Origin of the sequence: Citrobacter sp. KTE30 (assembly GCF_000398825.1) — a bacterium.
GTDB lineage: Bacteria > Pseudomonadota > Gammaproteobacteria > Enterobacterales > Enterobacteriaceae > Citrobacter > Citrobacter freundii.
Genome location: NZ_KB976055.1, coordinates 3,163,364 through 3,220,241, shown reverse-complemented (window position 1 = coordinate 3,220,241; position 56,878 = coordinate 3,163,364). Strand labels below are relative to the sequence as shown.

Here is a 56,878-nt window from a genome sequence, read left to right as displayed (position 1 = left end):
CCTGCAGCTCCATATCGAAACCGGCAGAGCTTCCGAGGCCACTGATAGCCGGAGGGCTACTGGCGAAGACGCGGGCTTCTTTAATCTTATTAAAAGCTTTGGTCGCACGTTCAATGATGGCGAAAGAGGTTCCGGTGGTGGTGTCGCGCTCATCCCAGTCTTTTAAACGGACAAACATACGCGCCACGTTTTGACCGTTCCCGCCAGGGCCTGAACCGACCGTAGAAAAGACCGACATAATGTTGTCTTTCTCATGGGTGAAGTAATACTTCTCTACTTCCTCAACCACTTTCAATGTTTGCTGCTGTGTGGAGCCGCTGGGCAGCTGTACCGAGGTGGTAAACATGCCGCGGTCTTCCAGCGGCAGGAAGGAGGTTGGCAGGCGCAGGAACAGGAAAACCATTCCGCCGAGCAGCAGGCCGTAGATCAGTATCCAGCGCAGGCTGCGGTGCAAAATTTTGGCGACGCCTTTTTCGTAGCGCTCGGCGTTGCGATTAAACATTCGGTTAAACCAGCCGAAGAAACCGGTTTGTCCGTGATGCTCGCCCTTATGCAGCGGTTTGAGCAGGGTGGCGCACAGAGCAGGAGTGAGGATCATCGCCACCAGAACAGACAGCACCATTGCGGAGACGATAGTAATCGAGAACTGGCGGTAAATAGCTCCGGTAGTGCCGCCGAAGAAGGCCATCGGGATAAACACCGCCGACAGCACCATGGCAATACCAACCAGCGCGCCCTGGATTTGCCCCATCGATTTCCGCGTCGCTTCCCGCGGTGTGAGCCCTTCCTCACTCATAATACGCTCGACGTTTTCCACTACCACAATGGCGTCATCGACCAGCAGGCCGATCGCCAGCACCATCGCAAACATCGTCAAGGTGTTAACGCTATAGCCAAAGGCGTAAAGCACGGAGAAGGTACCCATCAGGACGACGGGAACGGCGATGGTGGGAATCAGCGTGGCGCGGAAGTTTTGCAGGAACAGGTACATCACGAGGAATACCAGCGCGATCGCTTCCAGCAGGGTTTTTACCACGTCGATGATTGAGGCTTTGACAAAGGAGGTGGTTTCATATGCCACCTTATATTCCAGCCCATGTGGAAAATACTGTGACAGTTCGTCAAGGCGGTTGAGCACCAGCTCTGCCGTTGCCATTTCATTGGCGCCGGAGGCCAGTTTCACGCCCAGACCGGAAGCCGGGTTGCCGTTAAACCGGCTGAGGTAGTCGTACTTCTCGGCCCCCATTTCGACCGTTGCCACATCGCCCAGTTTAACTTCTGAGCCATCCTGGTTGACACGTAGAGTAATGGCGCGGAATTCATCCGGAGTCTGCAGTAGCGACTGGGCGTTGATCGTCGCGTTCAGCGCCTGCTTGTCCACCGAAGGCGTACCGCCAAGTTGTCCGACCGCAATCTGCGCATTCTGTGACTCGATAGCGTCGGTCACATCTTTAGCGGTCATCTGGAAACTGTTCAGTTTGGCCGGGTCAAGCCAGATACGCATGGAGTACTGTGAGCCGTAAGCGTCAATATCCCCCACGCCGTTAATACGGCTGAGCGGATCCTGAATGTTACTGGCGACATAGTCGGCGATGTCCTGCTTATCCATTGAGCCATCGGTGGAGACAAAGGCGATTGTCAGAATATTGGTGTCCCCGGTCTTACGCACCGTGACCCCCTGATCCTGTACCGCCTGCGGCAGTTTACGCATTGCCGATTGCAGCTGGTTTTGCACCTGCTGGACGGCCTCATCAGGATCGGTTCCGGCGACAAAGCTCAGCGTAACTGACGCCTGGCCTGTCCCGCTGCTCTGCGACGACATGTACATCAGGTTATCGAGACCAGTCATGTTCTGCTCGATCACCTGGGTGACGGTGTTTTCCAGAGTCTGAGCCGAGGCGCCAGGATAGTTGGCGGTGACCCGTACGTTTGGCGGCGCCAGATCGGGATATTGCTCAACGGGCAGTGAAAAAATAGCCAGGGCTCCTGTCAGGCACAACAGGATAGCTAACACCCAGGCAAAAATGGGGCGATCGATGAAAAAATTCGCCATTAAAAGAGGACCTCGTGTTTCTGCGTATCGTTATGGGTATGGCTTGCTTCACTTTAGCGGCAAGGTACGGGTCAAACGTGGAGAAAAAAAGAAGATAATGTAAATTATCATGCCCGTTTACAGCATACCTTTCGTGCCAACGCCCTCAGGCCTGGATCCAGATCCGACGGCGCTTTGCGGTTCTTTACGTTAGATCACTGTCTGATTCAGCCGAACGGAAACTGATGCTTACCAATGTTCCTCCTCCGGAAGGTTGAGAGAAGGTCAACGTGCCGCTTAGTCTTTCCGCCCGCTCACGCATAATATTTAGTCCATAGTGCCCTGTAGGCTCATGCGGCTCGCCAATGCCGATGCCGTTATCGCGGATATAAACCGTGTGGTTGCCGTCCGGAGCCGTTACGCAACTGACGGCAATTTCGCTCGCACTGGCATGCTTAATGGCGTTCAGCACCGCTTCGCGGATGATCTGCAACAGGTGCACTTGCATTTGCGCATCCAACGCCAGCGTGGGTAACCGACAGTCGAGTGTGAGTTTAGCTGAGGTTTGATTTTGCAGAGTTTCCAGCATTTCATGCAGGGCGGAGGGTAAGTCTGCCTGTTGTAAGGTCAGACGGAAGGTGGTGAGCAGTTCGCGTAGCTGGCGGTAGGCATCGTTCAGCGCCTGGGAGAAATCCGCCATGATGCTTTGCGCTGGGGCGTTATCTTCCGGAATTGACCGCTTCAGCAGCGTCAACTGAATGCGTAAATAAGAGAGCACCTGTGCCAGTGAGTCGTGCAGTTCGCGTGCAATCGTCGCTCGCTCCTCCATTAACAACAGTTGCTGAAAATGTTTTTGTGCCTGGTTGAAGTACAACCCGCGTCCCAGCATTGAGGAAACGCTGTTAAGCAGTGGAATAGAAGCATTGACGTTTGGACTTTGCCAGTGCAGTTCGCCGTAGACGGTTTCCTGCATAGTGACCGGCAGGATCTGCATCGGCAGCTCCAGGCTTTTAGTCCCTTCGCTAATCCGCCAGTTATCACCGACGGTGAGCTCAAGGAAATACGCGGCGTCATGTTCGCGGACGATCTGTAAAATATGGCGGAAGCAGTGCACGTCAATCTGGCTGGTATTTAACGCCTGGGAGCACTGATACAACACCTCCAGACGGCGATTGGCTTCATGGAGATCGTGAGTTTTCTCGGCAACAGACGCTTCCAGCGAGCGATACAGCTTGTGTAATTCACTCGACATCTGGCTAAACGTTTTGCCCAGCAACCCCAGCTCATTGGGCAAACCGGTATCCAGCGGTGGGATATTAAACTGACCGTGTTCAATTTGCTGACTGGCCATCACCAGTTTATTCAGCGGACGCACCACCTGCTGGCGAATGCGCCGCAGGGTAAAGAAGACGAGGGTGAATATGCCGATCCCGCCCGCCAGCGAGATACCAAATACCAGCATGACTTTACGCTCGGCATAATGTTGCAACGCCAGCACGAAGAGATCGATTTGATCGACGTAGTTGTTGATATTGGCCTGGTACCATTTTAAATCGCCGTCGATCAGGCGGGCATTCATTTCCAGCCAGTTAGCATGCAGACGTCCATAGCGGCTTTTTACCGCTTGTGGCACATACCACGCATTCAGATTCTGTAATGCCGGTGCGTTTAGCGCCTGCTGGAAAAGCTGGCGGTGGGCGTTAAGCTGCGAGCTCTGGCTTTGCAGATCGTAACCCAGACGGTAGCTTTGCATGCGCAATGAGCCAGCAACGTTGATGGCTTCGGCATCTCGCAAGCTGCTGGTCAGCGTGAGCAGCGCAATACCTGTTGAGAGAATTGACAGCAGCACTATGTAGAAAAAAGCTTTAGCCAGACTGGCCGAGACCGGACGCTTTACCGTCACTTGTGCATCCTCACACAATACACGTCGCGCCTGAAAACAGCGTGAACGATGCGGTGTATTTGATAAAGGTTAATAAAACGCCATGAAACTGGATGGTAACTGAAACACAATTTCATATGCGATGAAATAAATTGATCTGCCACAGGTTCTGCATAAATAGTTGTGCTTCCTGGGCAAATGAACATTGCCGCTTCCTTCCGTGTCGGTTAATAACACTCTTATAAAGAATAAGGTTTTTGCAACCAAAAAAGAAGGAAGCCATGAATCGTTTTATTATGGTCAATAGCCAGCAGTGCCTGGGATGCCATGCCTGTGAGGTCGCCTGCGTCATGGCTCACAATGGCGAACAGCATGTCCTGAGCCAACGGCATTTTCAGCCCCGAATTACCGTCATTAAACATCAGCAGCAGCGCAGCGCGGTGACCTGTCACCACTGCGAAGATGCACCCTGCGCCAGAAGTTGCCCAAATGGGGCAATTAACCATGATAACGACAGCGTTCAGGTGAACCCGCAAAAGTGCATTGGCTGTAAATCGTGCGTCGTTGCCTGTCCTTTCGGCACGATGCAGATCGTACTCACTCCTGTCGCCAAAGGGAAGGTGAAAGCCACCGCGCACAAATGCGATCTGTGCCAGGGGCGTGAACAGGGGCCCGCCTGCGTAGAGAACTGCCCGGCGCAGGCGTTACAGTTGGTGACGGAAAACTCGCTTACCGGTCTGTCAAAAGCGCGCAGGCTGCGTACCGCAAGTCTGGAAAGCCAGCCATGGCACGCCAGCACTACCGATTTTGTTCCACATGTCATCACCAAACGTGAGCAAATGCAGGCGACGCCTGCGCGTGGTGAACCGGATAAACTGGCGATTGAGGCCCGGAAAACCAGCTTTGAAGAGATCTATCTGCCGTTTCGTACGGCGCAGGCGGAGCGGGAAGCCTCTCGCTGCCTGAAATGCGGCGACCACAGTATTTGTGAATGGACCTGTCCGTTGCATAACCACATTCCGCAGTGGATTGAGCTGGTCAAAGCCGGAAATATCGATGCCGCGGTTGAGCTTTCACATCAAACCAACTGCTTACCGGAGGTGACCGGGCGTGTATGCCCGCAGGATCGACTCTGCGAAGGGGCATGCACGGTGCGTAATGAGCATGGCGCAGTCACCATCGGTAATATTGAGCGTTACATCTCCGATCGGGCGCTGAGTAAAGGGTGGCGACCGGACTTAAGCCATGTGCAGAAAGTGGACAAGCGTGTTGCCATTATCGGCGCGGGTCCGGCGGGTCTGGCCTGCGCGGATGTGCTGGCGCGTAGCGGTATCAGTGCCACCGTTTACGATCGCCATCCTGAAATTGGCGGTTTGCTGACGTTCGGTATTCCGGCCTTCAAACTGGACAAATCGCTGCTGACGCGTCGCCGTGAAATCTTCAGCGCTATGGGGATTCATTTCGAACTTAACTGTGAAGTGGGTAAAGACGTCGCACTTGAAAAGTTGCTGGAGGATTACGATGCCGTGTTCGTGGGGGTGGGAACCTATCGTTCCATGAAGGCGGACCTGCCAAATGAAGACGCGCCAGGCGTATATGATGCGCTGCCGTTCCTGATTGCCAACACCAAGCAGGTGATGGGGCTGGATGAGTTGCCTGAAGAACCGTTTATCGATACCGCCGGACTGAACGTGGTGGTTCTGGGCGGAGGCGATACGGCCATGGACTGTGTACGTACCGCGCTGCGCCACGGTGCAAGCCAGGTGACCTGCGCCTATCGTCGTGATGAAGCCAACATGCCGGGTTCGAAAAAAGAGGTGAAGAACGCCCGGGAAGAGGGGGCAAACTTCGAGTTTAACGTCCAGCCGGTTGAGCTGGTGTTGCATGCCGATGGGCGAGTCAGCGGCGTGCGTTTCTTACGTACCCAACTTGGCGAACCTGATGCGCAAGGGCGTCGTCGCCCGGTTCCCATCGCCGGGAGTGAGTTTGTGATGCCCGCAGATGCGGTGATCATGGCGTTTGGTTTTCACCCACACGGCATGCCGTGGCTGGAGTCGCATGGCGTTAAGGTCGATAACTGGGGGCGCATTGCCGCCGATGTTGAAAGCGCATACCGTTACCAAACCAGTAACCCGAAAATCTTTGCCGGTGGCGACGCGGTACGCGGTGCGGACCTGGTGGTGACGGCCATGGCGGAGGGGCGGCACGCCGCCCAGGGGATCGTCGACTGGCTGGGCGTAAAATCAGTCAAATCTCACTAATCGGCGTCCAGGCCGGATAAGACGCGTTAGCGTTGTTATCCGGCAATGTGCCGCATGAATGCCTGATGGCGCTTTGCTTATCAGGCCTACATTGTTCCAAGACAAACCCGGTTTCACGGCGTAGTATTATTTCTCACTTCTTGCTGTGGAGCCGGTATGTCGCAAAAAATTACCCTCATCAAAGATAAAGTCCTCTCCGATAACTACTTCATCCTGCGCAATATCACCTATGACCTGATCCGTAGCACTGGGGAGGTGATTCGTCATAAACGCGAGGTTTACGATCGCGGTAACGGTGCCACAATCCTGCTGTATAACCCGGAGAAGAAAACGGTGGTCTTAATTCGCCAGTTCCGCGTTGCCACCTGGGTCAACGGTAATGAAGATGGTCAACTGATTGAAACCTGCGCCGGGCTGTTGGATAACGACGAACCGGAAGCGTGCATTCGCAAAGAGGCCATTGAAGAGACCGGCTTTGAAGTGGGCGAAGTGCGCAAACTGTTTGAGTTATACATGTCGCCGGGCGGCGTGACGGAAATAATCCACTTCTTCATTGCACAATACAGTGACAGCCAGCGAGCAAACGCTGGTGGCGGTGTGGAAGATGAAGACATTGAAGTTCTGGAACTGCCGTTCACACAGGCGCTGGAAATGATCAAAACGGGTGAGATCCGTGACGGTAAAACGGTGCTATTGTTGAACTATTTGCAGTCGTCGCATCTCATGGACTAATGCGTGGGATTTATATTTCTTTACAAATTTACGGCCAATCCGACAATTCTTATTGAGCCACATCAGTCGCGCAAGGAAGATACCGCTTAGGCTGTGTGTTTTGACTTCGGGGTTGTACCGTCCATGCGCTATCGCGTTATTCTCCTTTTCCTGCTTGGGTTGCTACCAGCCCGATTGCTCTGGGCTGCGCCCGCGCAACAGGCGTTTTCTGACTGGCAGGTGACGTGTAATAACCAAAATTTTTGTGTGGCGCGCAATACCGGAGAGCACCACGGCCTGGTCATGACCTTGAGCCGCAGCGCCGGGGCACATACTGACGCCGTGTTGCGTATTGAGCTGGGCGGGCTGGAATCGTCCAACGTCAAAGAGAGCGATATTGCGCCGCGTCTGTTGTTGGATGGTGTGCCGCTCTCGCTGAGCGGCGAGCACTGGCGTGTTACCCCATGGCAACTGATGACCGATGATCCCGCCACCATTAGCGCATTTTTACAAACCGTACAGGACGCGAAGGCGATTACCCTGCAAAAAGGTGCGCAAAATCTTTCGCTGGTCGGGCTAAAAGCCGCATTGTTGTTTATCGATGCCCAGCAAAAACGGGTTGGCAGCGAAACCGCATGGATCGAAAAAGGTGACGAGCCTCCGCTCAGTGTACCTCCTGCCCCCGCGCTGAAAGGCGTAGCGGTCATTAACCCAACACCAACGCCTCTCACACAGCAAGAGCGCAGTGAACTGCTGGACTATGGTAACTGGCGAATCAACGGTATTCGTTGCTCTATCGATCCGCTGCGTCGCGAGATGCGCGTCACGGCCCTAACGGATGATAAAGCGCTGCTGATGATTGGCTGTGAGGCCGGAGCGTATAACACTATCGATCTGGCGTGGGTGGTTTCACGTACAACCCCGCTGATTTCACGCGCGGTACGGTTAAGCCTGCCTTTTAAAACGGATGCGGAAAGTCGCGATATGGAGCTGACCAACGCTACGTTTGACGAAAAGTCGCGGGAGCTGGTTACCCTCGCTAAAGGACGAGGGTTGGCAGATTGCGGTATCCAGACCCGCTGGCGCTACGATGGTCAGCGTTTTCGCCTGGTGCGCTATGCCCAGGAGCCAAGTTGTGATAACTGGCATGGGCCAGACGCCTGGCCCACACTGTGGATCACACGTTAAGCACCTTGTGTGCTTTGTCGACGATGTTATCTACCGTAAAGCCGAAGAACGGGAACAGCTTGTCTGCCGGCGCCGACTCCCCATAGCCCGTCATCCCAACAATCGCCCCTTTCAGCCCAACATATTTGTACCAGTAGTCGGCAATACCGGCTTCTACCGCCACGCGCGCGCTGACGTTTGCCGGCAGGACCGACTCCCGGTACGTCTCATCCTGGGCGTCGAAGATATCGGTTGAAGGCAGAGAAACTACCCGTACGTTACGGCCTTCGCCGGTCAGTTTTTCCGCTGCCAGCAGTGTGATTTCCATTTCTGAACCGGTAGCAATCAGGATAACATCCGGCTTACCGCCGCCGTCCTTCAGCACATAGCCGCCGCGGGCAATTTGCTGCACCTGCTCAGGTGTGCGCTCAACCTGCGCCAGATTCTGCCGCGAGAGGATCAGCGCCGTTGGCCCGTCATGGCGTTCGACCGCCAGCTTCCAGCCTACTGCCGCCTCAACCTGATCGCATGGTCGCCAGGTACTGAAATTAGGCGTCAGGCGCAGGCTGGCGAGTTGTTCGACGGCCTGGTGCGTGGGACCATCTTCCCCCAGGCCAATCGAGTCGTGGGTATAAACCATGATTTGTCGGGCTTTCATCAGCGCCGCCATGCGCGCGGCATTACGAGCATATTCAACAAACATCAGGAACGTGGCAGTGTAAGGTACGAAGCCCCCGTGGTGCGCGATACCATTGGCAATGGCGGTCATGCCAAATTCCCGCACGCCGTAGTGGATGTAGTTTCCTGCATGATCCTCTTTAAGAGAGGAGGAGCCTTTCCAGATGGTCAGGTTGCTGGGTGCCAGATCCGCCGAGCCGCCGAGCAGTTCTGGCAGTATCGGCCCATAGGCGTTCAGGGTATTTTGCGAAGCTTTACGGGTGGCTATTTTGGCTGGGTTGGCTTGCAGGTCGGTAATATATTTCTGGGTTGTTGCTTCCCACTCCTTAGGCAGTCCGCCGCTCATCCGGCGAGTAAACTCTGCCGCCAGTTCCGGGTAGGCTTGTTCGTAAGCTGCGAATTTTTCCTTCCAGCCCTGTTGCGCTTTTTCGCCTTTCTCGCGTGCGTCCCAGGCCCGGTAAATCTCTTTGGGGATTTCAAAAGCAGGATGATGCCACCCCAGTTTCTGCCGGGTCAGCGCCACCTCTTCTTCGCCCAGCGCAGCGCCGTGCGCTTCCTCTTTCCCGGCTTTATTCGGTGAGCCAAAACCAATCACCGTGCGACAGATAATCAGCGACGGTTTATCGGTAACAGCCTGCGCTTCCTGAATGGCTTTTTTCACCGCCTCAGGGTCATGACCGTCAATGTCGTGCACTACATGCCAGTGGTAAGCCTCAAAGCGTTTTGCAGTATCGTCGGTAAACCAGCCTTCGGTTTCGCCATCAATTGAGATGCCGTTGTGATCGTAGAAGCCGATGAGTTTGCCAAGCCCCAGCGTGCCCGCCAGCGAACAAGCCTCGTGTGAAATACCCTCCATCAGACAGCCGTCGCCCATAAAGACCCAGGTAAAGTGGTTAACAATCTCATGGTCCGGCTGGTTAAACTGCGCTGCCAGCGTGCGCTCGGCAATGGCCATGCCGACGGCGTTGGCTAAACCCTGGCCCAGCGGTCCGGTGGTGGTTTCCACGCCCGGCGTGTAGCCAATTTCCGGGTGACCTGGCGTCTTTGAATGGAGCTGACGGAAGTTCTTTAATTCTTCGATCGGCAGGTCGTAACCGGAAAGATGCAATAGGCTGTAAAGCAGCATTGAGGCGTGGCCGTTGGACAGAATAAACCGGTCACGATCGTACCAGGTGGGATCGGTCGGGTTATGGCGTAGAAAATCGTTCCACAGCACTTCGGCGATATCGGCCATCCCCATTGGTGCTCCTGGGTGGCCGGAGTTAGCTTTTTGGACGGCATCCATACTCAGCGCACGAATGGCATTGGCAAGCTCTTTACGGGTCATAGGAAATACTCCTTGAAAAGTAAAGTGTTAGATGCGTGTTGTGATTCACACTTTTGGGAAAATTGCGGGCGTTGTCAGCAAAAAGCATAGCAGACAAGCATGGTATTGCTGGATTAAGCAGGTAACATGGCTGTTATAAATTGATAACAAATTCTTTCTTTGAATGGTGAGAGTTTGGGGACCTTCAAAGTTTGTGCCGTTGACTGAGGTGATAATGTGCGGCTCAGTAGAATGGTTACCCGCGCCACTTTTTTGATAGATACGTGAAAGGAACAACAAGATGGATGACCAGTTAAAACAAAGCGCCCTCGATTTCCACGAATTTCCGGTACCCGGTAAAATCCAGGTTTCTCCGACCAAGCCTCTGGCAACGCAGCGCGACCTGGCGCTGGCCTACTCGCCGGGCGTGGCTGCACCGTGTCTTGAAATTGAAAAGGACCCGCTGGCAGCCTACAAATACACCGCGCGCGGCAACCTGGTTGCGGTTATCTCTAACGGTACGGCGGTGCTGGGTCTTGGCAACATTGGCGCACTGGCCGGCAAACCGGTGATGGAAGGTAAAGGCGTTCTGTTTAAGAAATTCGCCGGGATCGACGTGTTCGACATTGAAGTCGATGAACTCGATCCGGATAAATTTATCAATGTGGTTGCGGCCCTGGAACCCACGTTTGGCGGTATCAACCTCGAAGATATCAAAGCGCCGGAGTGCTTCTACATTGAGCAAAAGCTGCGCGAACGCATGAATATTCCGGTCTTCCACGATGACCAGCACGGTACAGCAATCATCAGTACTGCCGCAATTCTGAACGGTCTGCGGGTGGTTGAGAAAAATATCTCCGACGTGCGCATGGTGGTGTCTGGCGCAGGCGCGGCGGCGATTGCCTGTATGAACCTGCTGGTAGCGCTGGGTATGCAGAAACACAATATTGTGGTCTGTGACTCCAAAGGCGTGATTTACAAAGACCGCGAACCGAACATGGCGGAAACCAAAGCGGCTTATGCGGTGGTGGATGACGGTAAGCGTACGCTGGATGATGTCATTGACGGCGCAGATATTTTCCTCGGTTGCTCCGGTCCGAAAGTGCTGACGCAGGAAATGGTTAAGAAGATGGCGCGTGCGCCAATGATTCTGGCACTCGCTAACCCGGAACCGGAAATCCTGCCGCCGTTGGCAAAAGAGGTGCGTTCCGACGCAATCATTTGTACTGGTCGTTCAGACTACCCGAACCAGGTTAACAACGTCCTGTGCTTCCCGTTCATCTTCCGCGGTGCGCTGGATGTCGGTGCAACGGCCATCAACGAAGAGATGAAACTGGCGGCGGTGCACGCCATTGCTGAGCTGGCGCATGCCGAGCAGAGTGAAGTGGTGGCCTCTGCTTATGGCGATCAGGACCTGAGCTTCGGCCCGGAATACATCATTCCGAAACCGTTCGACCCGCGTCTGATCGTCAAAATCGCCCCTGCTGTGGCGAAAGCAGCGATGGACTCTGGTGTGGCAACGCGTCCGATTGCCGACTTTGACGCTTACATCGATAAGCTGACTGAATTCGTCTACAAAACCAACCTGTTCATGAAGCCAATTTTCTCCCTGGCACGCAAAGCGCCGAAGCGTGTGGTGCTGACGGAAGGGGAAGAAGCGCGCGTACTGCATGCTACTCAGGAGCTGATTACTTTAGGGCTGGCAAAACCAATCCTGATCGGTCGTCCGAGCGTTATTGAAATGCGTATCCAGAAACTGGGGCTGCAGATCAAAGCGGGCGTCGATTTTGAGATCGTCAACAACGAATCCGATCCACGCTTTAAAGAGTACTGGAGCGAGTACTACCAGATTATGAAGCGCCGTGGGATCACCCAGGAGCAGGCGCAGCGTGCGGTGATTGCCAACACTACGGTGATCGGTGCAATCATGGTGCAGCGTGGCGAAGCGGATGCGATGATCTGCGGTACGATTGGCGACTACCATGAGCACTTCAGCGTGGTGAAAGAGGTGTTTGGTCATCGTGACGGCGTGCATACTGCCGGGGCGATGAACGCCTTGCTGCTGCCAAGTGGTAACACTTTTATCGCCGATACTTACGTCAACGACGATCCTACGCCTGAGCAACTGGCGGAAATCGCTGTGATGGCGGCAGAGACTGTGCGTCGCTTTGGTATTGAACCGAAGGTGGCGTTGCTGTCGCACTCCAACTTTGGTTCCTCTGACTGCCCGTCGGCCAGCAAAATGCGCGAAGCGCTGGAGCTGATTAAGGCGCGCGCGCCAGAGTTGATGATTGACGGCGAAATGCACGGCGACGCCGCGCTGGTGGAAAGTATCCGTAATGACCGCATGCCGGACAGTCCGTTGAAAGGCTCAGCGAATATTCTGGTGATGCCGAATATGGAAGCGGCCCGTATTAGTTACAACTTACTACGCGTTTCCAGTTCTGAAGGCGTAACGGTTGGCCCGGTGCTGATGGGGGTTGCGAAACCTGTTCATGTATTAACGCCGATCGCCTCTGTTCGTCGTATCGTTAATATGGTGGCGCTGGCGGTTGTAGAAGCCCAAACGCAGCCGCTGTAATTTCACTTTAATTAATTTTCGGCGCGGGTTTCTCTCGCGCCTTTTTATTTTCCCTTTCTTAGTGATCTACTTCACCTTTTAAACCTGGTTGCCGAATTTTGTTATTTACTCTGACAAAAAATTGCCACGATAAGGGCAGTTTTAGCGGAGGCGGTGAGCAATGGAAAAAGAACGCATTATTCAGGAATTTGTGCCGGGGAAACAGGTCACGCTGGCGCATCTCATTGCGCACCCCGGCGAGGAATTAGCGAAAAAGATCGGTGTTCCCGAAGCGGGCGCTATCGGCATCATGACGCTGACGCCAGGCGAAACCGCGATGATTGCCGGTGACTTAGCCATGAAGGCGGCGGATGTACATATCGGTTTTCTCGATAGATTCAGCGGCGCACTGGTGATCTACGGCTCGGTAGGCGCAGTAGAAGAAGCGTTATTACAGACGGTAAGCGGTCTGGGTCGATTATTAAATTTCACTTTGTGCAACCTAACAAAAAGTTAATCAGAGGCGGCGATGAAACGTATTGCGTTTGTCGGTACGGTGGGGGCGGGGAAAACAACGCTCTTTAATGCGCTACAGGGGAATTATTCCCTCGCCAGAAAAACACAGGCCGTGGAGTTTAATGAAAATGGCGATATCGATACGCCAGGGGAATATTTTAGCCATCCGCGCTGGTACCACGCCTTAATTACCACGCTGCAGGATGTCGATACGTTGATTTATATACACGCGGCAAATGATAAAGAAAGTCGCTTACCTGCCGGGCTGTTGGATATCGGTGCCAGTAAACGACAAATCGCCGTTATCAGTAAAACGGACATGCCGGATGCCGACGTCGCCGCAACGCGACAACTACTTCGCGGGATGGGGTTTCAGGAGCCGATTTTTGAGCTCAATAGCCATGACCCGCGCAGTGTGCAGCACCTGGTGGATTATCTGACTGAGCTCAGCCAAAAGGAGGAAAGGGCAGGTGAAAAAACTCATCACAGCTAACGATATTCGTGCGGCCCACGCACGCGGCGAACAGGAAATGTCGGTTGTTCTGCGCGCCAGCATCATCACCCCGGAGGCGCGCGAAGTGGCGGAGCTGCTGGGCGTTACCATCAGTGAATGCGATGAATCCGCGCCAGGCGCCGTCGCTGCTGCTCCGGCTGCGGTGATTGATGGCAAAACGGAAAGCCAGCGCATTCGTGAAACCATCATTGCGCAGTTACCGGAAGGGCAGTTTACCGAAAGCCTGGTCGCGCAGCTGATGGACAAAGTCATGAAGGAAAAGCAGTCGCTGGAGCAGGGCGGAATGCAGCCGAGCTTTAACTCGGTGACCGGCAAAGGCGGTGTGAAAGTCATTGACGGCAGCAGCGTGAAGTTTGGTCGTTTTGACGGCGCGCAGCCGCACTGCGTGGGCTTAACCGATCTGGTGACCGACCAGGACGGTAGCAGCATGGCCGCCGGGTTTATGCAGTGGGATAACGCCTTTTTCCCATGGACGCTGAACTACGACGAAATCGACATGATTCTGGAAGGAGAGCTGCATGTTCGCCACGAAGGCGAAACCATGATTGCAAAAGCCGGGGACGTGATGTTTATCCCGAAAGGCTCCAGCATCGAATTTGGTACGCCATCGACGGTGAAGTTTCTGTATGTGGCCTGGCCTGCGAACTGGCAGTCCTGCTAAGGCGGATGTATGAAGGATTTCATTACCGAAGCATGGCTCAGAGCGAATCATACGCTCAGCGAAGGGGCTGAAATTCATCTCCCCGCTGACGCTCGCCTGACGCCGTCTGCCCGGGAATTACTGGAAAGCCGACATCTGCGCATTAAGTTTATTGACGAGCAGGGCAGCCTGTTTATTGATGACGAAGAACAGCAGCCGCAGCCGGTGCATGGGTTAACCAGCAGTGATACGCATCCACAGGCCAGCTGCGAACTGTGCCATCAACCGGTGGCGAAGAAACCGGACACCCTGACGCATCTGACGGCGGACAAGATGGTCGCCAAAAGTGACCCTCGGCTGGGATTTCGCGCCGCGCTGGACAGCACCATCGCCCTGGCCGTGTGGTTGCAGATTGAGATGGCAGAACCGTGGCAGCCGTGGCTGGCGGATATCCGCTCGCGCCTGGGCAATATTATGCGCGCAGACGCCATGGATGAGCCGCTGGCAGCACAAGCTGTCGTGGGTTTAAGTGACGAAGATTTACACCGTCTTTCGCATCAACCGCTGCGCTATCTGGACCACGACCATCTGGTGCCTGAAGCCAGCCATGGACGTGATTGCGCGCTGCTTAATCTGCTGCGTACCAAAGTCCGTGAAACGGAGACGGTGGCGGCACAGGTATTCATCACTCGCAGTTTTGAGGTTATACGACCGGACATTATGCAGGCGCTCAACCGCCTTTCCAGTACGGTCTACGTGATGATGATTCTGAGTGTTGCAAAGCATCCGCTGACGGTTAGTCAAATTCAACAGAGACTGGGGGAGAAGCAATGATCATTGAACGTGCTCGTCAACTCGCCCAACGCTCACCTGCACGAGTAGTGTTCCCGGATGCGCTGGATGTCCGGGTGCTGAAGGCGGCGAATTACCTGCATCAGCACGGTCTGGCACGCCCCATTCTCGTCGCCAGCCCGTTTGCGCTACGCCAGTTTGCGCTCAGCCATCGCGTAGCCATGGATGGTATTCAGGTTATTGATCCACAAAGCAATGTACAGATGCGTGAAGAGTTTGCCCTGCGCTGGCTGGCGCGTGCGGGTGAAAAAACGCCGCCGGATGCGCGGGAGAAGCTCAACGATCCGCTGATGTTTGCCGCCGCGATGGTCAGTGCCGGTAAAGCCGATGTGTGTATTGCGGGCAACCTGTCATCAACGGCAAACGTGCTGCGTGCAGGATTGCGCATTATTGGATTACAGCCTGGTTGCAAAACGCTGTCGTCAATTTTCCTGATGCTGCCGCAGTATCTCGGGCCGTCATTAGGATTTGCAGACTGTAGCGTTGTGCCGCAGCCCACCGCTGCACAGCTGGCGGATATCGCCATCGCCAGCGCTGAAACCTGGAAGGCGATCACAGGTGAAGAGCCGCGCGTGGCCATGCTGTCGTTTTCAAGTAATGGCAGTGCTCGCCATCCTAACGTCGCTAACGTGCAGCAGGCGACCGAGATCGTTCGTGAGCGTGCCCCGCAGCTTACCGTGGACGGTGAACTGCAATTTGATGCCGCCTTTGTTCCGGATGTTGCTGCGCAAAAAGCGCCCGCCAGTCCGTTAAAGGGCAATGCCAATGTGATGGTCTTCCCATCGCTGGAGGCAGGCAATATTGGCTACAAAATCGCTCAGCGTCTGGGAGGGTATCGCGCAGTAGGGCCATTGATTCAGGGGCTTGCCGCACCGCTTCATGATCTCTCTCGTGGCTGTAGCGTACAGGAAATTATCGAACTGGCGTTGGTGGCAGCAGTGCCGCGCCAGACTGACATGAGTCGTGAAAACGCCTCGCACACACTGGTTGTATAAGGTCCCGTTCAGGACCCCTTAATGAGAGGAAAACACAATGGAAGCATTAGGAATGATTGAAACCCGGGGCCTGGTTGCACTGATTGAGGCTTCTGACGCAATGGTTAAAGCGGCACGCGTGAAACTGGTTGGCGTGAAGCAGATCGGTGGCGGTCTGGTCACTGCCATGGTCCGTGGCGACGTAGCGGCATGTAAAGCTGCAACGGACGCAGGTGCTGCGGCAGCACAGCGTATTGGCGAGCTGGTTTCAGTGCACGTGATCCCGCGTCCGCACGGCGATCTGGAAGAAGTGTTCCCGATCAGCTTTAAAGGCGACAGCAACGACATGTAAGTCGTCCATGTGACGCCACAGACTTCATTGCTGGCGTCACCCTCTCTCCTTTTCACATTACCTTCTGCGGAGGGTAGGGGGAGGTTTTACCTGAAATATGCCACGGAGGCGCGTATGAAACTGGCAATCGTTACAGGACAAATTGTTTGTACCGTACGCCATCAGGGGCTCGCGCACGACAAGTTGCTGATGGTGGAAATGATTGACGCCCAGGGAAATCCCGACGGGCAATGTGCTGTTGCTATCGACAGCATCGGGGCGGGAACCGGAGAGTGGGTGCTGCTGGTCAGCGGAAGCTCCGCCCGTCAGGCGCACCGGAATGAATCATCGCCTGTCGATCTGTGCGTGATTGGCATTGTCGATGAAGTGGTGGCAGGTGGTCAGGTGATCTTCCATAAATAAGGCAGAAAATCATGAATCAACAGGATATTGAACAGGTCGTGAAAGCGGTACTGCTGAAAATGAAAGACAGCAGCCAACCCGTCAGTGCCGTTCAAGAAATGGGCGTTTTTGCCTCCCTGGATGACGCAGTGGCGGCAGCAAAACTGGCCCAGCAGGGGCTGAAAAGCGTCGCCATGCGCCAACTGGCTATCACGGCGCTACGTGAGGCGGGCGAAAAGCACGCCAGAGAATTAGCGGAACTTGCCGTCACTGAAACCGGCATGGGACGCGTCGAAGATAAATTTGCCAAAAACGTGGCGCAGGCGCGCGGCACGCCGGGTGTGGAATGCCTGTCTCCACAGGTTCTGACCGGCGATAACGGTCTGACGCTGATTGAAAACGCGCCGTGGGGCGTGGTGGCCTCGGTAACTCCATCCACCAACCCGGCCGCGACCGTTATTAACAACGCCATCAGCCTGATTGCCGCTGGTAACAGCGTGGTTTTCGCACCGCATCCGGCGGCGAAAAAAGTCTCTCAGCGCGCTATCACTCTGCTTAACCAGGCGGTAGTTGCCGCAGGCGGTCCGGCAAACCTGTTGGTGACGGTTGCCAACCCAGATATCGAGACTGCCCAACGTCTGTTCAAGTACCCTGGTATCGGCCTGCTGGTGGTGACCGGTGGTGAAGCCGTAGTAGATGCCGCGCGTAAGCACACCAACAAACGTTTGATTGCCGCTGGCGCAGGTAATCCGCCGGTGGTGGTTGATGAAACGGCTGACCTGGCACGCGCGGCGCAGTCGGTAGTCAAAGGCGCATCGTTTGACAACAACATCATCTGCGCTGACGAAAAAGTGCTGATCGTGGTCGATAGCGTCGCTGATGAACTGATGCGTCTGATGGAAAGCCAGCATGCGGTGAAACTCACCACGGCCCAGGCCGAACAGCTGCAGCCGGTGCTGCTGAAAAATATCGATGAGCGCGGTAAAGGCACGGTCAGTCGTGACTGGGTAGGTCGTGACGCAGGCAAAATCGCTGCGGCGATTGGTCTGAACGTACCGGAGCAAACCCGTCTGTTATTCGTCGAAACCTCCGCGACGCATCCGTTTGCCGTCACCGAACTGATGATGCCGGTTCTACCAGTCGTGCGGGTCGCTAACGTCGATGAAGCCATTGAACTGGCGGTCAAGCTTGAAGGCGGTTGCCACCATACGGCGGCGATGCACTCGCGCAATATCGACAACATGAACCGTATGGCAAACGCCATTGATACCAGCATCTTCGTTAAGAACGGACCGTGCATTGCCGGTCTTGGACTGGGCGGTGAAGGCTGGACCACGATGACCATTACCACACCAACCGGGGAAGGGGTGACCAGTGCGCGTACGTTTGTGCGTCTGCGTCGCTGTGTGTTGGTAGACGCCTTCAGAATTGTATAAGGAGTAAATGAGATGGCGCACGACGAACAACGTTGGTTGACACCCAGACTGCTAAAAGCGGCAACGCTATGTAACCAGACGCCCACTAAGAGCGATTCACCGCTGTGGTTGGGCATTGATTTGGGAACGTGTGATGTGGTGTCGATGGTTGTGGACAGTGACGGACAGCCGGTCGCGGTTTGCCTGGACTGGGCCGATGTCGTGCGCGATGGAATCGTCTGGGATTTCTTTGGTGCGGTGACCATCGTTCGTCGCCATCTCGATACGCTCGAACAACAGTTGGGTTGCCGCTTTACCCATGCGGCAACCTCATTTCCACCGGGAACTGACCCTCGCATCTCTATTAACGTGCTGGAGTCTGCCGGGCTTGAAGTGAGCCATGTGCTCGACGAACCGACAGCGGTGGCGGATCTGTTGCAGCTCGATAACGCCGGCGTGGTGGATATTGGTGGTGGCACTACCGGGATTGCGATCGTTAAACAAGGCAAGGTGACCTACTCCGCTGATGAAGCAACCGGTGGGCATCATATCTCTCTGACGCTGGCCGGGAACCGTCGTATCCAGTTAGAAGAAGCCGAGCAGTACAAGCGTAGCAACGGCAAAGAAATCTGGCCGGTGGTGAAGCCTGTCTACGAAAAAATGGCGGAAATCGTGGCTCATCATATTGCGGGTCAGGGCGTTACCGATTTATGGCTGGCCGGTGGTTCCTGCATGCAGCCGGGCGTTGATGAGCTGTTCCGTAAGCGTTTCCCGGAACTGCAGGTGCATTTACCCCAGCACAGCCTGTTTATGACCCCGCTGGCGATTGCCAACAGCGGAAAAGAAAAAGCGGAAGGAATCTATGCAAGCTGAATTGCAGACCGCGCTCTTTCAGGCATTCGATACCCTGAATCTGCAACGCGTAAAAACGTTTAGCGTTCCACCGGTCACCCTTTGTGGGCTGGGAGCGCTCAGTACCTGCGGACAGGAAGCACAAACGCGCGGATTGACGCATATGTTCGTCATGGTGGACAGCTTCCTGCATCAGGCGGGGATGACCGCCGCACTGGAGCGCAGTCTGGCGATGAAAGGCGTGGCGATGACGCTGTGGCCATGTCCGGTGGGCGAACCGTGCATTACAGACGTCTGCGCGGCGGTCGCGCAATTGCGTGAATCGAAGTGCGATGGCGTTGTGGCCTTTGGTGGTGGCTCCGTACTGGATGCCGCCAAGGCAGTGGCGTTGCTGGTGACCAACCCCACTCAGACGCTGGCAGGCATGGACGAGCGCAGCGCGTTACGCCCACGTCTGCCGCTGATTGCCGTACCGACTACCGCCGGAACGGGCTCAGAAACCACCAACGTCACGGTGATAATCGACGCCGCGACTGGACTCAAAAAAGTGCTGGCCCACGCAACCCTGATGCCGGATGTGGCGATCCTGGACGCTGCATTGACGGAAGGCGTGCCTGCACATGTAACGGCAATGACCGGGATTGATGCACTGACGCACGCCGTTGAAGCGTATAGCGCGCTGAACGCGACGCCGTTTACCGACAGTCTGGCGATTGGCGCGATTGCGATGATAGGTAAATCGCTGCCGAAGGCCGTCGGCTACGGTCAGGATCTGGCGGCGCGCGAAAGCATGCTGCTGGCTTCCTGTATGGCCGGGATGGCGTTTTCCAGCGCAGGGCTGGGCCTGTGCCATGCGATGGCGCACCAGCCGGGAGCGACGTTGCATATCCCACACGGACAGGCTAACGCCATGCTGCTTCCTACGGTAATGGGGTTCAACCGCATGGTGTGTCGTGAGCGCTTCAGCCATATCGGACGCGCGTTAACCAACAAGAAATCGGACGATCGTGATGCTATCAACGCGGTCAGCGAGTTGATTAGCGAAGTGGGCCAGACCAAACGACTCTCAGACGTTGGAGCAAAACCCGAGCATTACAGCGCATGGGCACACGCCGCGCTGGAGGATATTTGTATTCGCAGTAACCCACGCATCGCCACGCAGGAACAGATTATCGACCTGTACGCGGCTGCCGGGTAATGCCTGTAGGCCGGATAAGGTGCTTGCACCGCCATCCGGCAATAACACGGCGTTAATGCCGGAGGCGACGTAAACGTCTTATCCGGCCTACAAATCACAAATGACAGGGAGTAGGGGCTATGGGAATTAACGAAATCATCATGTACATCATGATGTTCTTTATGCTGATTGCCGCCGTGGACAGGATCCTGTCGCAGTTCGGCGGTTCGGCGCGCTTCCTCGGTAAGTTCGGTAAGAGCATTGAGGGATCGGGCGGTCAGTTTGAAGAAGGCTTTATGGCAATGGGCGCGCTGGGCCTGGCGATGGTCGGTATGACCGCGCTGGCACCGGTACTGGCGCATGTGCTCGGGCCGGTAATTATTCCGCTGTACGAAATGCTGGGCGCGAACCCGTCGATGTTTGCCGGAACGCTGCTGGCGTGCGATATGGGCGGCTTCTTCCTGGCGAAAGAACTGGCGGGCGGCGACGTGGCGGCGTGGTTGTACTCTGGGCTGATTCTCGGCGCGATGATGGGACCGACGCTGGTGTTCTCCATTCCGGTTGCGCTGGGAATTATTGAACCGTCTGACCGTCGTTATCTGGCGCTGGGCGTGCTGGCCGGTATTGTCACCATTCCGATTGGCTGTATTGCGGGTGGTCTGGTCGCGATGTACTCCGGCGTGGAAATCAACGGTCAGCCGGTGGAGTTCACCTTTGCGTTGATCCTGATGAACATGATCCCGGTGCTGATCGTAGCCGTGCTGGTGGCGCTGGGACTGAAATTCATCCCGGAAAAAATGATCAACGGCTTCCAGATCTTCGCCAAGTTCCTGGTAGCGCTGATCACCCTCGGTCTGGCTGCGGCAGTCATCAAGTTCCTGCTCGGCTGGGAGCTGATCCCAGGTCTTGATCCTATTTTCATGGCGCCAGGCGACAAGCCGGGTGAAGTGATGCGCGCCATCGAAGTTATCGGTTCTATCTCCTGTGTGCTGCTGGGTGCCTACCCGATGGTGCTGCTGCTGACCCGCTGGTTTGAAAAACCGCTGATGAGCGTCGGCAACCTGTTAAAAGTCAATAACATTGCGGCTGCGGGTATGGTGGCAACGCTTGCCAACAACATCCCAATGTTCGGCATGATGAAAAACATGGATACCCGCGGCAAAGTGATCAACTGCGCCTTTGCGGTTTCCGCGGCCTTCGCTCTGGGTGACCACTTAGGTTTCGCCGCTGCCAACATGAACGCCATGATCTTCCCGATGATTGTCGGCAAGCTGATCGGCGGCGTGACGGCGATTGGCGTGGCTATGCTGTTAGTACCGAAAGACGAAGATGTTCCGGCACCAGCAGAAACCAATCCGGAGGCGCAATCGTGAATACTCGCCAGCTACTCAGCGTCGGTATCGATATCGGCACCACCACCACTCAGGTGATCTTCTCGCGCCTTGAGCTGGTTAACCGTGCGGCAGTGTCGCAGGTGCCGCGCTACGAATTCATCAAACGCGAAATTAGCTGGCAAAGCCCGGTGTTCTTTACCCCCGTTGATAAGCAGGGCGGGTTGAAAGAGGCCGAACTGAAAGCACTGATCCTCGCCCAGTATCAGGCGGCGGGGATTGCGCCAGAGACCGTCGATTCCGGCGCGATCATCATTACCGGGGAAAGTGCCAAAACGCGCAACGCGCGCCCGGCGGTGATGGCGCTCTCCCAGTCGCTGGGGGATTTCGTGGTTGCCAGCGCCGGTCCGCATCTGGAATCAGTGATTGCCGGTCACGGTGCGGGGGCGCAAACCCTGTCCGAGCAGAAGTTGTGCCGCGTACTGAATATCGACATCGGCGGCGGTACGTCGAACTACGTTCTGTTCGATGCCGGAAAAGTCAGCGGATCGGCCTGTCTGAATGTCGGCGGACGGTTACTGGAAACGGACGGTCAGGGGCGCGTGGTGCATGCGCATCAGCCGGGACAAATGATTGTGGATGACGTATTTGGTCCAGGCACTGATGCCCGAACCCTCAATGCGGCGCAGCTTGTTCAGGTGGCCCGACGGATGGCGGCGCTGATTGTGGAGGTGATTGACGGCACGCTTTCACCGCTGGCACAGGCGCTGATGCAAACCACTCTGTTACCGGCGGGCGTGAAGCCGGAAGTGATTACGTTGTCCGGCGGGGTGGGCGAGTGCTACCGCAACCAACCTGCCGATCCGTTCTGTTTTTCCGACATTGGGCCGCTGTTAGCGACGGCGCTGCATGAACATCCGCGCCTGCGTGAGATGAACGTGCAGTTCCCGGCGCAAACCGTGCGCGCCACGGTGATTGGCGCCGGTGCGCATACGCTGTCGCTTTCGGGCAGCACTATCTGGCTGGAAGGTGTGGCGCTTCCGCTGCGCAATCTGCCGGTGGCGATTCCGGTTGATGAGGCTGATCTGGTGGCCGCCTGGCAACAGGCGCTAATGCAGCTCGATCTGGACCCACAAACGGACGCCTACGTGCTGGCGCTGCCCGGTTCTCTGCCGGTGCGCTACGCCGCGCTGTTAACGGTGATTGATGCGCTGCTGGCCTTTGTCGCGCGCTATCCGAATCCGCATCCCCTGCTGGTGGTAGCCGAGCAGGATTTTGGTAAGGCCCTGGGCATGCTGTTACGCCCACAGTTACAGCAACACCCGCTGGCGGTCATCGATGAGGTGGTTGTCCGGGCGGGGGACTATATCGACATTGGTACGCCTCTTTTTGGCGGATCGGTTGTGCCGGTGACGGTGAAATCACTCGCATTTCCTTCCTGAGGGAACGACTTATGAAACTAAAGACCACATTGTTCGGCAATGTTTATCAGTTTAAGGATGTTAAAGAGGTGCTGGCAAAAGCCAACGAACTGCGTTCGGGGGATGTGCTGGCAGGTGTCGCTGCAACCAGTTCGCAGGAACGCGTGGCGGCCAAGCAGGTGCTGTCGGAAATGACGGTAGCGGATATCCGTAATAACCCGGTGATTTCCTATGAAGAGGACTGCGTGACGCGTCTGATTCAGGATGACGTCAACGAAACGGCCTATAACCGCATCAAAAACTGGAGTATCAGCGAGCTGCGCGAGTACGTGCTGAGCGATGAAACCTCTGTTGATGATATTGCGTTTACGCGTAAAGGGTTAACGTCGGAAGTGGTCGCTGCGGTAGCAAAAATCTGCTCTAACGCGGACCTGATCTACGGCGGTAAGAAAATGCCGGTGATCAAAAAGGCGAACACCACCATCGGTTTACCGGGCACCTTTAGCTGCCGTTTGCAGCCGAACGATACCCGTGACGATGTACAGAGTATTGCGGCGCAAATCTATGAAGGACTGTCCTTCGGAGCGGGCGATGCGGTGATCGGTGTCAACCCGGTCACAGATGACGTGGAAAACTTAAGCCGCGTGCTCGATACCGTGTATGGCGTTATCGACAAGTTCAATATTCCGACCCAGGGCTGCGTACTGGCGCACGTCACCACCCAGATTGAAGCAATTCGTCGCGGTGCGCCGGGCGGGCTGATTTTCCAAAGTATCTGCGGTAGCGAAAAAGGCTTAAAAGAGTTTGGCGTTGAGCTGGCCATGCTGGATGAAGCGCGTGCAGTGGGTGCTGAGTTCAACCGTATCGCCGGGGAAAACTGCCTGTACTTTGAAACCGGGCAAGGGTCAGCGCTCTCCGCTGGCGCTAACTTTGGTGCCGATCAGGTGACGATGGAAGCGCGTAACTACGGGCTGGCGCGTCACTACGATCCGTTCCTGGTGAACACCGTGGTGGGCTTTATCGGGCCGGAATATCTCTACAACGACCGTCAGATTATTCGCGCGGGCTTAGAAGATCACTTCATGGGCAAACTGAGCGGCATCTCAATGGGCTGCGACTGCTGTTACACCAACCATGCTGATGCTGACCAGAACCTCAACGAAAACCTGATGATTCTGCTCGCCACCGCTGGCTGCAACTACATCATGGGCATGCCGCTCGGTGACGACATCATGCTCAACTACCAGACCACCGCCTTCCACGACACCGCGACCGTGCGCCAGTTGCTGAACCTGCGCCCGTCGCCGGAGTTTGAACGCTGGCTGGAAACCATGGGCATTATGGCAAACGGTCGCCTGACCAAACGGGCGGGCGATCCGTCACTGTTCTTCTGATGACGCGGGGATGACACACGATGGATCAAAAACAGATTGAAGAAATTGTACGCAGCGTAATGGCGTCAATGGGAGAGCCGCAGGTTCAAGCGCCATCAGCTGAAGTGAAATGTAGCACTACGCAGTGCGCCGCGCCGACCGGTGAAAGCTGTGCGATGGACTTAGGTTCAGCTGAAGCGAAAGCGTGGATTGGCGTTGAGAATCCGCATCGTGCAGAGGTATTGACCGAACTGCGCCGTAGCACCGCTGCGCGTGTATGTACCGGTCGTGCCGGTCCACGTCCGCGTACCCAGGCGCTGCTGCGCTTCCTTGCTGACCACTCGCGTTCGAAAGATACGGTATTGAAAGAAGTGCCGGAAGAGTGGGTAAAAGCCCAGGGACTACTGGAAGTGCGCTCGGAAATCAGCGACAAAAACCTGTATCTGACGCGCCCGGACATGGGACGTCGTCTGAGTGCGGAAGCCATTGAAGCACTGAAATCACAGTGTGTAATGAATCCGGATGTGCAGGTGATTATTTCTGATGGCCTGTCTACTGACGCCATCACCGCCAACTACGAAGAGATCCTGCCGCCGCTGTTGTCGGGTTTAAAACAGGCCGGATTGAAGGTCGGGACGCCGTTCTTTGTTCGCTATGGGCGCGTGAAAATTGAAGATCAGATCGGCGAACTGCTGGGTGCAAAAGCGGTGATCCTGCTGGTTGGTGAACGTCCGGGCCTTGGCCAGTCGGAAAGTCTTTCTTGCTACGCCGTCTATTCGCCGCGTGTGGCAACCACCGTTGAGGCTGACCGTACCTGCATCTCGAACATTCACCAGGGCGGTACGCCACCGGTTGAAGCGGCGGCGGTGATTGTGGATTTGGCCAAGCGCATGCTGGAGCAAAAAGCATCCGGCATCAATATGACCCGTTAAGGAGGCATCATGCCAGCATTAGATTTGATTAGACCTTCAGTCACCGCGATGCGTGTGATTGCCTCGGTAAATGACGGTTTTGCCCGCGAACTTAAATTACCGCCACATATACGTAGCCTCGGACTCATCACAGCAGACTCTGATGACGTGGCGTATATTGCCGCAGATGAAGCGACAAAACAGGCGATGGTGGAAGTGGTTTATGGCCGCTCGCTGTATGCCGGTGCGGCGCACAGTCCCTCTCCAACCTCGGGCGAAGTGCTGATTATGCTCGGTGGACCAAACCCGGCCGAAGTTCGCGCGGGTCTGGACGCGATGGTGGCCAATATTGAAAGCGGTGCGGCATTCCAGTGGGCGAATGACGCAGAAGATACCGCCTTCCTGGCGCATGTGGTTTCGCGTACCGGTTCGTATCTTTCCGCGACCGCGGGATGCCGACTGGGCGATCCGATGGCGTATCTGGTAGCACCGCCGCTGGAAGCGACATTTGGTATTGATGCCGCGCTGAAATCTGCCGATGTACAACTGGTAACCTATGTACCACCGCCGTCAGAAACCAACTATTCAGCAGCGTTTTTGACCGGTAGCCAGGCCGCTTGTAAAGCCGCATGTAACGCCTTTGCCGATGCCGTTCTGGATATTGCCCGTAATCCAATCCAGCGCGCGTAAGAGAGGTAGTGATGATCAATGCACTGGGATTACTGGAAGTGGATGGCATGGTGGCTGCCGTGGACGCGGCCGATGCCATGCTGAAAGCCGCGAATGTGCGCCTGCTTAGCCACGAAGTGCTCGATCCTGGTCGGCTGACGCTGGTGGTGGAAGGCGATCTGGCGGCATGCCGAGCAGCGCTGGATGCTGGCAGTGCAGCTGCAGCGCGTACAGGCCGTGTTATCAGCCGTAAGGAAATAGGCCGGCCGGACGATGACACCCAGTGGCTGATCGGCGGTTTTAAACGCCAGCCGAAGAAACCAGAACCGAAGAAACCAGAGCAGAAGCCTGAAGTGAAGTCAGATGTGGCCCCAGAGAAGACGCAGGAAGCACCTGTGTCATCTGAATCCTCTGATGAATTGCTGGCGCTGTTAACATCGGTCCGTCAAGGAATGACGGCAGGGGAAGTGGCTGCCCACTTTGGCTGGTCACTTGATGAAGCCAGAAATGCGCTGGAACAGCTCTTTTCTGACGGAGCGTTGCGTAAACGCAGTAGTCGCTATCGCTTAAAAAATTAACCTGTCGGAGGGCCGGGGGCTTCGTTGAAGCTTCCGGCTTAAAAGATCATGAAAAAGAACCGTACTGCAAACTTGCACCATCTTTATCATGAAGTATTACCCGAAGACGTTAAATTGACGCCGAAAGTGGAAGTGGACAACGTTCATCAACGGCGAACAACGGATGTGTATGAGCACGCGCTGACGATTACAGCCTGGCAGCAGATCTACGACCAGCTGCATCCGGGAAAATTTCATGGCGAGTTCACGGAAATCCTGCTCGATGATATTCAGGTGTTCCGTGAATACACCGGACTGGCGCTGCGTCAGTCATGCCTTGTCTGGCCAAACTCATTTTGGTTTGGCATTCCGGCCACGCGCGGCGAGCAGGGATTTATTGGTACCCAGTGTTTGGGTAACGCTGAAATTGCCACCCGCCCAGGCGGGACGGAGTTTGAACTAAGTACGCCGGATGACTACACCATTTTGGGGGTCGTCATTTCTGAAGAGGCCATTGCCCGTCAGGCCAACTTCCTGCATAACCCGGAAAGGGTGTTGCATATGCTGCGCAACCAGTCGGCGCTGGAAGTGAAAGAACAACACAAAGCCGCGCTATGGGGCTTTGTGCAGCAGGCGCTGGCGACGTTTAGCGAAAACCCGGAAAACCTTCGCCAACCTGCGGTACGCAAAGTGTTGGGCGATAACCTGCTGCTGGCGATGGGGACTATGCTGGAAGAAGCGCAGCCGATTATGACTGCGGAGAGCATCAGCCATCAGAGCTATCGTCGCTTGCTGTCGCGTGCGCGAGAATATGTGCTGGAAAATATGTCAGAGCCGCTGACCGTGCTCGATTTATGCAATCAACTGCACGTTAGCCGCCGGACGTTGCAAAATGCCTTTCACGCCATCCTCGGTATTGGCCCGAATGCCTGGTTGAAACGTATTCGCCTGAACGCCGTGCGCCGTGAGTTGATAAGCCCGTGGTCGCAGAGTGCGACGGTGAAAGACGCCGCCATGCAGTGGGGATTCTGGCATTTAGGGCAGTTTGCTACCGACTACCAGCAACTGTTTGCGGAGAAACCGTCGTTGACGCTGCATCAGCGTATGCGCCAGTGGGCGTGATGGTATAGCTTGAGTAGGCCTGATAAGGCGTTAGCCGCCATCAGGCAATTGTGCTTGCTGCGCTGCCGGATGGCGACGCCTTGCGTCTTATCCGGCCTACGAATTGTGTCGCTATCAGGCCATTACACCCAGTCGCGGACCTGAATAAACTCGCTAAGGGCGGCTTCCGGGCTGTTCGCTTCTGGCTGCCAGTCATACTCCCAGCGTACCAGCGGCGGCATCGACATCAGAATCGATTCCGTGCGCCCGCCGGTTTGCAAACCGAATAATGTGCCGCGATCCCACACCAGGTTAAATTCCACATAGCGTCCGCGACGATAAAGCTGAAAATTGCGTTCACGCTCGCCCCAGCTCATTGCTTTGCGGCGCTCAACGATGGGCAAATATGCCTCGGTATAACCCTTTCCAACAGCCTGCATAAAGGCGAAGCAGTGCTCGAAATCTGGCGTATTCAAATCATCGAAGAACAGCCCGCCAATGCCGCGCTGCTCGTTGCGGTGCTTGAGGAAGAAGTAGTCATCGCACCACTTTTTGTAACGGGGATAAACATCTTCGCCGAACGGCTGGCATAGATCCCGCGCCGTGCGGTGCCAGTGAACTGCATCCTCATCAAAGCCGTAGTAGGGTGTTAAGTCAAAGCCGCCGCCAAACCACCACACCGGGTCGGCGCCCGGTTTCTCCGCGATAAAAAAACGTACGTTGGCATGGCTGGTCGGAATGTAAGGATTCTGCGGATGCACCACCAACGAGACGCCCATCGCTTCAAAGCTACGCCCGGCAAGCTCCGGGCGATGTGCAGTAGCCGAGGCCGGCATTGCATCGCCATGGACATGAGAGAAGTTGACGCCTGCTTGCTCGAAAATACCGCCGTTACGCAACACTCGACTGCGCCCGCCGCCGCCCGCTTCGCGTTGCCAGTTATCCTCAACAAATTCGGTGCCGTCTATGGTGGATAACTGCTGACAAATCTCATCCTGCAAGTTGAGCAGGAACTGTTTTACGCGTTGTACATCGGGCTTCATGGTTAACGTTTCTTCGAGTGTGCTTTCTGGTTATCAAACCAGTGGAAATAGCTGATGATGCCATTGGCGATAGCGGTGGCGATTTTCTGACGAAACGCAGCCGTCCCCAGTAATCGTTCTTCTTCCGGGTTGGTGATGAACGAGGTTTCGACCAGGACCGACGGAATCGAAGGTGATTTTAGCACCACGAAGGCGGCTTGTTCCGTGCTGCGACTGTGCAGACGGTGTACCGGCTTGATCTTCTTAAGAATATGCGAGCCTAACGTCAGGCTGTTTTTAATGGTGTCAGTTTGCACCAGATCGAACAGCACCTGCTGCAACAAATGATCTTTGTCGGTGGCCTTCTTCCCGGCGACTTCATCGGCCCGGTTTTCACGATCGGACAGATATTTCGCCATGGCGCTACTGGCACCGCGATTGGATAAGGCAAAGACCGAAGCACCCGCAGCGCTCGGATTGGTAAAACCGTCGGCGTGGATCGACATGAAAAGATCTGCGCCATGTTTGTGGGCGATCTCGACGCGATCGTAGAGCGGAATAAACGTATCGCCGGAGCGGGTCAGGCGTGCATCAATCCCCTGGTTGCGTAGGATTGAGCGCACGTTTTTGGCAATCGCCAGCACCACGTGCTTTTCTTTCGATCCGTTGCGACCAATTGCGCCGGTATCAATCCCGCCGTGCCCCGGATCAAGAACAACAACACGCTTAGCGCCTGATTTTTTCGCTTTCGGTTTGCTGTGTCCATTACTGGTCTTTAGCGCTTCTTCTTTAGCGATGGCTTGCGACATGCCTGACAGCGTCAGGGCGGCCAGCCCGGCTTTCAGCACCTGGCGGCGCGATGTGAGTGTTTTTAGTGGTTTAAAAGTGCTCATACGGCCTGAGTTGTAAAAAAAAGGTTCTAAACGTTATATCGTATCGCGTAGTCCGTTGCGACGGATCGAGATAAGAATTGTTTTACTTTTCATTTCAATACGTGACAATTCCGTATTATGCCATTTTTTCCGCCGCTTCGCGTCAGATATTGGCTAAATCAGCCGTTCGCGCCATAATCGCTTTTTAACGTCCTGAAAAGGTAACCAATACCATGGAAATACGCGTTTTTCGCCAGGAAGATTTCGAAGAGGTGATTACCCTCTGGGAGCGTTGTGATTTGCTGCGTCCATGGAACGACCCTGAAATGGACATCGAACGTAAAGTCAATCATGACGTCAGCTTGTTCCTCGTCGCTGAAGTGAACGGTGAGGTGGTCGGTACGGTGATGGGCGGATACGACGGGCATCGCGGTTCCGCCTATTACCTGGGCGTGCATCCTGAGTTTCGCGGTCGCGGTATCGCCAATGCGCTACTCAACCGGTTGGAGAAAAAGCTCATTGCCCGCGGTTGCCCGAAGATTCAAATCATGGTGCGTGACGATAACGATGTTGTTCAGGGCATGTATGAACGTCTGGGCTATGAACATGCGGATGTACTCAATCTGGGCAAGCGTTTGATTGAAGATGAAGAGTACTGAGTTTCATCCGGCCGACTATGACGGTCATGGGCGTCTGCGCCTGCCTTTTCTCTTCTGGTGCGTACTGTTGTTACAGGCACGCACCTGGGTTTTGTTTGTGATAGCCGGTTCTTCTCGTGAGCAGGGCAACACGTTGCTGAATCTGTTTTATCCCGATCATGACGCATTCTGGCTGGGTTTGCTCCCCGGCGTTCCCGCCGTGTTGGCGTTTTTACTCAGCGGGCGACGCTTTGCGTTTCCGGTAATCTGGCGCTGGCTGCGCGGATTATTGATTCTCGCTCAACTGGTGCTGCTGTGCTGGCAGCCGGTGATGTGGCTGACAGGCGATCCGCTCAACGGTGTCGGGCTGGCGCTGCTGGTGGCGGATATCGTCGCACTGATCTGGCTGTTAACCAATCAACGTCTGCGCGCCTGTTTTTCCCTTGAGAAAGAATAACGGCACTTTTTGGGGAAACCGGACTCCAAGCAACGTTGATAAATAAGGAAGGAAGTGAAATGAAATCACTGCGTTTGACTTTATGCGCGATGCCGCTGCTACTGGCCGGATGTTCAACGTTGTCCTCGGTGAACTGGTCTGCCGCTAATCCGTGGAACTGGTTTGGTTCTTCAACGCAGGTCACAGAGCAGGGCGTCGGAGCGTTAACGGGCGCGACACCACTGGATGAAAAAGCCATTGCTGATGCGCTGGACGGTGATTACCGCCTGCGTAGCGGGATGAAGACTGATAACGGAAATGTGGTGCGCTTCTATGAAGCGATGAAAGACGACAAGCTGGCGATAGTCATCAATGGCAGCCAGGGAACCATTAGTCGTATTGATGTGTTAGACCACGATATTTCGTCAGTCGCGGGTGTCGAAATCGGTACACCGTTTAGCGACCTTTACACTAAAGCTTTCGGTAATTGCCAAAAGGCAACCGGCGATGACAGCGCGGGCGTTGAGTGTAAAGCTGAAGGAAGTCAACATATTAGCTATATTTTTTCCGGTGAATGGAGCGGGCCTGAGGATATAATGCCGTCTGACGACACGCTGAAAGCGTGGAAAGTAAGCAAAATTATCTGGCGGCGTTAATTTGCGTCTGAACAAATCGGCTTGTTAAAAAAACAGGTAGAATAGCGCCAATCAATGCCACGATGTCGTGGCATCTTTTTTTCAGGAGGAACAATGTCTCAGGTTCAGAGTGGCATTTTGCCAGAACATTGCCGTGCGGCGATTTGGATTGAAGCCAATGTTAAAGGCGACGTTGAGGCCCTGCGTGCGGCCAGCAAAACCTTCGCCGATAAGCTGGCGACCTTTGAAGCTAAGTTCCCGGATGCGCATCTGGGCGCGGTTGTCGCTTTTGGCAACAACACCTGGCGTGCATTGAGCGGCGGCGTCGGTGCGGAAGAGTTAAAAGACTTTATCCCTTACGGTAAAGGTCTGGCACCTGCAACCCAATATGACGTGTTGATCCATATTCTCTCTTTGCGTCATGACGTGAATTTCTCCGTTGCGCAGGCGGCAATGGAAGCATTTGGCGACTGTATTGAAGTCAAAGAAGAAATCCACGGTTTCCGTTGGGTCGAAGAGCGCGATCTCAGCGGCTTTGTTGACGGTACGGAAAACCCGGCAGGCGAAGAAACGCGCCGTGAAGTCGCCGTTATCAAAGATGGTGTGGATGCCGGTGGCAGCTATGTGTTTGTGCAGCGTTGGGAACATAACCTGAAGCAGCTTAATCGCATGAGCATCCATGACCAGGAAATGATGATTGGCCGAACCAAGGAAGCCAACGAAGAGATCGACGGTGATGACCGTCCGGTCACCTCTCACCTGAGCCGTGTTGACCTCAAAGAAGACGGTAAAGGGCTGAAAATTGTACGCCAGAGCCTGCCATACGGCACTGCCAGCGGCACGCATGGTCTCTATTTCTGCGCCTACTGCGCCCGTCTGCACAACATTGAACAACAGTTGCTGAGCATGTTTGGTGACACCGACGGTAAGCGTGATGCAATGCTGCGCTTCACCAAACCGGTAACCGGCGGCTATTACTTTGCACCGTCGCTGGACCGTTTAATGGCGCTGTAATGGCGATCTGATCCTGTTATCGGCCACGAAATAGACATCCCCGCATCGTCGGGGATTTTTTTTACCTGAGATTAACCTGATTTAGTGAGCTATTCCTCAGCACTAATTTGTTATTGCTGTATCTTCTGCGTGAATGAAGCGAAGGCTTCATATTCAAAAGGAGAATATTGAAATGGGAAAACTCACGGGCAAAACAGCATTGATTACGGGCGCATCTCAGGGTATTGGCGAGGGTATCGCCAGAACGTTTGCCCGCCATGGTGCGAACTTAATTCTGCTGGATATCTCCGATGAGATTGAAAAACTGGCGGATGAGTTGGCTGGGCGAGGGCACCGTTGCACAGCCGTTCACGCTGACGTCAGAGATTTTGCGTCGGTCAAGGAAGCGGTGATGCGTGCGAAGCAGATTGAAGGCAAAATCGATATTCTGGTGAACAATGCCGGCGTATGCCGCCTCGGCAACTTCCTTGATATGAGCGATGAAGATCGCGATTTCCACATTGATATCAACATTAAAGGCGTCTGGAATGTGACGAAAGCCGTTCTGCCGGAGATGATTGCGCGCAAAGACGGGCGCATCGTGATGATGTCATCGGTGACCGGCGATATGGTTGCCGACCCGGGCGAAACGGCCTACGCACTGTCGAAAGCCGCAATCATCGGTTTGACCAAATCCCTGGCGGTAGAATATGCGCAGTCAGGCATTCGCGTTAATGCCATTTGCCCAGGCTACGTTCGTACGCCGATGGCGGAAAGCATTGCGCGTCAATCTAACCCGGAAGATCCTGAATCCGTTTTAGTCGAAATGGCGAAAGCGATCCCGATGCGTCGTCTGGCCTGTCCGCTTGAGGTCGGTGAACTGGCGGCGTTCCTGGCCTCGGATGAGTCCAGTTACTTAACTGGCACGCAAAACGTGATTGATGGCGGTAGCACCCTGCCTGAAAGCGTTAGCGTCGGCGTCTGATTGATGCCGGTCTCCTCCTCACTCGGTGTGGGGAGGGATTCTCTTATTCTCTTTTCAACTTTCAAATCATCAAACGGTATATAAAACCGTTACTCCTTTAGCACTGGTTATAAATATGATGACCATAAGAAAGTCATTAAATTTATAAGGGTGCGCAATGGCCGTTAACTTACTGAAAAAAAGAACACTGACGCTGGCAGCCATGCTGTTGCTGGTGGGGCAGGCGCAGGCAACGGAACTGCTGAACAGTTCATACGATGTTTCCCGTGAGCTTTTTGCCGCCCTTAATCCACCGTTTGAACAGCAATGGGCGAAGGATAACGGCGGTGACAAACTGACGATTAAACAATCTCATGCCGGGTCATCAAAACAGGCTCTGGCGATTCTGCAGGGGCTGAAAGCCGATGTGGTGACCTATAACCAGGTCACCGACGTGCAGATCCTGCATGACAAAGGCAAACTGATCCCCGCCGACTGGCAAAGCCGCCTGCCGAATAACAGCTCGCCGTTCTATTCCACCATGGGTTTCCTGGTGCGTAAGGGGAACCCGAAAAACATTCATGACTGGAATGACCTTGTGCGTTCTGATGTGAAACTGATTTTCCCGAACCCAAAAACCTCCGGTAACGCGCGCTATACCTATCTGGCGGCGTGGGGTGCTGCGGATAAAGCCGACGGTGGTGATAAAACCAAAACCGAACAGTTCATGACCCAGTTTCTGAAAAACGTCGAAGTGTTTGATACCGGCGGTCGCGGTGCTACCACCACCTTTGCAGAGCGCGGTCTGGGCGATGTGCTGATCAGCTTCGAATCAGAAGTGAACAACATTCGTAAACAGTATGAAGCGCAGGGTTTTGAAGTGGTTATCCCGAAAACCAATATCCTCGCCGAATTCCCGGTGGCCTGGGTAGATAAAAATGTGCAAGCCAACGGTACTGAAAAAGCAGCTAAAGCGTACCTGACCTGGCTGTACAGCCCGCAGGCGCAAACCATTATTACCGATTTCTACTACCGCGTGAATAACCCGCAGGTGATGGACAAACAGCAAGATAAATTCCCGCAGACCGAATTGTTCCGTGTGGAAGATAAGTTTGGTTCGTGGCCTGAAGTGATGAAAACACACTTTGTCAGCGGTGGAGAGCTGGACAAACTGCTGGCGGCGGGGCGTAAGTAAATGTTTGCTGTTTCTTCCCGACGCGTGCTGCCCGGCTTCACTTTGAGCCTGGGTACAAGCTTACTGTTTGTCTGCCTGATATTGCTGCTGCCGCTGAGCGCGCTGGTGATGCAACTGGCGCAAATGAGCTGGGCGCAATACTGGGATGTGATTACCAATCCGCAGGTGGTGGCGGCTTATAAAGTGACGCTGCTGTCGGCGTTTGTGGCGTCGATTTTTAACGGCGTGTTCGGTTTGCTGATGGCGTGGATCTTAACCCGCTATCGCTTTCCGGGCCGTACGCTGTTGGATGCACTGATGGATCTGCCGTTTGCGCTGCCTACAGCGGTGGCGGGTCTGACGCTGGCGTCGCTGTTTTCGGTTAATGGCTTCTACGGCGAGTGGCTGGCGAAGCTGGATATCAAGGTGACCTACACCTGGCTTGGTATCGCGGTGGCGATGGCGTTTACCAGCATTCCGTTTGTGGTGCGTACCGTCCAGCCGGTGCTGGAAGAATTAGGTCCTGAATATGAAGAAGCGGCGGAAACGCTCGGTGCTACGCGCTGGCAGAGTTTCCGTAAAGTGGTGCTGCCGGAGCTGTCCCCCGCGCTGGTGGCGGGCGTTGCGCTTTCGTTTACCCGCAGCCTCGGTGAGTTTGGCGCGGTTATCTTTATCGCTGGGAACATCGCATGGAAAACGGAAGTGACCTCGCTGATGATTTTTGTTCGCTTGCAGGAGTTTGACTACCCGGCCGCCAGCGCGATTGCTTCTGTGATCCTCGGGGCTTCGTTGTTGCTGCTGTTTTCAATTAACACCCTGCAAAGTCGCTTTGGTCGACGTGTGGTAGGTCACTAATGGCAGACATTACCCAATTGAAACGCTATGGCGCGCCCCGCATCAACTGGGGGAAATGGTTTCTGATCGGCACGGGCATGCTGGTCTCCGCGTTTATTTTGCTGGTGCCGATGATTTACATCTTCGTGCAGGCGTTCAGCAAGGGATTAATGCCGGTATTACAGAACCTGGCGGATCCGGACATGCTGCATGCCATCTGGCTGACGGTGCTGATTGCGCTGATTGCGGTGCCGGTGAACCTGGTGTTTGGTGTGTTGCTGGCCTGGCTGGTGACCCGTTTTAACTTCCCAGGACGCCAGTTGTTGCTGACCTTACTGGATATTCCGTTTGCCGTCTCGCCGGTGGTTGCCGGCCTGGTATATCTGCTGTTTTACGGCTCTAACGGTCCGCTGGGTGGATGGCTGGATGAGCATAATCTGCAAATTATGTTTGCCTGGCCGGGGATGGTGCTGGTGACGGTATTCGTGACCTGTCCGTTTGTGGTGCGCGAGTTGGTGCCGGTGATGTTAAGCCAGGGTAGTAATGAAGATGAAGCGGCTGTGTTGCTGGGCGCGTCCGGCTGGCAGATGTTCCGCCGCGTTACGCTGCCGAATATTCGTTGGGCGCTGCTGTACGGCGTGGTGTTGACCAACGCCCGTGCGATTGGCGAGTTTGGCGCGGTGTCGGTGGTATCCGGCTCGATTCGCGGCGAAACCCTATCGCTACCGCTACAAATTGAATTACTGGAGCAGGACTACAACACGGTCGGCTCCTTTACTGCCGCGGCGCTATTAACGCTGATGGCGATTATTACCCTGTTTTTGAAGAGCATGTTGCAATGGCGTCTGGAGAACCAGGAGAAACGCGCGCAGCAGGAGGAAAATCATGAGCATTGAGATTGCCAATATTAAGAAGTCTTTTGGTCGCACCCAGGTGCTGAACGATATCTCGCTGGATATTCCTTCAGGTCAGATGGTCGCGCTGCTGGGGCCATCCGGCTCGGGCAAAACCACGCTGCTGCGCATTATTGCCGGGCTGGAGCATCAGTCCAGCGGGCATATCCGTTTTCACGGCACCGACGTCAGTCGTTTGCATGCTCGCGACCGTAAAGTGGGATTCGTATTCCAGCACTATGCGCTGTTTCGTCATATGACCGTTTTCGACAATATCGCGTTTGGTCTGACGGTCCTGCCACGGCGTGAGCGCCCGAATGCGGCGGCCATCAAAGCAAAAGTCACCAAACTGCTGGAGATGGTTCAATTGGCTCATCTGGCGGACCGCTTCCCAGCGCAGCTTTCTGGTGGGCAAAAGCAGCGTGTGGCGTTGGCGCGTGCGCTGGCGGTAGAGCCGCAGATCCTGCTGCTCGACGAGCCGTTTGGCGCGCTCGATGCGCAGGTACGTAAAGAACTGCGTCGTTGGCTGCGTCAGCTGCATGAAGAGCTGAAGTTCACCAGCGTGTTTGTTACCCACGACCAGGAAGAAGCGACGGAAGTTGCCGATCGCGTGGTAGTGATGAGTCAGGGTCATATCGAGCAGGCCGATGCGCCCGATCAGGTATGGCGCGAACCAGCTACCCGTTTTGTCCTGGAATTTATGGGCGAGGTTAACCGCCTACAAGGAACGATTCGCGGTGGACAATTCCACGTGGGCGCACACCGCTGGCCGCTGGGTTATACGCCTGGTTATCAGGGACCGGTGGATCTGTTTCTGCGTCCGTGGGAAGTGGACGTCAGCCGTCGTACCAGCCTGGATTCGCCGTTGCCGGTACAGGTACTGGAAGCCAGCCCGAAAGGACACTACACCCAATTAGTTGTCCAACCGCTGGGGTGGTATAACGAACCGCTGACGGTCATCATGCAGGGCGATGATTCCCCAAGCCGCGGCGAGCGGCTGTTTGTCGGGCTGCAAAATGCGCGTCTGTATAACGGCGACCAGCGCATTGAAACGCGTGAAGAGGAACTTGCTCTGGCGCAAAGTGCCTGATAGGTTAAAAAGTATGTTTATCGCCCGGTAAGCGCTGCGCCCCCGGGCTTTTTTACGAGCTCAAAACGTGAACACATTAGAACAAACAATTGGCAATACGCCTCTGGTGAAACTACAACGTCTGGCGCCGGATAACGGCAGTGAAATTTGGGTCAAGCTGGAAGGCAATAATCCCGCGGGTTCGGTGAAAGACCGGGCTGCGCTGTCGATGATTGTCGAAGCGGAAAAACGTGGAGAAATTAAGCCTGGTGATGTGCTGATCGAGGCTACCAGCGGTAATACCGGAATTGCTCTGGCAATGATCGCCGCGCTGAAGGGCTACCGCATGAAGCTGCTGATGCCAGACAACATGAGCCAGGAGCGCCGAGCGGCGATGCGTGCTTACGGGGCTGAACTGGTTCTGGTGACCAAAGAGCAGGGGATGGAAGGCGCGCGTGACTTAGCTCTTGAAATGGCGCAGCGCGGAGAAGGTAAACTTCTCGACCAATTTAATAATCCGGATAACCCGTACGCGCATTACACCACCACCGGACCGGAAATTTGGCAGCAGACGTCAGGTCGTATTACCCACTTTGTCTCCAGTATGGGAACAACAGGCACTATTACCGGTGTGTCGCGTTTTCTGCGTGAGCAAGAAAAAGCGGTTACCATCGTTGGCCTGCAGCCGGAAGAGGGCAGTAGTATTCCGGGAATTCGCCGCTGGCCTGCGGAATATATGCCGGGCATTTTTAACGCCTCGCTGGTGGATGAGGTATTGGATATTCATCAGAACGATGCGGAAAACACCATGCGCGCGCTGGCGGTGAAAGAGGGTGTATTCTGCGGCGTTAGTTCCGGCGGCGCAGTAGCCGGAGCGATTCGCGTGGCCGAACAAAATCCGGGAGCGGTGGTGGTGGCGATCATCTGCGATCGCGGCGATCGCTACCTTTCAACCGGCGTGTTTGGCGAAGAGCACTTTAACCAGGGATCAGGGATTTAGTTTGTAGGCCTGATAAGCATAGCGCCATCAGGCAAACGTACGGCACGATCGCCGGATGACGACGTAAAGCGTCTTATCCGGCCTGCCATAATCAATCGTTACGTTTTTCCACAAGCTTATCAAGGAATTGCCACAGCTTCTCATTCATCTGCTGATAATCCCATGCGCGCATCTCTTCAACGGAGCGGATGAAGCGCTTGCCTTTAGCTTCCGCCAGTTCTTGTTCGGAGTGTTGAATAAGCCCTTCTATAGCATCAGCCGTAAATTCCATATGGCACTGAAAACCATAGACGAAATTACCGTATTGTACGATTTGTCGCGGGCAGCCCTCGCTTGTGGCGAGAATTGTCGCCTGGTCGGTTAATCCAGGCATATCGTTGTGCCAGTGACCGACGGTAAGCGGTGAACCAAAATGGCTGAACAACGGATGCTGTTGGCCTGCTTCGGTCAGGGTGATCGGGTAGTGACCAATCTCTTTTTCCGGACTCTGGCACACCTTCGCACCCAGCGCTTCGCCGATTAACTGTGAACCCAGGCAGATCCCCACCACAATTTTACGTGCCGCAATCGCCTGATTGATCAGATGCTGCTCAGCCTGAGAATCAAAGTACGGGCACTCTGCCAGCGTGGTCCGGGGGGACTGCGGACCGCCAAACACCACCAACATATCGAAGCCATCCGCGTTCGCAGGGACCGCTTCCCCGGCGTAAACGTGCGACCAGGTGATGGTATAGCCGCGTGATTCAGCCCACGGCAGATACGCGCCAGCAGATTCAAAAGACTCATGAATAACAAAATGAACTCGCACTTTTTCTCTCCTGTTAGCGCTTTAGCGCCTGATGGATATCAGTCGCCAGCTTATCAATGTCGCTGTCTGATAATGTTGACAGCGTAATGCGCAGGCCGTGCGCAGGCGTATTGACGCCAAACACTTCGCCTTCGCGTACCAGCCAGCCGGACTTTGCCAGCGCAAAAGCGATCGCCTGGCTGTTATCTTCCAGCGGTAGCCACATATTCAGACCGTCACCAACGGGCAACTCAATGCCATGTCGCCGCAGAGCTGCCGTCAACTTTTGCTGCTGGGCGGCGTAAAATTGCTGAGTTTGCGCCAGCGTGTGTTGGTAAGTCTCGTCATTCAGGCAGGCGCAGGCCAAATCCTGCAGCAGATGGCTGACCCACTGACTGCCGGAGTTAAGCCTTAAACGTAGCTTCCCTGAAGTGAGCGGATCGCTGGCCACAATGGCCAGGCGTAAATCTGGTCCTAACGTTTTTGACATCGAGCGGACAACCGCCCAGTGCGTGGTTTCCTTCGCAATCACCGGATACCAGTGGCAAGCAGATAGCAGCGCAAAGTGGTCGTCGACAATCACCAGCGTCTGCGGATAGCGGGCCAGAATTTCCTGCAATTGCGCCGCGCGTGAGGCGCTCAGGCTGCATCCTGTCGGGTTATGCGCGCGCGGTGTCAGAATTACTGCCCGCGCGCCTTTCTGTAGCGCGAGTTCCAGCTGGTCCGGCAGCATGCCTTCGCGGTCAACGCTGGCCGGGTTTGCTGAGAACCCGGCATAGCGCAGCATGTTGATGCTGCTTAAAAAGCATGGATCTTCTACGACAACGCTATCACCAGGCAGCAAATGGGCGCACAGTAGCCGTTCGATAGCATCAATGGCACCGCTGGTAATATCAATTTCCCCTTTGCCGGGCATTGCATTTTGCATCCATTCTGATGCCCACGCCTTAAGTCCAGGTGACACAGCGGCATCGCCGTACAAGCGCGGACTCTTATTTATCTTCGCAAAATAATTACTCAGGTCAGGAAGTCGCGAGGGCGCTGGATTACCGCCGGAAAGATCGATAAGCGGGGTATCCGGATTACCACCTTCCAGTGCTACGGGGGCAGTAATCCCCTTAATCACCGTACCGTTGCGTCCCAGGCTCTGTGCCAACCCGGAGGTGACCAGGCGTTTGTAAGCCGCCGCGACAGTATTGCGGTTCACGTTTAATTCCGTTGCCAGTTCCCGCACTGGCGGTAACGTTTCTCCCACTGCCAGCGTGCCTGTAGTGACATGTTGACGGATACTGTCAAAAATTTCGTTAGCGGTTTTTCCGTCGATCATTATTGACCTATGACAAAATGAATTTTAGCATATGACGATAATAGTGAGGCGTAGACCCGCTGTCCAGCGAGAGGAGAAATTTATGGAGCAGGAGAGTGATATCCAGTCAGTGCTCTTCGACGACACGCATCGGGCGTTACAGACCGATATCGTCGCCGTTCAGTCACAGGTGGTTTATGGCAGCGTAGGTAACAGCATCGCCGTCCCGGCCATTAAAGCGCAGGGATTACGCGTGACGGCAGTACCTACGGTGCTGTTCAGTAATACCCCGCATTATGAAACCTTCTACGGCGGCGTTATTCCAGCAGACTGGTTTAGCGGTTATCTCCGCGCCTTAAACGAGCGTGATGCCTTGCGCGAGCTAAAGGCGGTGACTACAGGTTACATGGGCAGCGCGGAACAAATCGCCTTGCTGGCACAGTGGCTGAAAACCGTTCTGACCACGCATCCGGACCTGTGCATTTTGGTCGACCCCGTGATTGGCGATACGGATAGCGGTATGTATGTTAAAGCCGAAATTCCGGAGGCTTATCGTCAGCACCTGCTGCCGCTGGCTCAGGGGCTGACTCCAAATGTGTTTGAGCTGCAAATGCTGAGCGGAAAGCCGTGTCGTACGCTTGATGAAGCCATTACGGCGGCACAATCACTGCTCACCGACACCCTCAAATGGGTGGTGATCACCAGTGCGCCGGGGGATACGGAAGAGATTATTCATGTTGCGGTGGTGACGGCTGAAACGGTTGAGGTGTTAGCTCATCCGCGAGTGAAAACGGATCTGAAGGGGACTGGCGATCTGTTCTGTGCCGAGCTGGTGAGCGGCCTTGTGATGGGGAAAGCGCTGACGACCGCGACGCACGATGCTGCACAGCGGGTGCTGGACGTGATGACGTGGACGCACCAGTGCGGTTGTGATGAATTAATTCTGCCACCGGCAGGGGAGGCGCGATGAAGAGTTACCGGCTGGTAGTTCGCCAGAATGGGCGTATGGTTGGACACTTTGATACCTGCGGGACAGCGGCACTGGAAGATATCTGCGTGGCGCGGGCTATGTTCGGCATTGCGGGTGGTTACGACTGTGAGTTGTTAGTGGCGGATTCGGAACGACGGATGCTGGAGAGCGGGCCGGAGGGCATGAAAATCCTGATGCGCGAGGCGTGTTATCGCCCGGTGACTGCACACATTTAATGGCGGATGAAGTGTATAAAAAAATGGCGCCAATCGGCGCCATTTTTCTCTGCGGCAAGAATTACTTCTTGATGCGGATAACCGGGGTTTCACCCACGGTCACGCTACCGGACAGTTTGATCAGTTCTTTGATTTCGTCCATGTTGGAGATAACAACCGGAGTCAGGGTAGACTTGGCTTTTTCTTCCAGCAGCGGCAGATCGAATTCAATAACCGGGTCGCCCACTTTCACGCGCTGACCTTCTTCAGCGATGCGTTTGAAGCCTTCGCCTTTCAGTTCAACGGTATCAATACCGAAGTGAACAAACAGCTCAATGCCGCTGTCGGATTCGATAGAGAAAGCGTGGTTGGTTTCAAAGATTTTGCCGATGGTGCCGTCAACAGGAGCAACCATTTTGTTACCGGTTGGTTTGATAGCGATGCCATCACCAACGATTTTTTCAGCAAAAACTACATCCGGCACGTCTTCGATGTTGACGATCTCGCCAGAGAGCGGAGCAACAATCTCAATAGTTCCGGTGTCTTTCTTATCATCAGAAACCAGAGATTTCAGTTTATCGAACAAACCCATGATCTTCTCCTAAGCAGTAAATTGGGCCGCATCTCGTGGATTAGCAGATTGTTTTTTCTTCAATGAACTTGTTAACCAGCGTCATTAACTCGTCCGTTGTCGGTTGAGCAAGAGCCTGCTCTGCTAACACCTTCGCATCTTCGAAGTTCGTGTTACGGATAATCTTCTTAATGCGCGGGATAGAAATGGCGCTCATAGAGAATTCGTCCAGACCCATCCCCAGCAACAGAAGTGTAGCACGTTCGTCGCCTGCAAGCTCACCACACATGCCAGTCCATTTGCCTTCAGCATGAGAAGCATCAATAACTTGCTTGATCAGCGTCAGCACAGATGGCGACATCGGTTGGTAAAGGTGTGAAATCATATCATTACCACGGTCAACTGCCAGGGTGTACTGCGTTAAATCATTGGTGCCGATACTAAAGAAATCAACTTCTTTGGCTAAATGACGCGCAATTGTTGCTGCAGCCGGTGTTTCCACCATCACGCCAATCTCAATGCTCTCGTCAAATGCTTTACCTTCGTCGCGCAGTTCCTGTTTGTAGATTTCGATCTCTTTGCGCAGTGCACGCACTTCTTCAACAGAGATGATCATTGGGAACATGATGCGCAGTTTACCGAAAGCAGAGGCGCGCAGAATCGCGCGAACCTGGTCACGCAGGATCTCTTTACGATCCATGGCGATACGCACGGCACGCCAGCCCAGGAACGGGTTCTCTTCTTTCGGAAAATTCATGTACGGCAGTTCTTTATCGCCGCCGATGTCCATGGTGCGAACGATGACCGCCTGAGAGCCACAGGCTTCAGCAACGGCTTTATACGCAGCAAACTGTTCTTCTTCAGTTGGCAGCGATTCACGGTCCATGAACAGGAATTCGGTGCGGTACAGACCCACACCTTCAGCGCCGTTACGTTCAGCGCCTTCAACGTCACGAACGGTACCGATATTGGCGCAAACTTCAACCTGATGTCCGTCCAGCGTGATAGCCGGCAGATCTTTCAGCTTAGCGAGTTCCGCCTTCTCGGTTGCAACCAGCTCCTGAACGGCACGCAGTTGCTCGATAACGTCGTTGGTCGGATTGACGTAAACCTGATTGTTTACGGCATCCAGAATCAGATAGTCGTCGTTTTTAACCTGAGAGGTGACGCTACCCGTACCGACGATGGCAGGCAGTTCCAGAGAACGCGCCATGATAGAGGTATGGGAGGTACGTCCGCCCGCGTCAGTAATGAAACCCAGCACCTTGTTCAGGTTCAGCTGTGCGGTTTCTGACGGGGTCAGGTCTGCGGCTACCAGGATAACTTCTTCCTGAATAGCGCTCAGGTCGATAATTGCCAGACCCAGGATGTTACGCAGCAGGCGTTTACCGATGTCACGTACGTCAGCCGCACGTTCTTTCAGGTATTCATCATCCAGCTCTTCCAGGGCTGTGGCCTGACCTTCGATAACTTCATGCGCGGCTGCATCAGCCGTCATGTGCTTATCTTTAATCAGGGCTATGATTTCCTGCTCCAGCTCCTCATCTTCGAGCAGCATGATATGCCCTTCAAAGATGGCTTCTTTTTCTTCACCGAACGTTTCACCAGCTTTGGTTTTGATCGCTTCCAGTTGCGCAGATGCCTTGGCACGACCGCTCAGAAAACGTTCAACTTCCTGATCAACCTTGTCGGCAGAAATTTTTTTCCGGTCAATGACGATTTCGTCTTCTTTCAGTAGCAATGCTTTACCGAAAGCGATACCCGGGGATGCTAAAATGCCTGAAATCATAACCCTACCTTACTTGTGACTGATATTTAAAAGAACTCGTTGAACTTACTCGAGTTCAGCCATCAGTTTAACCAGATGCTCAACTGCTTTCTGCTCGTCTTCACCTTCTGCGGACAGGGTAACAACGGTACCCTGAGTCAGGCCCAGAGTCTGCAGTTTAAACAGGCTTTTGGCGCTAGCGCTTTTGCCGTTGGAAGTCACAGTAATATCAGAAGTAAAGCCTTTTGCTTCTTTAACAAACTGAGCAGCAGGGCGAGTATGCAGACCGTTCGGAGCGGTAATGGTAACTTCTTGCTGGAACATTATATTTCCCCAACTTATAGGTTTAGTGTTGTGGAACTAAAGTCTAGCCTGGCGGTTCAACTTTAGCCTGTATTGTTAGCATCGGCGTAAACTGGACGCGACACAAAAGGAGTTCGGTGCAATCCGTTGCTGGCAACTTCTTGCCGCTGACGTTTCGTTCGTCATTAAACATTATGCCGCGAAAGGAAGAGTTGAACCAAATCATAAAATCGATTCAGCTAGCGCTTTTCCTGTAACGATTAATTTCGCGCATCAAAATAATTAGCTTGGTTAAATACCAGTTCTGGTGGGTTGAATCAATGCCAGGCGAGTTGAAACTTTGAAGCAGGCCACAAAAAAGCACCCAAATGGGTGCTTTTTTACGCGTTTTTAACATGCTGGCATTACTGTTGCAGTTCTTTCTCTGTGAAGAGATCGGCAAACAGTGCAGTGCTCAGATAACGCTCACCCGATGACGGTAGAATAACCACTATATTCTTATTGGTAAAGGTTTCATCTTCCTGCAGCTTAAGCGCGGCAGCAACAGCAGCGCCGGAAGAAATGCCCGCCAGAATACCTTCTTCTTCCATCAGGCGACGCGCAGTAGAGATTGCTTCATCATTGGTGATGGCGACGACTTTATCGATAAGTTTCAGATCAAGGTTGCCTGGAATGAAACCCGCGCCAATCCCCTGAATTTTATGTGGGCCCGGTTTAAGTTCTTCACCCGCCAGCGCCTGGGCGATAACCGGGGAGTCGGTAGGTTCAACCGCGACGGTGATCAGATCGGTTTTACCTTTAGTGCCTTTGATGTAACGGGTCACACCAGTCAATGTACCGCCGGTACCGACGCCGGAAATAAAGACATCAACCTGGCCATCGGTATCTTCCCAGATTTCCGGGCCGGTGGTTTTTTCGTGAATTTCCGGGTTCGCCGGGTTGCTGAACTGCTGCAGCAGCAGGAACTTCTCCGGATCGCTGGCGACAATTTCTTCCGCTTTCTGGATTGCACCCTTCATCCCTTTTGCGCCTTCGGTCAGCACCAGATTCGCACCCAGAGCTTTCAACAGTTTGCGGCGCTCAATGCTCATCGTTTCCGGCATGGTCAGAGTCAGTTTGTAACCGCGGGCTGCGGCAACGTAGGCTAGCGCAATCCCCGTGTTGCCGCTGGTCGGTTCTACCAGCTCAACACCCGGTTTAAGTACACCACGTTTTTCGGCATCCCAAATCATATTGGCACCGATACGGCATTTGACGCTAAAGCTCGGGTTACGAGATTCCACCTTCGCCAGAATGCGTCCGTTACCGATACGGTTCAGTCGAACCAGCGGCGTATGACCGATAGTCAGCGAGTTGTCTTCAAAAATCTTACTCATGGCCTGTCCTTAACTGTATGAAATTGGGATACCGCTTCAGCATACCTGTTGAGAAAGTATGGGGAAGTAAGGAAATCGCATATCTATATGCTGATGGGAAATAATGCCTTGCAGTATGGAATAAGAGCGGGCATAAGCCAGCCCGCTTTTACACATTTTTGCATTACTTCCATAACGCGTGCTTAGCACGATAGCAGTCTACCCACATCGCCGTGGCACCACAAACCGCGACCGGCATGATGAACAGATTGAGCACCGGAATCATGGTGAACAGGCTGGTCAGCGCGCCGAACTGCATATTGGTGACCTTGCGTGTACGCAGCGCGACGCGCATCTCCTTAAAAGGCACCTTATGGTTATCAAACGGATAATCGCAGTACTGAATGGCCAGCATCCATGCGCTGAACAGGAACCACAGCACCGGGGCGACGGTCTGCCCAATACCCGGAATGAAATAGAGGATCAGCAACACGATGGCGCGCGGGAGATACCACGCCAGCTTTTGCCATTCACGTTTCATAATACGGGGAACATCTTTCATGATGCCGAGAACACCGGTGTCAGGCGGTGTTGCGCCCGTTAAGCGCGCTTCCAGTTGTTCAGCCAGCAGACCGTTAAACGGCGCGGCAATCCAGTTGGCTATGGTGGAAAAGAGGTAGCCGAACACCAGTAGTACGGAGATAGTGACAATCGGCCACAGCAAGTAGCTAAGCCACTGAAGCCAGTCAGGGACGTGACTCATCAGCGCGGGGATCCAGCTATCGAGTTGTGTGAATAGCCACCAGAATGCGCCGCCCATCAGCAGGATATTCACCAGCAAAGGCAGGATGACAAAGCGACGAATGCCCGGTTGGGTGATGAGCTTCCATCCCTGTGAAAAGTAATAAAGGCCGCTGCGAGGTACGACTGCAGATGATGAAACCATGGTCAGGACATACTCCTTGTTATATAAGCTCTGGTAAACTTTGCGTATCTTACCGGGTTGTTGAGCGTTAAGCTGTTCAGAAATGTTCGAAAAAACAGCAAAAAGCACAATTTTGTTCATCTTTATGCCGTGAAAGCCAAGAGTGCACTTGCACTTGGCGTAATCGACAAATACTCTTAGTGAGTAAATGTTTGCCGTGGTGGCAAGGTGTTAGAACAACAGAGAATATAATGATGCAGGATTTGCGTCTGATATTAATCATTGTTGGCGCGATCGCCATAATCGCTTTACTGGTACATGGTTTTTGGACTAGCCGTAAAGAGCGGTCTTCTATATTCCGCGATCGCCCACTGAAACGCATGAAGTCTAAACGTGAAGACGAGGATTCGTTCGACGACAACGTCGAGGAAGACGAAGGCGTGGGCGAAGTTCGCGTTCATCGTGTGAATCATGCTCCCGGTAACGCGCAGGAACATGGTGTTCCTCCTCAGTCGCCGCAACACCAGTACCAGCCGCCTTATGCGTCGGCTCAGCCGCGTCAACCCGCGCAGCAGCCTGCACAAGCGCCGGTACCGCCGCCGCATGCTCAGCCGCAGCCTGTACAACCGCAGCGGCCGGTGCAACATCAGCCTGTTCAGCAACAACCTGTACAGCAGCCGATGCAGCATCAGCCCGTTGCTCCGCAGGTTCAGCAGCCCGTGCAGCAAGCACCGCAACCTGCGCCGCAGACTTTCCAGCCCGCAGAGCCTGCCGTTGAACATCAACCGCAGCCTGAGCCGGTAGTTGAAGAAGCGCCTGTTGCTGAAAAACCTCAGCGTAAAGAAGCGGTCATTATTATGAACGTTGCGGCGCATCACGGTAGCGAGCTCAACGGTGAAGTGCTGCTCAATAGCATTCAGCAAGCCGGTTTTAAATTTGGCGATATGAATATTTTCCATCGTCATTTGAGCCCGGATGGCAGCGGTCCGTCGCTGTTCAGCCTTGCCAATATGGTTAACCCAGGAACGTTTGACCCCGAAATGACGGGTGATTTCAGCACCCCTGGCGTAACTATTTTTATGCAGGTTCCGTCCTATGGGGACGAGCTGCAAAACTTTAAGCTGATGCTGCAGTCCGCACAGCACATCGCCGATGAAGTGGGTGGTGTGGTGCTTGACGATCAACGTCGCATGATGACGCCGCAGAAACTGCGCGAGTATCAGGACCGCATCCGCGAAGTTAAAGAATCTCGCGCCTGATTCTCCTTTGGCGTGACATCTCCTTGCTAAACCCCCGCCTGTCGGGGGTTTTTTATCATTGATGGTGCGATATGGAATCAATCGAACAACAACTGACAGAACTGCGAACCACGCTTCGCCATCATGAGTATCTCTACCATGTGATGGACGCGCCGGAAATTCCCGATGCGGAATACGATCGTCTGCTGCGCGAACTCCGCGAGCTGGAAGCGCAGCATCCGGACCTTATTACCCCTGACTCGCCAACCCAACGCGTTGGCGCCGCCCCGTTAACGGCGTTCAGTCAGATTCGCCATGAAGTGCCGATGCTGTCGCTGGATAACGTGTTTGATGAAGAGAGTTTTCTCGCCTTTAACAAGCGCGTACAGGACCGACTGAAGAGTACGGACAAACTAACCTGGTGCTGTGAGCTGAAGCTTGACGGGCTGGCGGTGAGTATTCTCTATGAAAACGGCGTGCTGGTTAGCGCCGCAACGCGCGGCGATGGCACCACCGGGGAAGACATTACCTCGAACGTGCGCACCATTCGTGCGATCCCGTTAAAACTGCGCGGCGATAACATTCCGACGCGTCTGGAAGTGCGCGGCGAGGTGTTCCTCCCGCAGGCCGGGTTTGAAAAAATCAACGAAGAGGCCCGCCGTACTGGCAACAAAGTGTTTGCTAACCCGCGAAATGCGGCGGCTGGGTCATTACGCCAGCTCGATCCGCGTATCACAGCGAAGCGACCGCTTACTTTCTTCTGCTATGGCGTTGGTGTGCTGGAAGGTGGTGTGTTGCCCGATACCCATCTGGGCCGTCTGCTGCAATTTAAAGAGTGGGGATTGCCGGTGAGCGACAGAGTGGCGCTTTGCGACTCTCCGGAGGAAGTACTTGCTTACTATCATAAGGTTGAAGAAGACCGACCGACGCTGGGCTTCGATATCGATGGTGTGGTGATCAAAGTCAACTCCATGGCCTTGCAGGAGCAACTGGGTTTTGTTGCCCGCGCGCCGCGTTGGGCGGTGGCCTTTAAGTTCCCGGCACAGGAGCAGATGACCTTTGTCCGCGATGTTGAGTTTCAGGTTGGACGTACAGGGGCGATTACGCCTGTCGCCCGCCTTGAGCCAGTTCAGGTTGCCGGGGTGTTGGTCAGTAACGCCACCTTGCACAATGCGGATGAAATTGAGCGTCTTGGTTTGCGTATTGGCGATAAAGTCGTCATTCGCCGTGCGGGCGATGTCATCCCGCAGGTAGTGAACGTCGTGCTTTCCGAGCGTCCGGACGATACCCGCGAAATCGAGTTTCCCACCCACTGTCCGGTATGCAACTCTGACGTTGAGCGTGTGGAAGGCGAAGCGGTTGCTCGCTGTACCGGAGGTTTAATCTGCGGGGCACAGCGGAAGGAATCATTGAAACACTTCGTTTCCCGCCGTGCGCTGGACGTCGACGGCATGGGCGACAAAATTATCGATCAACTGGTCGAGAAAGAGTATGTCCACACGCCAGCGGATCTCTTCGCGCTGACCGCAGGTAAGCTGACCGGTCTTGATCGCATGGGGCCGAAGTCGGCGCAAAACGTAGTGAATGCGCTGGAAAAAGCGAAAGAGACCACGTTTGCCCGTTTCCTCTATGCGCTGGGTATTCGTGAAGTCGGCGAAGCGACGGCTGCAGGTCTGGCGGCATATTTCGGCACGCTCGACGCGCTGGAAGCCGCCTCTGTTGAAGAGCTGCAAAAAGTGCCGGATGTCGGCATCGTGGTGGCGACCCACGTGTTTAATTTCTTTGCCGAAGAGAGTAACCGCGAGGTGATCGTCCAGCTTTTGGAGCAGGGGATTCACTGGCCAGCGCCGGTGGTTATCAACGCTGAAGAAATCGACAGCCCCTTTGCGGGTAAGACGGTGGTGCTGACCGGGAGCCTGAGCCTGATGTCACGCGATGATGCCAAAGCACGACTGACCGAGCTGGGGGCAAAAGTGGCCGGTAGCGTGTCGAAGAAAACCGATCTAGTGATTGCGGGGGAAGCGGCGGGCTCTAAACTGGCAAAAGCGCAGGAGTTGGGCATTGCCGTTATCGACGAAGCTGAAATGATCCGCTTACTGGGTGCCTGAGATGGAAAAAGAGCAGCTGGTTGAAATCGCCAATACCGTGATGCCCTTTGGCAAATATAAAGGGCGTCGGCTGATTGATGTACCGGAAGAGTATCTGCTGTGGTTTGCCCGTAAGGATGAATTCCCGCCGGGCAAGCTCGGCGAACTGATGCAAATCACGCTGCTGATTAAAACTGAAGGGCTGACGCAACTGGTGCAGCCCCTGAAACGCCCACTTTAAGCCTTTGCGGCGCGGCTTTTCTGCTGCGCCTGTAATGCGTCCGTCTGTTGCTTGTAGCGACGTGCCAGCACCGCACAAACCATCAACTGAATTTGATGGAAGATCATCAGCGGCAGCACCATCATTCCTATCACTGACGTCGGGAACAGAATATTTGCCATTGGGATCCCATTCGCCAGGCTCTTTTTCGATCCGCAAAAGACAATGGTGATCTCATCGGCCTTGTTGAAGCCGCATTTACGCGCAACAAAGACGTTGATGCCAATCACGATTGCCAGCAATACGATGCTGACCACCACGATAAACAGCAGTGAGCCAATCCCCACTTTGTGCCAGATCCCGTTAACCACGGCTTCACTGAAGGCGGAGTAAACCACCAGTAAAATGGATGATTGATCCGTTTTTGCAATCCATTTTTTATGTCGGGACACCCAGTTACCAATCCACGGACGCGAAAGATGTCCCAGTACGAACGGCAGCAGCAGCTGCAGCATGATTTTCCCCACCTGCTCCAGGCTGCCTTCTGCGCCATGCATATTCATGACCAGGCCAACCAGCAACGGCGAGAGAAAAATACCCAGCAGGCTGGAGGCCGAAGCGGAACACACGGCGGCGGCAACGTTCCCCCCCGCCAGCGACGTAAAGGCGATTGCCGACTGCACCGTGGCCGGCAAAATACACAGGTACAGGAAACCGGTGTACAGCATCGGGTCAACATTAACCGGCGCCCACCAGGCGAACAGAACGCCCAGCACCGGGAAAACAACAAACGTGCTGCACATCACCCACAGATGCAAACGCCAGTGACTACCGCCGGCAATAATTGCCTCACGAGAGAGCTTGGCCCCGTGCATAAAAAACAGCAGGGCAATGGCGGCGGTGGTTAAGCCTTCAAAGAAAGGCACAAAGCCACCTTCGGCTGGGAAAAAGGACGCCAGTAATACGACCGTAATCAACGTAATCGTGAACGGATCAAGGATACGAAAAAGTTTCATAAAAGCTCCTGAAATTCAGTAGCAACATTTTGCGTTTTTCCATTTGAGAAATAAAATTGATTTATTGCATCCATATATGAATCGAATAGATGAATTACTCTCTGCGTCAGCTCCGTATCTTTGTTACCGTCGCTCAGGCCAAAAGCTTTAGCCGGGCGGGGGATATTATTGGCTTAAGCCAGTCTGCGGTCAGCCACAGCGTTAAAGAGCTTGAAGCTCAGACGGGGGTGCGGTTGTTAGATAGAACAACGCGGGAAGTGGTTCTGACGGAAGCGGGGCACCAGTTGGCGACGCGGCTGGAACGTATTCTGGATGAACTGCACAGCACGCTGCGTGAAGCAGGCCAGGTGGGGACACAGTTAACCGGAACGGTGCGTGTTGCCGCCAGCCAGACAATCTCTGCTCACCTTATTCCACAGTGTATTGCCCAGAGTAATGAGCTTTATCCTGCGATCGATTTTGTGCTGCACGACAGGCCCCAGCAGTGGGTGCTGGAAAGTATTCGCCAGGGAGAGGTGGATTTTGGCATTGTGATAGATCCTGGTGCTGTGACCGACCTGCAGTGTGAAGCCGTACTGTCCGAACCGTTCCTGCTGCTGTGTCGCGAGGATCATCCGTTAGCCCAACGTGAGTGGGTGAACTGGCAGGATTTGTATAACGAACGTTTGGTGTTACAGGATTACGCTTCCGGTAGTCGACCGCTGATCGATGCGGCGTTGGCCCATTTTTCCATTGATGCCAACATCGTTCAGGAGATTGGTCATCCCGCCACGCTGTTCCCGATGGTGGAGGCGGGGATTGGCATCAGTGTGCTGCCCGCGCTGGCGCTCCCCTTACCGCAGGGCAGTCACTTGCAGGTTAAGCGCCTGACGCCGGTAGTTGAACGGCAACTGATGCTGGCTCGACGTAAAAACCGCTCTTTATCAACCGCGGCTCAGGCGCTGTGGGACGTGGTGCGTATGCAGGCCAGTGAATTAACCGCTGGTCGTGCCCGTGATCCGTTGTATCAGATTTAAATATCTGCCCGACTGGGCTAATGTGTTAGAACAAGTATTTAAGAGAATAAATAATACCGTCCTGCAGGAATGATTCTCCCAGTTTATTATCTGCGTAACGATACTGAATACCTGCGGTAAGATGTGGCGTCGCGTTCCACCAGAAAGCGACTGCGCCGTTGATTCCGTCCTTACCGCCATTACCTGCCGCGTAGGTTTCATTGCGGTCAAATTCGTATTCATTCCAGTTCGTTACGCTGAATTTCTCGCTGCCAAGCGAGAAGCTATATCCGGCCACCCAGCCCATTACATAACCATTATCCCCAGTATAATATGTCTGATCGGTATAACGTTTGGCAAAGAAGGGCTTAAACCAATAACCATTGCCTGTGAAATTATAACCTAACCCATAGAGAAACATATCATCATGGAAGTTAGCACGATTCGGCGAACCATAAGTTCCGTAAGCATGCAGATAGAGATTTAACCCCGTATCACCAAGATATATACGGTTGGTATTTTTGAAAGTGTAACGCTGTTCGCTGCCGGGTTTAGCGTGACGACCATTGTAGAAATTCTCCCAATCGAAGAAGCCGTACATTTCTCCCCAGCTAAAGTTCGCTCCGCCTTCAAGCTCCAGATAACCAAAGTCATCTTTATGTGATTTTTTACTGGTTTTTTCTGTAGTCTCTGATGTCCAGTCGAGATAATGCAGGCCGATATCGGCAAATCCACTTTTATATTCCGCATGGGATAGTGCGGGAATAATGAGTAAAGATGACAGCGTCAGAGTAAAGAATTTTTTCATAGCATATTTCCCTATGCCAATAGTTATTAATAGATTAATTAAAAATAAGTGATTTATAAAAATACAAACAGCATATTGTTATGATAAAGAGTAGATAACTACCAATACTGTTTTGTATCTTTATTAATACAGAAGCGATCTAAATCCATCGATATCAAATGACTATTGATAGCACCTGAAAAGTGTATTGGTCAGCACAGGTCGAAGGTCGTTATAAAAAGGAGTCAAATTTAATCCGATAGAACAAGGATATTTATGTCTCACGCTCTTTTTTCTCATAATCCTGAGTATTGTGTTGATATTATTCGTGCATATGCACCGGAGTTTACCCCGCGAGTTGCGTTTATTTTGGGTTCTGGACTAGGTGCGCTGGCGGAGCAAATTGAGAATGCGGTCGCCATCTCCTATGAAAAACTTCCCGGTTTTCCTGTGAGCACCGTTCACGGCCATGCTGGAGAACTGGTGCTCGGTCATCTGGCAGGTGTTCCTGTTGCTTGTATGAAAGGGCGTGGACATTTTTATGAAGGTCGGGGTATGAAGGTTATGACCGACGCCATTCGCACGCTGAAATTGCTGGGTTGTGAAGTATTGTTCTGTACAAATGCGGCAGGATCACTACGTCCTGAAGTTGGCCCAGGAAGTCTGGTGACGTTGTGTGATCACATTAACACTATGCCGGGTACGCCGATGGTTGGAGCGAATGATGAGCGTTTTGGCGATCGCTTTTTCTCGCTGGCAAATGCTTACGATGCAGATTACCGAGCCATTCTTCAGGCCGTTGCGGCAGAGGAGGGATTCCCTCTCACCGAAGGCGTATTTGTTTCTTATCCGGGGCCGAACTTCGAAACTGCGGCAGAAATACGCATGATGCAGATTATTGGCGGCGATGTGGTCGGAATGTCAGTGGTGCCGGAAGTTATTACCGCACGTCATTGTGGTCTCAAAGTTGTTGCCGTCTCTGCGATCACCAATCTGGCGGAAGGGTTAGGAGATGTAAAACTGTCCCATGCTCAGACACTGGCTGCGGCTGAGTTGTCCCGTCAGAACTTTATTAATCTGATTTGCGGTTTTTTACGCAAATTGGCCTAAACACACAATAGCAAAGGTTCCTTTTGGGAGCCTTACCTCACGGCAAGGAATAAAAAATGGGTATTACGTCCCGCTTAAAAATCATGTCGTTTTTGCAATATTTTATCTGGGGTAGCTGGCTGGTTACCCTGGGTTCTTACATGATTAACACCCTGGATTTTACCGGCGCGAATGTGGGTATGGTCTACAGCTCGAAAGGGCTGGCAGCGATTATTATGCCAGGCATTATGGGGATCATCGCCGATAAGTGGCTGCGTGCCGAACGTGCTTATATGCTGTGCCACCTGGTGTGTGCTGGCGCGTTACTCTATGCCACCACGGTTACTGATTCTGATACCATGTTCTGGGTGATGTTAGTTAATGCTATGGCCTATATGCCGACGATTGCGTTATCGAATAGTGTTTCCTACTCCTGCCTGGCAAAAGCCGGCCAGGATCCGGTGACGGCATTTCCGCCTGTACGTGTTTTTGGCACGATAGGTTTTATTGTGGCCATGTGGACGGTGAGTCTGATGGGCCTGGAACTCAGCAACGCGCAATTGTATATCGCCTCTGGAGCTTCGCTGCTGCTGGCTCTGTATGCGCTGACGTTGCCGAAAATTCCGGTTGCAGAGAAAAAAGAGTCCGCCACGCTGGCCAGTAAACTGGGGCTGGATGCGTTTGTTTTGTTTAAAAATCCGCGCATGGCAATTTTCTTTTTGTTTGCCATGATGCTGGGGGCGGTGCTGCAAATCACCAACGTCTTTGGCAATCCGTTTCTGCATGATTTTGCCCGTAACCCTGAGTTTGCCAACAGCTTTGTGGTGAAATATCCCTCCATTTTGCTGTCAGTTTCGCAGATGGCGGAAGTGGGTTTTATCCTCACTATTCCATTCTTCCTTAAACGCTTTGGCATTAAAACAGTGATGCTGATGAGTATGCTGGCGTGGACGCTGCGCTTTGGCTTTTTTGCCTTTGGCGATCCGTCTCCGTTTGGCTTTGTGCTGCTGCTGATGTCGATGATCGTTTACGGCTGCGCGTTTGATTTCTTCAACATCTCCGGATCGGTATTTGTCGAGCAGGAAGTTGACTCAAGCATTCGCGCCAGCGCCCAAGGGTTGTTTATGACGATGGTAAATGGCATTGGCGCGTGGGTTGGTTCAATCCTGAGCGGGATGGCGGTGGACTATTTTTCTGTCGATGGCGTCAAGGATTGGCAAACTATCTGGCTGGTGTTTGCCGCTTATGCTTTGGCATTGGCAATTGTTTTTGCGTTGTTCTTTAAATATCAACACCATCCAGAAAAATTGTCGACTAAATCATTGGCTCATTAAAATTATTTAACTGGCGAGGGGATGCTCGCCAGTTCATTTCACAAACAAGGATTCCACGTGAAAGAAATCATTCTATCCTCAGGCATTGGGGCATTATTTACTTTATGCCGAATACCCATTCCTGCACCAAATGTTTTACCTGGGGTTTTATCTATTGTGTTTATGTATATTGGGTATCTTGTCGTTAAATCTATTTTTTACTAAGCAATGTGGTAGATTCCAGACGTTATCCCTTATACCTGGAGTGCAACAGTGATGGAACGAGCTCACCGAATCGATCTGAAGTTATTGCGTTATTTTCTCGCTGTTGCAGAAGAATTGCATTTTGGCCGGGCTGCTGCCCGGTTAAATATGTCACAACCTCCCCTGAGTATTCATATCAAAGAACTTGAACAGCAACTTGGTACCTTGTTATTTATTCGCCATTCTCGCAGCGTTGCGTTAACTCATGCCGGGAAAATTCTGATGGAGGAGTCGCGTCGTTTGTTAGCCAATGCAAATCAGGCTATGGCGAGAGTGGAGCAGATTGGTCGCGGCGAAGCGGGGCGTATTGAACTGGGTGTGGTTGGTACGGCGCTGTGGGGAAGAATGCGTCCTGCAATGCACCATTTTTTGAAAGCAAATCCCAATGTTGAAGTACTGTTTCGCGAAAAATCGCCAGGTATGCAAATGGCGTTATTAGAGCGTCGGGAGCTTGATGCAGGGATCTGGCGTATGGCTATTGAACCAACGGTTGGTTTTACCAGCTTACGTCTGCATGAATCTTCATTCATGGTTGCAGTACCGGAAGATCACATTCTGGCCTCCAGGGATGCTGTTCCGCTGGCGGCGCTGCGCAACGAATATTTTGTCACGCTTCCATCCGTACATTCCGATTGGGGATTTTTGCAACGCGTATGTCAGCAGGCAGGCTTCTCGCCAATGATTATTCGTGAGGTTGTTGAGCCCCAGACAGTACTGGCAATGATCAGTATGGGAATCGGGATTACGTTAATGGCTGATGGTTATGCACAAATGAACTGGCCTGGCGTAATATTCCGGCCATTAGAGGAACGTATTCCGGCGGATTTGTATATTGTGTATGACCAACAGCAGGCGACACCCGCGCTGGAGAAACTGGTAGCGGCATTGACGATGTGATATCTGTGCCGGATGGCGACTAACGTCTTATCCGGCCTACGAGGGGAGTATTGTCGGTAGGCCTGATAAGCGTAGCGCATCAGGCAGTTGTATAAATCGCAGATAGCAAAAAGGCGCCGCCAGCGCCCTTTTTACATTGGTGGGTCGTGCAGGATGACTCGCTTCGCTCGCCCTTCGGGCCGTCGCCGTAACCGGCTCCGTTGTTTCGCTGCGCTCAACACCGAACCAGCGGCAGGTTCGAATCTTACAAATCGCAGATAGCAAAAAAGCGCCTTTAGGGCGCTTTTTTACATTGGTGGGTCGTGCAGGATTCGAACCTGCGACCAATTGATTAAAAGTCAACTGCTCTACCAACTGAGCTAACGACCCGAAGTGGTGGGTGATGACGGGATCGAACCGCCGACCCCCTCCTTGTAAGGGAGGTGCTCTCCCAGCTGAGCTAATCACCCACTTCGGTACTTCAATTTTATCGTAAGAAATCCAGCTGGCGAGAAAGTGGTGGGTGATGACGGGATCGAACCGCCGACCCCCTCCTTGTAAGGGAGGTGCTCTCCCAGCTGAGCTAATCACCCACTTCTCAATTTCTTACTCTACACGGCGGAGACTACA

General features: G+C 53.9%; 55 protein-coding genes, 3 tRNA genes and 1 other RNA gene (1 of these 59 only partly in view). 41 read left to right on the top strand and 18 right to left on the bottom strand.

Annotated elements, in window-relative coordinates; genetic code table 11:
• Together acrD and narQ are read right to left on the bottom strand one after the other, a co-directional pair.
• A protein-coding gene (acrD, locus tag WC1_RS07680) for a multidrug efflux RND transporter permease AcrD (protein WP_016150745.1) crosses the window boundary here: on the bottom strand, positions 1–2,053 show its 5' portion. 1,061 nt of this gene lie to the left of the window's left edge; only the first 2,053 of its 3,114 coding nucleotides appear in the window; it begins with the start codon at positions 2,051–2,053; the stop codon falls past the left edge of the window.
• 184 nt (positions 2,054–2,237) lie between these two features.
• Complete coding sequence (gene narQ / locus WC1_RS07685; RefSeq protein ID WP_016150744.1) at positions 2,238–3,935, bottom strand: nitrate/nitrite two-component system sensor histidine kinase NarQ; 1,698 nt, start codon at positions 3,933–3,935, stop codon at positions 2,238–2,240.
• A 260-nt stretch (positions 3,936–4,195) separates the two neighbouring features.
• On the opposite strand from narQ, the gene aegA reads away from it, so the two are divergent.
• The 3 genes from aegA (at position 4,196) to WC1_RS07700 (ending at position 8,074) form a co-directional block, all read left to right on the top strand.
• A complete protein-coding gene (aegA, locus tag WC1_RS07690) occupies positions 4,196–6,175 on the top strand; it encodes a formate-dependent uric acid utilization protein AegA (RefSeq protein ID WP_016150743.1) in 1,980 nt (659 codons plus the stop codon).
• Positions 6,176–6,331: 156 nt separating this feature from the next.
• Positions 6,332–6,907 (top strand): GDP-mannose pyrophosphatase NudK, encoded by a 576-nt coding sequence (gene nudK, locus WC1_RS07695; protein ID WP_016150742.1) that lies wholly within the window; start codon positions 6,332–6,334, stop codon positions 6,905–6,907.
• Between the two features lie 123 nt (positions 6,908–7,030).
• Positions 7,031–8,074, top strand: coding sequence for a DUF1176 domain-containing protein (locus WC1_RS07700; protein WP_016150741.1), 1,044 nt, complete (start codon positions 7,031–7,033; stop codon positions 8,072–8,074).
• On the opposite strand, the gene tkt is transcribed toward WC1_RS07700, so the two are convergent.
• A complete protein-coding gene (gene tkt, locus WC1_RS07705) occupies positions 8,064–10,058 on the bottom strand; it encodes a transketolase (RefSeq protein WP_016150740.1) in 1,995 nt (664 codons plus the stop codon). The two genes, WC1_RS07700 and tkt, sit on opposite strands and share 11 nt — an antisense overlap.
• Before the next feature lie 280 nt (positions 10,059–10,338).
• Between tkt and maeB the strand changes: the two genes are divergently transcribed.
• The 18 genes from maeB to eutR all read left to right on the top strand — a co-directional run bounded on the left by maeB (position 10,339) and on the right by eutR (position 27,654).
• Positions 10,339–12,618 carry an NADP-dependent oxaloacetate-decarboxylating malate dehydrogenase gene (maeB, locus tag WC1_RS07710; RefSeq protein WP_003838520.1) on the top strand — a complete coding sequence of 760 codons (2,280 nt, stop codon included), beginning with the start codon at positions 10,339–10,341 and terminating at the stop codon, positions 12,616–12,618.
• Between the two features lie 160 nt (positions 12,619–12,778).
• Complete coding sequence (gene eutS, locus WC1_RS07715; protein WP_003037995.1) at positions 12,779–13,114, top strand: ethanolamine utilization microcompartment protein EutS; 336 nt, start codon at positions 12,779–12,781, stop codon at positions 13,112–13,114.
• 12 nt (positions 13,115–13,126) lie between these two features.
• A complete protein-coding gene (eutP, locus tag WC1_RS07720; RefSeq protein ID WP_003037998.1) occupies positions 13,127–13,606 on the top strand; it encodes an ethanolamine utilization acetate kinase EutP in 480 nt (159 codons plus the stop codon).
• Positions 13,584–14,288 (top strand): ethanolamine utilization acetate kinase EutQ, encoded by a 705-nt coding sequence (eutQ, locus tag WC1_RS07725; protein WP_003038001.1) that lies wholly within the window; start codon positions 13,584–13,586, stop codon positions 14,286–14,288. The genes eutP and eutQ overlap by 23 nt, the downstream gene beginning before the upstream one ends.
• A gap of 9 nt (positions 14,289–14,297) precedes the next feature.
• Entirely contained in the window at positions 14,298–15,101 is an 804-nt protein-coding gene (gene eutT / locus WC1_RS07730; protein WP_003838524.1) for an ethanolamine utilization cob(I)yrinic acid a,c-diamide adenosyltransferase EutT, read from the top strand.
• On the top strand, positions 15,098–16,114 hold the full coding sequence (gene pta / locus WC1_RS07735; RefSeq protein ID WP_016150739.1) for a phosphate acetyltransferase: 1,017 nt from the start codon (positions 15,098–15,100) through the stop codon (positions 16,112–16,114). The genes eutT and pta overlap by 4 nt, the downstream gene beginning before the upstream one ends.
• Before the next feature lie 37 nt (positions 16,115–16,151).
• On the top strand, positions 16,152–16,445 hold the full coding sequence (eutM, locus tag WC1_RS07740) for an ethanolamine utilization microcompartment protein EutM (protein WP_003835054.1): 294 nt from the start codon (positions 16,152–16,154) through the stop codon (positions 16,443–16,445).
• Positions 16,446–16,559: 114 nt separating this feature from the next.
• Positions 16,560–16,847: an ethanolamine utilization microcompartment protein EutN gene (eutN, locus tag WC1_RS07745; protein WP_003038011.1), complete on the top strand. Its 288-nt coding sequence runs from the start codon at positions 16,560–16,562 to the stop codon at positions 16,845–16,847.
• A gap of 11 nt (positions 16,848–16,858) precedes the next feature.
• On the top strand, positions 16,859–18,262 hold the full coding sequence (locus WC1_RS07750) for an aldehyde dehydrogenase family protein (protein ID WP_003038014.1): 1,404 nt from the start codon (positions 16,859–16,861) through the stop codon (positions 18,260–18,262).
• Positions 18,263–18,274: 12 nt separating this feature from the next.
• Entirely contained in the window at positions 18,275–19,114 is an 840-nt protein-coding gene (gene eutJ, locus WC1_RS07755) for an ethanolamine utilization protein EutJ (protein ID WP_003838530.1), read from the top strand.
• The gene (eutG, locus tag WC1_RS07760; RefSeq protein WP_016150738.1) at positions 19,104–20,291 is read left to right on the top strand and encodes an ethanolamine utilization ethanol dehydrogenase EutG; all 1,188 of its coding nucleotides are present in this window, start codon (positions 19,104–19,106) and stop codon (positions 20,289–20,291) included. The genes eutJ and eutG overlap by 11 nt, the downstream gene beginning before the upstream one ends.
• Positions 20,292–20,410: 119 nt before the next feature.
• Positions 20,411–21,643: an ethanolamine utilization protein EutH gene (eutH, locus tag WC1_RS07765; protein ID WP_003038023.1), complete on the top strand. Its 1,233-nt coding sequence runs from the start codon at positions 20,411–20,413 to the stop codon at positions 21,641–21,643.
• The gene (gene eutA / locus WC1_RS07770) at positions 21,640–23,043 is read left to right on the top strand and encodes an ethanolamine ammonia-lyase reactivating factor EutA (protein ID WP_016150737.1); all 1,404 of its coding nucleotides are present in this window, start codon (positions 21,640–21,642) and stop codon (positions 23,041–23,043) included. The genes eutH and eutA overlap by 4 nt, the downstream gene beginning before the upstream one ends.
• A gap of 11 nt (positions 23,044–23,054) precedes the next feature.
• A complete protein-coding gene (gene eutB / locus WC1_RS07775) occupies positions 23,055–24,416 on the top strand; it encodes an ethanolamine ammonia-lyase subunit alpha (RefSeq protein ID WP_003038029.1) in 1,362 nt (453 codons plus the stop codon).
• A 20-nt stretch (positions 24,417–24,436) separates the two neighbouring features.
• Entirely contained in the window at positions 24,437–25,327 is an 891-nt protein-coding gene (gene eutC / locus WC1_RS07780) for an ethanolamine ammonia-lyase subunit EutC (RefSeq protein ID WP_003038033.1), read from the top strand.
• Between the two features lie 9 nt (positions 25,328–25,336).
• Entirely contained in the window at positions 25,337–25,996 is a 660-nt protein-coding gene (eutL, locus tag WC1_RS07785; protein WP_003838537.1) for an ethanolamine utilization microcompartment protein EutL, read from the top strand.
• An 11-nt stretch (positions 25,997–26,007) separates the two neighbouring features.
• Entirely contained in the window at positions 26,008–26,553 is a 546-nt protein-coding gene (locus WC1_RS07790) for an ethanolamine utilization microcompartment protein EutK (protein ID WP_003838538.1), read from the top strand.
• 48 nt (positions 26,554–26,601) lie between these two features.
• A complete protein-coding gene (gene eutR / locus WC1_RS07795; RefSeq protein ID WP_003038041.1) occupies positions 26,602–27,654 on the top strand; it encodes an HTH-type transcriptional regulator EutR in 1,053 nt (350 codons plus the stop codon).
• A 122-nt stretch (positions 27,655–27,776) separates the two neighbouring features.
• On the opposite strand, the gene hemF is transcribed toward eutR, so the two are convergent.
• Both hemF and amiA read right to left on the bottom strand, forming a co-directional pair.
• A complete protein-coding gene (gene hemF, locus WC1_RS07800; protein ID WP_016150736.1) occupies positions 27,777–28,676 on the bottom strand; it encodes an oxygen-dependent coproporphyrinogen oxidase in 900 nt (299 codons plus the stop codon).
• Positions 28,677–28,678: 2 nt separating this feature from the next.
• Positions 28,679–29,548: an N-acetylmuramoyl-L-alanine amidase AmiA gene (gene amiA / locus WC1_RS07805; RefSeq protein ID WP_003038046.1), complete on the bottom strand. Its 870-nt coding sequence runs from the start codon at positions 29,546–29,548 to the stop codon at positions 28,679–28,681.
• Positions 29,549–29,760: 212 nt separating this feature from the next.
• Between amiA and WC1_RS07810 the strand changes: the two genes are divergently transcribed.
• The 10 genes from WC1_RS07810 to cysM all read left to right on the top strand — a co-directional run bounded on the left by WC1_RS07810 (position 29,761) and on the right by cysM (position 38,163).
• Positions 29,761–30,186 (top strand): GNAT family acetyltransferase, encoded by a 426-nt coding sequence (locus tag WC1_RS07810; protein ID WP_003038048.1) that lies wholly within the window; start codon positions 29,761–29,763, stop codon positions 30,184–30,186.
• Positions 30,173–30,622, top strand: a complete 450-nt coding sequence (locus WC1_RS07815; RefSeq protein WP_003038050.1) for a DUF2919 domain-containing protein — start codon at positions 30,173–30,175, stop codon at positions 30,620–30,622. Before WC1_RS07810 ends, WC1_RS07815 begins: the two co-directional genes overlap by 14 nt.
• Positions 30,623–30,681: 59 nt before the next feature.
• Positions 30,682–31,257: an RpoE-regulated lipoprotein gene (locus WC1_RS07820; RefSeq protein WP_016150735.1), complete on the top strand. Its 576-nt coding sequence runs from the start codon at positions 30,682–30,684 to the stop codon at positions 31,255–31,257.
• A gap of 93 nt (positions 31,258–31,350) precedes the next feature.
• Positions 31,351–32,250, top strand: coding sequence for a porphyrinogen peroxidase (gene yfeX, locus WC1_RS07825; protein WP_003838547.1), 900 nt, complete (start codon positions 31,351–31,353; stop codon positions 32,248–32,250).
• A 172-nt stretch (positions 32,251–32,422) separates the two neighbouring features.
• The gene (ucpA, locus tag WC1_RS07830; protein ID WP_003038057.1) at positions 32,423–33,214 is read left to right on the top strand and encodes an SDR family oxidoreductase UcpA; all 792 of its coding nucleotides are present in this window, start codon (positions 32,423–32,425) and stop codon (positions 33,212–33,214) included.
• 157 nt (positions 33,215–33,371) lie between these two features.
• Positions 33,372–34,388: a thiosulfate/sulfate ABC transporter substrate-binding protein CysP gene (gene cysP / locus WC1_RS07835; RefSeq protein WP_003038059.1), complete on the top strand. Its 1,017-nt coding sequence runs from the start codon at positions 33,372–33,374 to the stop codon at positions 34,386–34,388.
• The gene (gene cysT, locus WC1_RS07840) at positions 34,389–35,222 is read left to right on the top strand and encodes a sulfate/thiosulfate ABC transporter permease CysT (protein WP_003038061.1); all 834 of its coding nucleotides are present in this window, start codon (positions 34,389–34,391) and stop codon (positions 35,220–35,222) included.
• Positions 35,222–36,097, top strand: coding sequence for a sulfate/thiosulfate ABC transporter permease CysW (gene cysW, locus WC1_RS07845; protein ID WP_003038064.1), 876 nt, complete (start codon positions 35,222–35,224; stop codon positions 36,095–36,097). The genes cysT and cysW overlap by 1 nt, the downstream gene beginning before the upstream one ends.
• The gene (cysA, locus tag WC1_RS07850; RefSeq protein ID WP_003038066.1) at positions 36,087–37,184 is read left to right on the top strand and encodes a sulfate/thiosulfate ABC transporter ATP-binding protein CysA; all 1,098 of its coding nucleotides are present in this window, start codon (positions 36,087–36,089) and stop codon (positions 37,182–37,184) included. Before cysW ends, cysA begins: the two co-directional genes overlap by 11 nt.
• A 67-nt stretch (positions 37,185–37,251) precedes the next feature.
• On the top strand, positions 37,252–38,163 hold the full coding sequence (gene cysM, locus WC1_RS07855) for a cysteine synthase CysM (RefSeq protein WP_003838552.1): 912 nt from the start codon (positions 37,252–37,254) through the stop codon (positions 38,161–38,163).
• A gap of 91 nt (positions 38,164–38,254) precedes the next feature.
• On the opposite strand, the gene WC1_RS07860 is transcribed toward cysM, so the two are convergent.
• Together WC1_RS07860 and ptsJ are read right to left on the bottom strand one after the other, a co-directional pair.
• A complete protein-coding gene (locus WC1_RS07860) occupies positions 38,255–38,971 on the bottom strand; it encodes a type 1 glutamine amidotransferase (protein ID WP_003838553.1) in 717 nt (238 codons plus the stop codon).
• Between the two features lie 13 nt (positions 38,972–38,984).
• Positions 38,985–40,277 carry a MocR-like B6 salvage transcription factor PtsJ gene (gene ptsJ, locus WC1_RS07865; RefSeq protein WP_016150734.1) on the bottom strand — a complete coding sequence of 431 codons (1,293 nt, stop codon included), beginning with the start codon at positions 40,275–40,277 and terminating at the stop codon, positions 38,985–38,987.
• 82 nt (positions 40,278–40,359) lie between these two features.
• On the opposite strand from ptsJ, the gene pdxK reads away from it, so the two are divergent.
• Together pdxK and WC1_RS07875 are read left to right on the top strand one after the other, a co-directional pair.
• Positions 40,360–41,226: a pyridoxine/pyridoxal/pyridoxamine kinase gene (pdxK, locus tag WC1_RS07870; protein ID WP_003838557.1), complete on the top strand. Its 867-nt coding sequence runs from the start codon at positions 40,360–40,362 to the stop codon at positions 41,224–41,226.
• Positions 41,223–41,462, top strand: a complete 240-nt coding sequence (locus tag WC1_RS07875; RefSeq protein WP_003038077.1) for a hypothetical protein — start codon at positions 41,223–41,225, stop codon at positions 41,460–41,462. The genes pdxK and WC1_RS07875 overlap by 4 nt, the downstream gene beginning before the upstream one ends.
• 61 nt (positions 41,463–41,523) lie before the next feature.
• On the opposite strand, the gene crr is transcribed toward WC1_RS07875, so the two are convergent.
• From crr to cysZ, 5 genes are all read right to left on the bottom strand, one after another.
• A complete protein-coding gene (gene crr / locus WC1_RS07880; protein WP_000522253.1) occupies positions 41,524–42,033 on the bottom strand; it encodes a PTS glucose transporter subunit IIA in 510 nt (169 codons plus the stop codon).
• A 40-nt stretch (positions 42,034–42,073) separates the two neighbouring features.
• On the bottom strand, positions 42,074–43,801 hold the full coding sequence (gene ptsI, locus WC1_RS07885; RefSeq protein ID WP_016150733.1) for a phosphoenolpyruvate-protein phosphotransferase PtsI: 1,728 nt from the start codon (positions 43,799–43,801) through the stop codon (positions 42,074–42,076).
• Between the two features lie 45 nt (positions 43,802–43,846).
• Positions 43,847–44,104 carry a phosphocarrier protein Hpr gene (gene ptsH / locus WC1_RS07890; protein WP_003038086.1) on the bottom strand — a complete coding sequence of 86 codons (258 nt, stop codon included), beginning with the start codon at positions 44,102–44,104 and terminating at the stop codon, positions 43,847–43,849.
• A 383-nt stretch (positions 44,105–44,487) separates the two neighbouring features.
• Positions 44,488–45,459, bottom strand: coding sequence for a cysteine synthase A (cysK, locus tag WC1_RS07895; protein ID WP_003038091.1), 972 nt, complete (start codon positions 45,457–45,459; stop codon positions 44,488–44,490).
• 163 nt (positions 45,460–45,622) lie between these two features.
• Positions 45,623–46,384 carry a sulfate transporter CysZ gene (gene cysZ / locus WC1_RS07900; RefSeq protein ID WP_003838567.1) on the bottom strand — a complete coding sequence of 254 codons (762 nt, stop codon included), beginning with the start codon at positions 46,382–46,384 and terminating at the stop codon, positions 45,623–45,625.
• 230 nt (positions 46,385–46,614) lie between these two features.
• On the opposite strand from cysZ, the gene zipA reads away from it, so the two are divergent.
• From zipA to WC1_RS07915, 3 genes are all read left to right on the top strand, one after another.
• A complete protein-coding gene (gene zipA / locus WC1_RS07905) occupies positions 46,615–47,622 on the top strand; it encodes a cell division protein ZipA (RefSeq protein ID WP_016150732.1) in 1,008 nt (335 codons plus the stop codon).
• Positions 47,623–47,693: 71 nt separating this feature from the next.
• Positions 47,694–49,709 carry an NAD-dependent DNA ligase LigA gene (gene ligA, locus WC1_RS07910; protein WP_016150731.1) on the top strand — a complete coding sequence of 672 codons (2,016 nt, stop codon included), beginning with the start codon at positions 47,694–47,696 and terminating at the stop codon, positions 49,707–49,709.
• A gap of 1 nt (position 49,710) precedes the next feature.
• Positions 49,711–49,929, top strand: coding sequence for a DUF3820 family protein (locus WC1_RS07915; RefSeq protein ID WP_003038102.1), 219 nt, complete (start codon positions 49,711–49,713; stop codon positions 49,927–49,929).
• Here WC1_RS07915 and WC1_RS07920 read toward each other — a convergent pair.
• A complete protein-coding gene (locus WC1_RS07920; RefSeq protein ID WP_003038103.1) occupies positions 49,926–50,924 on the bottom strand; it encodes a bile acid:sodium symporter family protein in 999 nt (332 codons plus the stop codon). The two genes, WC1_RS07915 and WC1_RS07920, sit on opposite strands and share 4 nt — an antisense overlap.
• An 89-nt stretch (positions 50,925–51,013) precedes the next feature.
• Here WC1_RS07920 and WC1_RS07925 point away from each other — a divergent pair, with 89 nt between their 5' ends.
• Complete coding sequence (locus WC1_RS07925) at positions 51,014–51,940, top strand: LysR family transcriptional regulator (RefSeq protein ID WP_016150730.1); 927 nt, start codon at positions 51,014–51,016, stop codon at positions 51,938–51,940.
• A 25-nt stretch (positions 51,941–51,965) separates the two neighbouring features.
• Here the strand turns inward: WC1_RS07925 and WC1_RS07930 are convergent, their stop codons facing one another.
• The gene (locus WC1_RS07930) at positions 51,966–52,727 is read right to left on the bottom strand and encodes a nucleoside-specific channel-forming Tsx family protein (RefSeq protein WP_003847297.1); all 762 of its coding nucleotides are present in this window, start codon (positions 52,725–52,727) and stop codon (positions 51,966–51,968) included.
• A gap of 255 nt (positions 52,728–52,982) precedes the next feature.
• On the opposite strand from WC1_RS07930, the gene xapA reads away from it, so the two are divergent.
• From xapA to WC1_RS07945, 4 genes are read left to right on the top strand one after another with little or no spacing between them, the layout of a single operon-like run.
• A complete protein-coding gene (gene xapA, locus WC1_RS07935) occupies positions 52,983–53,816 on the top strand; it encodes a xanthosine phosphorylase (protein ID WP_003847299.1) in 834 nt (277 codons plus the stop codon).
• 56 nt (positions 53,817–53,872) lie between these two features.
• Positions 53,873–55,129 (top strand): nucleoside permease, encoded by a 1,257-nt coding sequence (locus WC1_RS07940; RefSeq protein ID WP_016150729.1) that lies wholly within the window; start codon positions 53,873–53,875, stop codon positions 55,127–55,129.
• Between the two features lie 57 nt (positions 55,130–55,186).
• Positions 55,187–55,333: a DUF1427 family protein gene (locus WC1_RS23905; protein ID WP_071599150.1), complete on the top strand. Its 147-nt coding sequence runs from the start codon at positions 55,187–55,189 to the stop codon at positions 55,331–55,333.
• A gap of 51 nt (positions 55,334–55,384) precedes the next feature.
• On the top strand, positions 55,385–56,269 hold the full coding sequence (locus WC1_RS07945; protein ID WP_016150728.1) for a LysR family transcriptional regulator: 885 nt from the start codon (positions 55,385–55,387) through the stop codon (positions 56,267–56,269).
• A gap of 137 nt (positions 56,270–56,406) precedes the next feature.
• Here the strand turns inward: WC1_RS07945 and WC1_RS23900 are convergent.
• The 4 genes from WC1_RS23900 to WC1_RS07960 all read right to left on the bottom strand — a co-directional run bounded on the left by WC1_RS23900 (position 56,407) and on the right by WC1_RS07960 (position 56,841).
• A non-coding RNA gene (locus WC1_RS23900) (RtT sRNA) lies at positions 56,407–56,533 on the bottom strand.
• Positions 56,534–56,562: 29 nt separating this feature from the next.
• Positions 56,563–56,638: transfer RNA gene (locus WC1_RS07950), tRNA-Lys, on the bottom strand.
• A 4-nt stretch (positions 56,639–56,642) separates the two neighbouring features.
• Positions 56,643–56,718 (bottom strand) — tRNA-Val (locus tag WC1_RS07955).
• Positions 56,719–56,765: 47 nt separating this feature from the next.
• Positions 56,766–56,841 (bottom strand) — tRNA-Val (locus WC1_RS07960).
• Positions 56,842–56,878: the final 37 nt, after the last annotated feature.

Excerpts from the sequence above, each read along its gene's own strand:
- hemF (WP_016150736.1), bottom strand. The coding sequence starts at position 28,676 with ATGAAGCCCGATGTACAACGCGTAAAACAGTTCCTGCTCAACTTGCAG.
- eutS (WP_003037995.1), top strand. The coding sequence starts at position 12,779 with ATGGAAAAAGAACGCATTATTCAGGAATTTGTGCCGGGGAAACAGGTC.
- WC1_RS07915 (WP_003038102.1), top strand. The coding sequence starts at position 49,711 with ATGGAAAAAGAGCAGCTGGTTGAAATCGCCAATACCGTGATGCCCTTT.
- cysP (WP_003038059.1), top strand. The coding sequence starts at position 33,372 with ATGGCCGTTAACTTACTGAAAAAAAGAACACTGACGCTGGCAGCCATG.
- eutR (WP_003038041.1), top strand. The coding sequence starts at position 26,602 with ATGAAAAAGAACCGTACTGCAAACTTGCACCATCTTTATCATGAAGTA.
- WC1_RS07820 (WP_016150735.1), top strand. The coding sequence starts at position 30,682 with ATGAAATCACTGCGTTTGACTTTATGCGCGATGCCGCTGCTACTGGCC.
- WC1_RS07940 (WP_016150729.1), top strand. The coding sequence starts at position 53,873 with ATGGGTATTACGTCCCGCTTAAAAATCATGTCGTTTTTGCAATATTTT.
- eutL (WP_003838537.1), top strand. The coding sequence starts at position 25,337 with ATGCCAGCATTAGATTTGATTAGACCTTCAGTCACCGCGATGCGTGTG.
- eutP (WP_003037998.1), top strand. The coding sequence starts at position 13,127 with ATGAAACGTATTGCGTTTGTCGGTACGGTGGGGGCGGGGAAAACAACG.
- cysZ (WP_003838567.1), bottom strand. The coding sequence starts at position 46,384 with ATGGTTTCATCATCTGCAGTCGTACCTCGCAGCGGCCTTTATTACTTT.
- WC1_RS07700 (WP_016150741.1), top strand. The coding sequence starts at position 7,031 with ATGCGCTATCGCGTTATTCTCCTTTTCCTGCTTGGGTTGCTACCAGCC.
- eutT (WP_003838524.1), top strand. The coding sequence starts at position 14,298 with ATGAAGGATTTCATTACCGAAGCATGGCTCAGAGCGAATCATACGCTC.
- eutH (WP_003038023.1), top strand. The coding sequence starts at position 20,411 with ATGGGAATTAACGAAATCATCATGTACATCATGATGTTCTTTATGCTG.
- tkt (WP_016150740.1), bottom strand. The coding sequence starts at position 10,058 with ATGACCCGTAAAGAGCTTGCCAATGCCATTCGTGCGCTGAGTATGGAT.
- eutM (WP_003835054.1), top strand. The coding sequence starts at position 16,152 with ATGGAAGCATTAGGAATGATTGAAACCCGGGGCCTGGTTGCACTGATT.
- aegA (WP_016150743.1), top strand. The coding sequence starts at position 4,196 with ATGAATCGTTTTATTATGGTCAATAGCCAGCAGTGCCTGGGATGCCAT.
- pta (WP_016150739.1), top strand. The coding sequence starts at position 15,098 with ATGATCATTGAACGTGCTCGTCAACTCGCCCAACGCTCACCTGCACGA.
- pdxK (WP_003838557.1), top strand. The coding sequence starts at position 40,360 with ATGGAGCAGGAGAGTGATATCCAGTCAGTGCTCTTCGACGACACGCAT.
- eutG (WP_016150738.1), top strand. The coding sequence starts at position 19,104 with ATGCAAGCTGAATTGCAGACCGCGCTCTTTCAGGCATTCGATACCCTG.
- yfeX (WP_003838547.1), top strand. The coding sequence starts at position 31,351 with ATGTCTCAGGTTCAGAGTGGCATTTTGCCAGAACATTGCCGTGCGGCG.
- ucpA (WP_003038057.1), top strand. The coding sequence starts at position 32,423 with ATGGGAAAACTCACGGGCAAAACAGCATTGATTACGGGCGCATCTCAG.
- ptsI (WP_016150733.1), bottom strand. The coding sequence starts at position 43,801 with ATGATTTCAGGCATTTTAGCATCCCCGGGTATCGCTTTCGGTAAAGCA.
- WC1_RS07930 (WP_003847297.1), bottom strand. The coding sequence starts at position 52,727 with ATGAAAAAATTCTTTACTCTGACGCTGTCATCTTTACTCATTATTCCC.
- xapA (WP_003847299.1), top strand. The coding sequence starts at position 52,983 with ATGTCTCACGCTCTTTTTTCTCATAATCCTGAGTATTGTGTTGATATT.
- ptsH (WP_003038086.1), bottom strand. The coding sequence starts at position 44,104 with ATGTTCCAGCAAGAAGTTACCATTACCGCTCCGAACGGTCTGCATACT.
- eutJ (WP_003838530.1), top strand. The coding sequence starts at position 18,275 with ATGGCGCACGACGAACAACGTTGGTTGACACCCAGACTGCTAAAAGCG.
- amiA (WP_003038046.1), bottom strand. The coding sequence starts at position 29,548 with ATGAGCACTTTTAAACCACTAAAAACACTCACATCGCGCCGCCAGGTG.
- WC1_RS07810 (WP_003038048.1), top strand. The coding sequence starts at position 29,761 with ATGGAAATACGCGTTTTTCGCCAGGAAGATTTCGAAGAGGTGATTACC.
- ptsJ (WP_016150734.1), bottom strand. The coding sequence starts at position 40,277 with ATGATCGACGGAAAAACCGCTAACGAAATTTTTGACAGTATCCGTCAA.
- cysW (WP_003038064.1), top strand. The coding sequence starts at position 35,222 with ATGGCAGACATTACCCAATTGAAACGCTATGGCGCGCCCCGCATCAAC.
- WC1_RS07945 (WP_016150728.1), top strand. The coding sequence starts at position 55,385 with ATGGAACGAGCTCACCGAATCGATCTGAAGTTATTGCGTTATTTTCTC.
- WC1_RS07815 (WP_003038050.1), top strand. The coding sequence starts at position 30,173 with ATGAAGAGTACTGAGTTTCATCCGGCCGACTATGACGGTCATGGGCGT.
- cysA (WP_003038066.1), top strand. The coding sequence starts at position 36,087 with ATGAGCATTGAGATTGCCAATATTAAGAAGTCTTTTGGTCGCACCCAG.
- ligA (WP_016150731.1), top strand. The coding sequence starts at position 47,694 with ATGGAATCAATCGAACAACAACTGACAGAACTGCGAACCACGCTTCGC.
- WC1_RS07920 (WP_003038103.1), bottom strand. The coding sequence starts at position 50,924 with ATGAAACTTTTTCGTATCCTTGATCCGTTCACGATTACGTTGATTACG.
- cysK (WP_003038091.1), bottom strand. The coding sequence starts at position 45,459 with ATGAGTAAGATTTTTGAAGACAACTCGCTGACTATCGGTCATACGCCG.
- zipA (WP_016150732.1), top strand. The coding sequence starts at position 46,615 with ATGATGCAGGATTTGCGTCTGATATTAATCATTGTTGGCGCGATCGCC.
- nudK (WP_016150742.1), top strand. The coding sequence starts at position 6,332 with ATGTCGCAAAAAATTACCCTCATCAAAGATAAAGTCCTCTCCGATAAC.
- eutC (WP_003038033.1), top strand. The coding sequence starts at position 24,437 with ATGGATCAAAAACAGATTGAAGAAATTGTACGCAGCGTAATGGCGTCA.
- eutN (WP_003038011.1), top strand. The coding sequence starts at position 16,560 with ATGAAACTGGCAATCGTTACAGGACAAATTGTTTGTACCGTACGCCAT.
- WC1_RS07925 (WP_016150730.1), top strand. The coding sequence starts at position 51,014 with ATGAATTACTCTCTGCGTCAGCTCCGTATCTTTGTTACCGTCGCTCAG.
- crr (WP_000522253.1), bottom strand. The coding sequence starts at position 42,033 with ATGGGTTTGTTCGATAAACTGAAATCTCTGGTTTCTGATGATAAGAAA.
- WC1_RS07750 (WP_003038014.1), top strand. The coding sequence starts at position 16,859 with ATGAATCAACAGGATATTGAACAGGTCGTGAAAGCGGTACTGCTGAAA.
- WC1_RS07875 (WP_003038077.1), top strand. The coding sequence starts at position 41,223 with ATGAAGAGTTACCGGCTGGTAGTTCGCCAGAATGGGCGTATGGTTGGA.
- eutB (WP_003038029.1), top strand. The coding sequence starts at position 23,055 with ATGAAACTAAAGACCACATTGTTCGGCAATGTTTATCAGTTTAAGGAT.
- cysT (WP_003038061.1), top strand. The coding sequence starts at position 34,389 with ATGTTTGCTGTTTCTTCCCGACGCGTGCTGCCCGGCTTCACTTTGAGC.
- maeB (WP_003838520.1), top strand. The coding sequence starts at position 10,339 with ATGGATGACCAGTTAAAACAAAGCGCCCTCGATTTCCACGAATTTCCG.
- WC1_RS07790 (WP_003838538.1), top strand. The coding sequence starts at position 26,008 with ATGATCAATGCACTGGGATTACTGGAAGTGGATGGCATGGTGGCTGCC.